At 68.6% G+C, this 44522-nt stretch carries 55 protein-coding genes; 28 read left to right on the top strand and 27 right to left on the bottom strand.

Annotated features, from left to right (window positions below; translation table 11 throughout):
* Together OCL97_RS19005 and OCL97_RS19000 are read right to left on the bottom strand one after the other, a co-directional pair.
* Positions 1-223: aldehyde dehydrogenase family protein (locus OCL97_RS19005; RefSeq protein WP_377371342.1), on the bottom strand; the 223-nt coding region annotated here is incomplete at its 3' end.
* Between the two features lie 126 nt (positions 224-349).
* Complete coding sequence (locus tag OCL97_RS19000; protein ID WP_377371341.1) at positions 350-1276, bottom strand: SMP-30/gluconolactonase/LRE family protein; 927 nt, start codon at positions 1274-1276, stop codon at positions 350-352.
* Here OCL97_RS19000 and OCL97_RS18995 point away from each other — a divergent pair.
* From OCL97_RS18995 to OCL97_RS18970, 6 genes are all read left to right on the top strand, one after another.
* Positions 1275-1481, top strand: a complete 207-nt coding sequence (locus OCL97_RS18995) for a hypothetical protein (RefSeq protein ID WP_377371340.1) — start codon at positions 1275-1277, stop codon at positions 1479-1481. The two genes, OCL97_RS19000 and OCL97_RS18995, sit on opposite strands and share 2 nt — an antisense overlap.
* 10 nt (positions 1482-1491) lie before the next feature.
* The gene (locus tag OCL97_RS18990) at positions 1492-2226 is read left to right on the top strand and encodes an SDR family oxidoreductase (RefSeq protein WP_377371339.1); all 735 of its coding nucleotides are present in this window, start codon (positions 1492-1494) and stop codon (positions 2224-2226) included.
* An 84-nt stretch (positions 2227-2310) separates the two neighbouring features.
* Positions 2311-2658: a dihydroneopterin aldolase gene (folB, locus tag OCL97_RS18985; protein WP_305337415.1), complete on the top strand. Its 348-nt coding sequence runs from the start codon at positions 2311-2313 to the stop codon at positions 2656-2658.
* A gap of 3 nt (positions 2659-2661) precedes the next feature.
* Positions 2662-3183, top strand: coding sequence for a hypothetical protein (locus OCL97_RS18980; RefSeq protein WP_304777355.1), 522 nt, complete (start codon positions 2662-2664; stop codon positions 3181-3183).
* 62 nt (positions 3184-3245) lie between these two features.
* Positions 3246-3650, top strand: coding sequence for a DUF4870 family protein (locus OCL97_RS18975; protein WP_377371338.1), 405 nt, complete (start codon positions 3246-3248; stop codon positions 3648-3650).
* 146 nt (positions 3651-3796) lie between these two features.
* Positions 3797-4774: a tetratricopeptide repeat protein gene (locus OCL97_RS18970; protein ID WP_377371337.1), complete on the top strand. Its 978-nt coding sequence runs from the start codon at positions 3797-3799 to the stop codon at positions 4772-4774.
* Here the strand turns inward: OCL97_RS18970 and OCL97_RS18965 are convergent.
* Positions 4771-5658, bottom strand: coding sequence for a branched-chain amino acid aminotransferase (locus OCL97_RS18965; RefSeq protein WP_377371336.1), 888 nt, complete (start codon positions 5656-5658; stop codon positions 4771-4773). The genes OCL97_RS18970 and OCL97_RS18965 overlap by 4 nt on opposite strands.
* Positions 5659-5729: 71 nt before the next feature.
* Between OCL97_RS18965 and OCL97_RS18960 the strand changes: the two genes are divergently transcribed.
* The 4 genes from OCL97_RS18960 to OCL97_RS18945 all read left to right on the top strand — a co-directional run bounded on the left by OCL97_RS18960 (position 5730) and on the right by OCL97_RS18945 (position 8751).
* Positions 5730-6209, top strand: coding sequence for a MarR family winged helix-turn-helix transcriptional regulator (locus tag OCL97_RS18960; RefSeq protein ID WP_377371335.1), 480 nt, complete (start codon positions 5730-5732; stop codon positions 6207-6209).
* Positions 6206-6907: a response regulator gene (locus OCL97_RS18955; protein WP_377371334.1), complete on the top strand. Its 702-nt coding sequence runs from the start codon at positions 6206-6208 to the stop codon at positions 6905-6907. The genes OCL97_RS18960 and OCL97_RS18955 overlap by 4 nt, the downstream gene beginning before the upstream one ends.
* Positions 6907-8253 (top strand): ATP-binding protein, encoded by a 1347-nt coding sequence (locus OCL97_RS18950; RefSeq protein ID WP_377371333.1) that lies wholly within the window; start codon positions 6907-6909, stop codon positions 8251-8253. The genes OCL97_RS18955 and OCL97_RS18950 overlap by 1 nt, the downstream gene beginning before the upstream one ends.
* A 63-nt stretch (positions 8254-8316) precedes the next feature.
* A complete protein-coding gene (locus OCL97_RS18945) occupies positions 8317-8751 on the top strand; it encodes a DUF2147 domain-containing protein (protein WP_377371332.1) in 435 nt (144 codons plus the stop codon).
* A 111-nt stretch (positions 8752-8862) separates the two neighbouring features.
* On the opposite strand, the gene proC is transcribed toward OCL97_RS18945, so the two are convergent.
* From proC to OCL97_RS18915, 6 genes are all read right to left on the bottom strand, one after another.
* Entirely contained in the window at positions 8863-9654 is a 792-nt protein-coding gene (gene proC, locus OCL97_RS18940; protein ID WP_377371331.1) for a pyrroline-5-carboxylate reductase, read from the bottom strand.
* A 105-nt stretch (positions 9655-9759) separates the two neighbouring features.
* Positions 9760-10377, bottom strand: a complete 618-nt coding sequence (locus tag OCL97_RS18935; protein ID WP_377371330.1) for an energy transducer TonB family protein — start codon at positions 10375-10377, stop codon at positions 9760-9762.
* 32 nt (positions 10378-10409) lie between these two features.
* Positions 10410-12563, bottom strand: a complete 2154-nt coding sequence (locus tag OCL97_RS18930) for a TonB-dependent receptor (RefSeq protein ID WP_377371329.1) — start codon at positions 12561-12563, stop codon at positions 10410-10412.
* A 72-nt stretch (positions 12564-12635) separates the two neighbouring features.
* Positions 12636-13001, bottom strand: coding sequence for a hypothetical protein (locus OCL97_RS18925; protein ID WP_305704231.1), 366 nt, complete (start codon positions 12999-13001; stop codon positions 12636-12638).
* Positions 13002-13319: 318 nt separating this feature from the next.
* Entirely contained in the window at positions 13320-13823 is a 504-nt protein-coding gene (locus OCL97_RS18920; RefSeq protein WP_304777367.1) for a type III secretion system chaperone family protein, read from the bottom strand.
* A gap of 148 nt (positions 13824-13971) precedes the next feature.
* Positions 13972-14220, bottom strand: coding sequence for an accessory factor UbiK family protein (locus tag OCL97_RS18915; RefSeq protein ID WP_304777368.1), 249 nt, complete (start codon positions 14218-14220; stop codon positions 13972-13974).
* 83 nt (positions 14221-14303) lie between these two features.
* On the opposite strand from OCL97_RS18915, the gene lgt reads away from it, so the two are divergent.
* From lgt to ychF, 8 genes are all read left to right on the top strand, one after another.
* Positions 14304-15206, top strand: a complete 903-nt coding sequence (gene lgt / locus OCL97_RS18910) for a prolipoprotein diacylglyceryl transferase (RefSeq protein WP_304777369.1) — start codon at positions 14304-14306, stop codon at positions 15204-15206.
* A complete protein-coding gene (locus tag OCL97_RS18905; protein WP_377371328.1) occupies positions 15193-16248 on the top strand; it encodes a class I SAM-dependent methyltransferase in 1056 nt (351 codons plus the stop codon). The genes lgt and OCL97_RS18905 overlap by 14 nt, the downstream gene beginning before the upstream one ends.
* A 1-nt stretch (position 16249) precedes the next feature.
* A complete protein-coding gene (gene pgeF / locus OCL97_RS18900; protein ID WP_377371327.1) occupies positions 16250-17014 on the top strand; it encodes a peptidoglycan editing factor PgeF in 765 nt (254 codons plus the stop codon).
* 75 nt (positions 17015-17089) lie between these two features.
* Complete coding sequence (locus OCL97_RS18895; protein ID WP_377371326.1) at positions 17090-18025, top strand: ribose-phosphate pyrophosphokinase; 936 nt, start codon at positions 17090-17092, stop codon at positions 18023-18025.
* 158 nt (positions 18026-18183) lie between these two features.
* On the top strand, positions 18184-19218 hold the full coding sequence (locus OCL97_RS18890; RefSeq protein ID WP_377371325.1) for a hypothetical protein: 1035 nt from the start codon (positions 18184-18186) through the stop codon (positions 19216-19218).
* Between the two features lie 125 nt (positions 19219-19343).
* Positions 19344-19967 carry a 50S ribosomal protein L25/general stress protein Ctc gene (locus tag OCL97_RS18885; protein WP_377371324.1) on the top strand — a complete coding sequence of 208 codons (624 nt, stop codon included), beginning with the start codon at positions 19344-19346 and terminating at the stop codon, positions 19965-19967.
* Between the two features lie 157 nt (positions 19968-20124).
* Positions 20125-20748, top strand: a complete 624-nt coding sequence (pth, locus tag OCL97_RS18880) for an aminoacyl-tRNA hydrolase (protein ID WP_304777375.1) — start codon at positions 20125-20127, stop codon at positions 20746-20748.
* A 66-nt stretch (positions 20749-20814) separates the two neighbouring features.
* Positions 20815-21912 carry a redox-regulated ATPase YchF gene (gene ychF, locus OCL97_RS18875; protein ID WP_304777376.1) on the top strand — a complete coding sequence of 366 codons (1098 nt, stop codon included), beginning with the start codon at positions 20815-20817 and terminating at the stop codon, positions 21910-21912.
* A 3-nt stretch (positions 21913-21915) separates the two neighbouring features.
* On the opposite strand, the gene OCL97_RS18870 is transcribed toward ychF, so the two are convergent.
* Positions 21916-22617 (bottom strand): DUF4336 domain-containing protein, encoded by a 702-nt coding sequence (locus tag OCL97_RS18870; protein ID WP_377371322.1) that lies wholly within the window; start codon positions 22615-22617, stop codon positions 21916-21918.
* 120 nt (positions 22618-22737) lie between these two features.
* Between OCL97_RS18870 and OCL97_RS18865 the strand changes: the two genes are divergently transcribed.
* Both OCL97_RS18865 and OCL97_RS18860 read left to right on the top strand, forming a co-directional pair.
* A complete protein-coding gene (locus OCL97_RS18865) occupies positions 22738-23406 on the top strand; it encodes a dienelactone hydrolase family protein (RefSeq protein ID WP_377371321.1) in 669 nt (222 codons plus the stop codon).
* 4 nt (positions 23407-23410) lie between these two features.
* On the top strand, positions 23411-24091 hold the full coding sequence (locus tag OCL97_RS18860) for a dienelactone hydrolase family protein (protein WP_377371320.1): 681 nt from the start codon (positions 23411-23413) through the stop codon (positions 24089-24091).
* A 1-nt stretch (position 24092) separates the two neighbouring features.
* Here OCL97_RS18860 and OCL97_RS18855 read toward each other — a convergent pair whose 3' ends face one another.
* Positions 24093-24560, bottom strand: a complete 468-nt coding sequence (locus tag OCL97_RS18855) for a hypothetical protein (RefSeq protein WP_377371319.1) — start codon at positions 24558-24560, stop codon at positions 24093-24095.
* A gap of 115 nt (positions 24561-24675) precedes the next feature.
* On the opposite strand from OCL97_RS18855, the gene OCL97_RS18850 reads away from it, so the two are divergent.
* Positions 24676-25440: a pepsin/retropepsin-like aspartic protease family protein gene (locus OCL97_RS18850; RefSeq protein WP_377371318.1), complete on the top strand. Its 765-nt coding sequence runs from the start codon at positions 24676-24678 to the stop codon at positions 25438-25440.
* Positions 25441-25550: 110 nt separating this feature from the next.
* Here OCL97_RS18850 and OCL97_RS18845 read toward each other — a convergent pair whose 3' ends face one another.
* The 4 genes from OCL97_RS18845 to petA all read right to left on the bottom strand — a co-directional run bounded on the left by OCL97_RS18845 (position 25551) and on the right by petA (position 29354).
* Complete coding sequence (locus tag OCL97_RS18845) at positions 25551-26486, bottom strand: CPBP family intramembrane glutamic endopeptidase (protein WP_377371317.1); 936 nt, start codon at positions 26484-26486, stop codon at positions 25551-25553.
* A gap of 138 nt (positions 26487-26624) precedes the next feature.
* On the bottom strand, positions 26625-27467 hold the full coding sequence (locus OCL97_RS18840; RefSeq protein ID WP_377371316.1) for a cytochrome c1: 843 nt from the start codon (positions 27465-27467) through the stop codon (positions 26625-26627).
* Between the two features lie 7 nt (positions 27468-27474).
* The gene (locus OCL97_RS18835; protein WP_377371315.1) at positions 27475-28794 is read right to left on the bottom strand and encodes a cytochrome b; all 1320 of its coding nucleotides are present in this window, start codon (positions 28792-28794) and stop codon (positions 27475-27477) included.
* Between the two features lie 5 nt (positions 28795-28799).
* Positions 28800-29354, bottom strand: coding sequence for a ubiquinol-cytochrome c reductase iron-sulfur subunit (gene petA / locus OCL97_RS18830; protein ID WP_304777385.1), 555 nt, complete (start codon positions 29352-29354; stop codon positions 28800-28802).
* A gap of 201 nt (positions 29355-29555) precedes the next feature.
* Here petA and OCL97_RS18825 point away from each other — a divergent pair, with 201 nt between their 5' ends.
* Both OCL97_RS18825 and hemF read left to right on the top strand, forming a co-directional pair.
* Complete coding sequence (locus OCL97_RS18825) at positions 29556-30014, top strand: tRNA (cytidine(34)-2'-O)-methyltransferase (protein ID WP_304777386.1); 459 nt, start codon at positions 29556-29558, stop codon at positions 30012-30014.
* Positions 30011-30889 carry an oxygen-dependent coproporphyrinogen oxidase gene (gene hemF / locus OCL97_RS18820; RefSeq protein WP_377371314.1) on the top strand — a complete coding sequence of 293 codons (879 nt, stop codon included), beginning with the start codon at positions 30011-30013 and terminating at the stop codon, positions 30887-30889. The genes OCL97_RS18825 and hemF overlap by 4 nt, the downstream gene beginning before the upstream one ends.
* Before the next feature lie 19 nt (positions 30890-30908).
* Here the strand turns inward: hemF and OCL97_RS18815 are convergent, their stop codons facing one another.
* The 7 genes from OCL97_RS18815 to OCL97_RS18785 are packed head-to-tail and all read right to left on the bottom strand — an operon-like array spanning position 30909 to position 35682.
* Positions 30909-31637 carry an Isoquinoline 1-oxidoreductase subunit gene (locus tag OCL97_RS18815; RefSeq protein ID WP_377371313.1) on the bottom strand — a complete coding sequence of 243 codons (729 nt, stop codon included), beginning with the start codon at positions 31635-31637 and terminating at the stop codon, positions 30909-30911.
* 45 nt (positions 31638-31682) lie between these two features.
* Positions 31683-32387, bottom strand: coding sequence for a glutamine amidotransferase-related protein (locus OCL97_RS18810; protein WP_377371312.1), 705 nt, complete (start codon positions 32385-32387; stop codon positions 31683-31685).
* Positions 32384-33634, bottom strand: a complete 1251-nt coding sequence (locus tag OCL97_RS18805; RefSeq protein WP_377371311.1) for a CCA tRNA nucleotidyltransferase — start codon at positions 33632-33634, stop codon at positions 32384-32386. Before OCL97_RS18805 ends, OCL97_RS18810 begins: the two co-directional genes overlap by 4 nt.
* Entirely contained in the window at positions 33631-33909 is a 279-nt protein-coding gene (locus tag OCL97_RS18800; protein WP_377371310.1) for a hypothetical protein, read from the bottom strand. The genes OCL97_RS18805 and OCL97_RS18800 overlap by 4 nt, the downstream gene beginning before the upstream one ends.
* Positions 33902-34504, bottom strand: coding sequence for an NUDIX hydrolase (locus OCL97_RS18795; protein WP_377371343.1), 603 nt, complete (start codon positions 34502-34504; stop codon positions 33902-33904). Before OCL97_RS18795 ends, OCL97_RS18800 begins: the two co-directional genes overlap by 8 nt.
* 38 nt (positions 34505-34542) lie before the next feature.
* A complete protein-coding gene (locus tag OCL97_RS18790) occupies positions 34543-35118 on the bottom strand; it encodes a DUF1285 domain-containing protein (protein ID WP_377371309.1) in 576 nt (191 codons plus the stop codon).
* A 48-nt stretch (positions 35119-35166) separates the two neighbouring features.
* Positions 35167-35682, bottom strand: a complete 516-nt coding sequence (locus OCL97_RS18785) for a GNAT family N-acetyltransferase (protein ID WP_377371308.1) — start codon at positions 35680-35682, stop codon at positions 35167-35169.
* A 216-nt stretch (positions 35683-35898) separates the two neighbouring features.
* On the opposite strand from OCL97_RS18785, the gene OCL97_RS18780 reads away from it, so the two are divergent.
* Together OCL97_RS18780 and OCL97_RS18775 are read left to right on the top strand one after the other, a co-directional pair.
* Positions 35899-37161 carry an MFS transporter gene (locus OCL97_RS18780; protein ID WP_304777394.1) on the top strand — a complete coding sequence of 421 codons (1263 nt, stop codon included), beginning with the start codon at positions 35899-35901 and terminating at the stop codon, positions 37159-37161.
* 34 nt (positions 37162-37195) lie between these two features.
* Positions 37196-38110: an SDR family NAD(P)-dependent oxidoreductase gene (locus OCL97_RS18775; RefSeq protein WP_304777395.1), complete on the top strand. Its 915-nt coding sequence runs from the start codon at positions 37196-37198 to the stop codon at positions 38108-38110.
* A gap of 55 nt (positions 38111-38165) precedes the next feature.
* Here the strand turns inward: OCL97_RS18775 and OCL97_RS18770 are convergent, their stop codons facing one another.
* Positions 38166-38774: a GNAT family N-acetyltransferase gene (locus OCL97_RS18770; RefSeq protein WP_377371307.1), complete on the bottom strand. Its 609-nt coding sequence runs from the start codon at positions 38772-38774 to the stop codon at positions 38166-38168.
* Positions 38775-38845: 71 nt separating this feature from the next.
* Here OCL97_RS18770 and OCL97_RS18765 point away from each other — a divergent pair, with 71 nt between their 5' ends.
* Positions 38846-39265, top strand: coding sequence for a hypothetical protein (locus OCL97_RS18765; RefSeq protein WP_377371306.1), 420 nt, complete (start codon positions 38846-38848; stop codon positions 39263-39265).
* Here OCL97_RS18765 and OCL97_RS18760 read toward each other — a convergent pair.
* Positions 39262-39741: a GNAT family N-acetyltransferase gene (locus OCL97_RS18760; protein ID WP_377371305.1), complete on the bottom strand. Its 480-nt coding sequence runs from the start codon at positions 39739-39741 to the stop codon at positions 39262-39264. The two genes, OCL97_RS18765 and OCL97_RS18760, sit on opposite strands and share 4 nt — an antisense overlap.
* Positions 39742-39777: 36 nt before the next feature.
* Between OCL97_RS18760 and OCL97_RS18755 the strand changes: the two genes are divergently transcribed.
* A complete protein-coding gene (locus OCL97_RS18755) occupies positions 39778-40128 on the top strand; it encodes a TfoX/Sxy family protein (protein WP_377371304.1) in 351 nt (116 codons plus the stop codon).
* On the opposite strand, the gene OCL97_RS18750 is transcribed toward OCL97_RS18755, so the two are convergent.
* Genes OCL97_RS18750 through OCL97_RS18740 form a run of 3 tightly spaced genes read right to left on the bottom strand, consistent with a single transcriptional unit; the run spans position 40118 to position 42715 of the window.
* Positions 40118-40975 (bottom strand): SDR family oxidoreductase, encoded by an 858-nt coding sequence (locus OCL97_RS18750; RefSeq protein WP_377371303.1) that lies wholly within the window; start codon positions 40973-40975, stop codon positions 40118-40120. The genes OCL97_RS18755 and OCL97_RS18750 overlap by 11 nt on opposite strands.
* Positions 40972-41934, bottom strand: a complete 963-nt coding sequence (locus tag OCL97_RS18745) for an oxidoreductase (protein ID WP_377371302.1) — start codon at positions 41932-41934, stop codon at positions 40972-40974. Before OCL97_RS18745 ends, OCL97_RS18750 begins: the two co-directional genes overlap by 4 nt.
* Position 41935: 1 nt before the next feature.
* On the bottom strand, positions 41936-42715 hold the full coding sequence (locus OCL97_RS18740) for an enoyl-CoA hydratase-related protein (protein ID WP_305337971.1): 780 nt from the start codon (positions 42713-42715) through the stop codon (positions 41936-41938).
* A gap of 343 nt (positions 42716-43058) precedes the next feature.
* Between OCL97_RS18740 and OCL97_RS18735 the strand changes: the two genes are divergently transcribed.
* Positions 43059-44384, top strand: a complete 1326-nt coding sequence (locus OCL97_RS18735; protein WP_377371300.1) for a hypothetical protein — start codon at positions 43059-43061, stop codon at positions 44382-44384.
* Positions 44385-44522: the final 138 nt, after the last annotated feature.

Below are 44522 nucleotides of genomic sequence, written 5' to 3'. Positions count from 1 at the left end.
CCAGGATGCGGCCCAGGACTTCCAGGCGCTCCTCGCGGGTGGTCTGGCTCCAGGCCGGGAAGGCGGCGCGGGCGGCCTTGACGGCCTTATCGACGTCGGTGGCGTTGCCCAGCGAGATCTTGCCGCAGACTTCTTCGTTGGCCGGATTGATGACGTCGAGGGTCTTGGCCTCGGTCGGCTCGACCCACTCGCCGTTGATGTAGAACTTCAGGTACTCGCGCATAGGCGTCCTCCCGGGATTTCGTTGATGAGCTCGCCGGCGGGGCCGACTTCAAACAAGCATTTTAGTGATCGTTGATCACTGGGGAAGCCCCCAAAGCCGCATTCCGTAACGGCATGAGGACTCAGGTCACTGGTGGATATGCGGCTGGCCGGCCACCGGGCTGCGTCCCTTGAGGACGTAACCCGCGCGGATGGAGCCGATATAGAGGTCCTTCAGGTCGGCGCCGCCCCAGGCGATGTTGGTGGGATGGTTGACGATCTCGCCCGACAGATCGTGGATCACGGTGACGACTTCAAGGCTTGGCGTGATGGCGACCACCTTGTTGGCGGCCGGCAGGCAGACCCAGAGATTGCCCTCGGCGTCCATGCCCACGCCGTCGGTGTAGCCCAGATCCTGAGCGGGCGGCGCCGGAACCTCCTGCTGCAGCTTGCCCAGCACCGGGCCGTAACGGCGGCCGGGGCCCAGGGTGGCGCCCGGCAAGACCGGGAAGGCCATGACGTCGGCGGCGCTGGTCTGGGCGCAGTAGAGGGTCTGCTCGTCGGCCGACAGCGCCATGCCGTTGGGAAACTTCAGCCCCTCGGCGACGATGGAGGTCGCGCCGTTGGGGCGCAGCACGAAGATGAAACCGTCGGCGCGTCCGTCCAGGGCCTGGGGCCAGGTCTCGGCATGGGTGGAGTTGGCGCACCAGATGTTCCCGGCGCGGTCCATCACCGGATAGTTGGCGCTGGAGAGCCGCCGGCCGTCCACCTGCGCCACCAGGGTCTCGTGCAGGCCGGTGGCGGGGTCGAAGCGCTGGAGAGGCCCCTCCTCCCGGTCATAGATGCCGAAGTTGGCGATCAGGATGCGACCCTCGCGGTCCATGTTGATCCCGTTTGGCGCGCCGCCCTTGGGCCCCAGCCGCTTGAAGGAGCCGTCGGCGAAGATCTCGGCCACCGCGCACTGGTGGTCCGAGGCGAAGACCCGGCCGTCCCTGCTCACGACGACATCCTCGGGACGGTCGATGCCGACCGCGACCTTGGTCAGGCTCGCGGGCGCGATGGGGGTCAGGGGCATGGGGTTTCCTCGGGCGTTCTTATTTCTTGCCCGAACTAGGCCCTGCGGCGACGCGTTCGACAAGTCGGCTTGCGGCCTCCGCCGCCGCTCGCTAACACCGAGCCAGCAAAACCGGAGCCCGACCATGGTCGCCATCTACACCATCCTCACCTTCCTCGTGGTGATCTTCGCCCTGAACCGCTTCGAGTTCGGCCGCTTCGACTGATCGATCGCGAATGGCGACGACCCCTCGCGGCGCGGCCCTGGTCACCGGGGGCGCGCGACGTATCGGCCGGGCCCTGGTCCTGGCCTGCGCACGGGCGGGCTATGACGTCGCCATCCACTGCCGGGCCGTCGATGACGACGCCCAGGCCGCCGCGGCCGATGTCCGCAGCCTCGGCCGCAAGGCCTATCTCCATCCCTGCGACCTGCGCCAGGAGGCGGCCACCGCCCCCATGGTGGGGGACGTCGAAGGCGAGCTTGGGCCCGTCACCCTGCTGGTGAACTGCGCCTCGGCCTTCGAGGAAGACGCCTTCTCCAGCATGAACCGCGCCTCCTGGGACGCGCACATGGAGACCAATCTCCGCAGCCCCCTGGTCCTGGCCCAGGCCTTCGCGCGCAGGCTGCCCGTCGACCGCGACGGCCTGATCGTCAATGTGCTGGATCAGCGGGTGCTGGCGCCCGGCGCGGAGTTCTTCAGTTACACGCTTTCCAAGGCCGCCCTGTGGAGCGCCACCCAGATGCTGGCCCAGGCGCTGGCGCCCCGCATCCGGGTGAACGGCATCGGGCCGGGACCGACCCTGGCCTCTGTCCACCAGGACGCGGCCGCCTTCGCCGCCGAGGCCGCCGCCACACCCCTGGGCCACCCGGTCGACCCCGCGGAGATAGGCCAGGCCCTGGCCTATCTGATTGACGCCCGGTCAGTGACGGGCCAGATGATCGCTGTCGATTCCGGTCAGCACCTGACCTGAAGGAGCGCGACCTTGGCCCTCTCGCCGATCCAGGAGATTCCCGCCGAAACTCAAGCCCAGCCCGTGGCCGCCGGCCGCATCGTCATGACCAAGATCTTCGTCACCGGACTGAAGATCGACGCCCAGATCGGCGTCTATTCCCATGAAAAGGGCAAGGCCCAGCCCCTCGTCGTCGACGTCGAGCTGGACGTGCCCACGGCCGGCGCCGAGCGCCTGAGCGAGACCGTCAACTACGAGATGGTGGGAGAGGCCGCCCGCGCCATCGCCGCCGAAGGCCATATCGGCCTGGTGGAGGCCTTCGCCGAGCGTCTGGCGCGCGCCTGCCTGGCCGATCATCGCGTGACCCGGGCCCGGGTGCGGGTCGAGAAACCCCTGGCGCTGGCCCCCCACGCGGCGGCGGCCGGCGTCGAGATCACGGTCGTCCGCGGCTAAGCCATGGCCATCTCCCACAGCGCCCGGCTCTCGCCCCTGCAGGGTGAGACCGTGTGGACGCTGGAGGGGGACGTCATCACCCAGACGCGGGGCCGCCAGGCGCGGCGCTTCGAGCTGGCCAAGCTGAAGAGCCTGCAGAGCGCGCAGGGCGGGGCCGTCCTGACCTTCGCGCGCGGGCGGCTGACCATTCCGGCCATGAGCTATACCCGCGGGCTGCGGCCCGAGAACCGCGCGGAGTCCTTCGCGGGCTTCGTCGGGGCGGTGGCGGCGGCCGCGGCGGTGACCACGCCCGGGGCGCGATTCCGCAACGCCGGCGCACCCCTGGCCGAGCCCCTGACCTGGATGATGGGGCTGCTCGCGGCCGGCGCCGTGATGCTGCTGCTGTTCGCCGCGACGGCCGGGGCCTGGACCCTGGGCGTGGCGCTGGCCGCCCGTCTGGTCTTCGTGCTGATCCTGGCGGCAGGCGTCCTGCCCTGGTTGAATAGAGCCCCAAGCAACGCCGCGGGAAACATGGACGCGAATTAAACTGGCGCCGGGACAAATCGGGGCCACATCATGCTCTGGACGAGACGAAGAGGAGCCCGTCAATGAGTGAACGACTGGACAACGGCACGGTCACCACGACCGAGGACAAGACCCTGCCGATGGTCGCCTATGTGCTTTACCTGCTGACCTTCGCGACCTTTTTCACGGTCTTCATCGGGCTGCTTATCGCCTATTCCAACCGCGCCACGGCCGGCCCGAGGATGGAGAGCCACTACACCTTCATGATCCGCACCTTCTGGCTGTCGATCTGGTGGTTCATCATCGGCGGCCTGCTGGTGCTGTTCGGCGGGGTGTTCTCGGTGATCCTGGTGGGTATCCCGTTCCTGATGCTGGGGGTCTTCATCTGCAGCGTCGTGGGGATCTGGTTCGGGGTCCGCTGCATCATGGGACTGCTGCATCTGTCCCGGGGTGAAGCCTATCCCCGACCCATGAACTGGCTAATTTAGAGGCAGGATCCGCGCGCTTCGCCTAGGAAGCGCGCGGATCGAGCTGATCGCATCCCCCGCCGGTTGCATCGCCTCGACGCCCCCCGCCCCAGGTCCCGAACCTTCACCGGTCGGCGCCTGGGGGGCGAGCGGCCGGGGGAATTCGTATGCTGGGTCGGATATTCGGAATGCTGCTGGGGCTGGCGCTTGGAGGCGTCGCCTACGCCATTCTCAATCCGGGCGGGCTGGAGGGGCGAATTCCCCCGATCCCGCTGGGCGCCTTCGAGAGCCTGCGGTTCTACGTGGCGATGGCCGCGGCGGGCCTGGGGGCGATCATCTTCATCGCCGCCCTGCTGCCCAAGGGCCCGGGCGGCCCCTCGGGCGGTGGCGGCAAGAAGCGCCGCAAGGGCGGTCCGCCGGTCACCATCGACTTCAACGACCCCGCCCCGATGACCGCCCACGACCACGGCTCCACCCACGCCCATCATGCGGCGGAGGTGGTGGCCGAGGCGCCCGCCGTCGCGGAAGTCGCCTCTGAACCGGAGGTCCACGCCGGCGCGCCGCCCGGGGCCCCGGGAGCCTTCGCCGAGGCCAGGCGGGAGCTCCATGAACACACCAGGGCCGAACGCTGGTCAGAAGCCGCCGACAATGTCCGGCGGCTTTCGTCGTTGGCGGGGGATGAGCACGAGCGGCGCCTCGCCGCCCAGGATGCCGGGGACTTCGCCCGCGCCCAGGGCCTGACCGACCAGGCCGCCGACGCCTATGACGAGGCCCTGACCTATGCCCGCCAGATCGGCGAGCCGGCGGGCCTGGCCGACGCCCTGACCAATATCGGCGACGTGGCCTATGAGGAGCAGCGCCTGGACGCCGCCGTGGACGCCTATGAGGAGGCGCTCGCCCTGCGCCGCGCCTTCGCCGAGGCCCAGCCCGCCGATGTCGCCGCAAAGCGCGCCCTGTCCCTGGCGCTGGAACGCCTGGCCGACGCCCGCGAGGATCGCGGCCACCGCATGCGGGCGTTGGACCTCTATCGCGAGAGCTTGGACATCAGCGGGTCACTGGCCGCGGCTGACCCTGTGGCCTACGGCGAGGACCTCGCGGTCACCCGGCGGAGGTTGGCGGAGCTTGAAGCCAAGGTGGCCGTCTAGGCCGGAACCAGCTCGCGGCGCACCAGCCTGGAATAGTCTTCCATCAGCTCCAGCGAGAGCTTGCCCGGCGTGAAGCTGTACTCGCCGATCTCGGCCACCGGGGTCACCTCGGCGGCGGTGCCGACGACGAAGCATTCGCTGAAGGTGGAGAGCTCTTCCGGCTTGATGTGGCGTTCGACGATCTCGACGCCCTTGGACCTGGCGAGCGCGATCACCGACTGGCGGGTGATGCCGTTCAGGAAACAGTCGGGGGTGGGGGTATGCAGCACGCCGTCCTTCACGAAGAAGACGTTGGAGCCGGTGCTCTCGGCGACGTAGCCGCGGTAGTCGAGCATCATGGCGTCGGTGTAGCCGGCCTTCTCCGCGGCGTGCTTGGAGATGGTGCAGATCATGTAGAGGCCGCTGGCCTTGGCGTGGACCGGCTCGGACTCCGGCGAAGGCCGCTTGTATTTCGCCCAGCACATGCGGATGCCCTTGGCCCGCTCTTCCGGCTTGAAGTAGCTGGGCCAGTCCCAGACGGCGATGGCCACGTGGATCTTGGTCTGTTGGGCCGAGACCCCGATCATCTCCGATCCGCGCCAGGCGATGGGGCGGACATAGGCGTCGGTCAGGCCGTTCTTGGCGCAGGTGTCCTTGCAGGCCTGATCGATCTCGGCCACCGTGAACGGAATCTCGAAGTCGAGGATCTCCGCCGACTGGAACAGACGCTGAGTATGCTCGGTCAGCTTGTAGATCTCCCCGCCGTACATCCGCTCGCCTTCGAACACCGACGAGGCGTAATGGAGCCCATGGGTCAGGACGTGCACCTTCGCCTCGCGCCAGGCTACGAACTGGCCGTCGAGCCAGATCCATCCGTCGCGGTCATCGAAGGGAACGAGAGACATGGGACCTCCTGCAGGGAACGCCTCCTTACAGCCCCCCGCGCCCGCGACGTCAAACAAATTGGGGGGTTCCGATGAGCGCCGTGGCCGATCCCAGGCTGGTCCTGCGCGACGAGGAGCTCGATACCGGACTTGAGCTGTTGATGCTGGCCGAGGCCGCCCTCTGGGCGGACGTGGACGCCGGCCTGGAGGCCGAGGGCCTTAGCCTCGGGCGCTCGCACTGGCGGGCCGCCTTCCTGCTGAAGCGGCGGCCGGGGCTGGGCGTCCAGGAGCTGGCCCACATCACCAGCCTGTCGAAACAGGCCGCCAGCCGGGTGATCAGCGACCTGGAGGGTCATGGCCTGGCCGAAAAGGCCCAGGGGGACCTGGACGGACGCAGGCGGGCCGCGACCCTGACCGAGGCGGGGGCGGCTTTCGAGGCGCGGATTTCCGAGCGGCTGCGCGGGCAGCTGGCGCGGGCCTATCGCACCGGCGGGCTGGACGGGGTGGGCGGCGCCCGGCGTATCCTGGCGGCGCTGGCGGGTGGACGAACCAAGACGGGAGCGGGGCGATGAGCGAGGCCGGGGAGCGCCACCTGCTGGTGGTGGATGACGATGACCGCATCCGCGAACTGCTGAAGGAGTACCTGGCCCGCGCCGGCTTCCGCGTGACCACGGCGCCCGGCGGCGCGCCGGCCCGCAAGCTGATGGAGACCCTGGACTTCGACCTGGCCGTCTTCGACGTGATGATGCCGGGCGAGGACGGCTTCTCCCTGACCAAGTGGCTGCGGGACCGCAAGGGCATGGCCGGCCGCACGCCAGTGCTGATGCTGACCGCCCGGGGCCTGCCGGAGGATCGGATCGAGGGCCTGAGGCTGGGCGCCGACGATTATCTGAACAAGCCCTTCGAGCCTGAGGAACTGCTGCTGCGTATAGAGGCCATCCTGCGCCGTTCGCAGGGCCGGCCGGGCGCCACCGCCAATGGGCCGGTCTCCCTGGGGCGCTGCCGGTTCGACGTCGAGCGCGGCGAGCTCACCTGCGAGGAGGTCCCCGTGCGCCTGACCGAGGCTGAGGTCGCCCTGCTGAAGCGCTTGGCCCGCAGCCCGCACGAGCCGGTGGACCGCATGGAGCTGGCCCGCGAGACGGTCGATCCGTCCGGCCGCGCCGTGGACGTCCAGGTGACCCGCCTGCGCCGCAAGATCGAGACCGATCCCAAGACCCCGCGCTACCTGCAGACCGTGCGCGGCGTGGGCTACCTGCTGGCGCCCGACTGATGCGCCTGCGCCTGTCGCCGGTGCGTCTGCGGAGGCTGATCAAGCGCAGCCTGCCCACCACCCTGTTCGGCCGTTCGCTGCTGATCATCATCCTGCCGGTGGCGGTGATGCAGGTGGCGGTCACCTGGGTGTTTTTCGACGCCCACTGGCAGGCGGTGACCAGCCGGCTGTCGGAAGGGCTGGCCGGCGACGTGGCCTGGGCCGTGGAGAGCTATCAGGACGACCCCACCCCCGAGAGCTTCGCCCGCATCGCCGACCGGGCCGAACGCTCCATGAGCCTGTCGCTGGCCTTCCAGAGCGGGCGCACCCTGCCGGTGGGCCGCCGCACAGCCCTGTTCGCGGTGGTGGACCGGTCGCTGGAGGGGGCGCTGGCGGGGCGCATCGACCAGCCCTTCTGGTTCGATACGACGCGCTATCCCGCCTATGTCGACATCCGGGTCCAGACCCCCAACGGCGTGATGCGGGTGCTGGCGCCCCGCGACCGGGCCATCGCCACCCAGGGGCACATCTTCGTCCTCTGGATGACCATCGCGACCCTGCTGCTGACCGCCATCTCGATCCTGTTCATCCGCAACCAGGTGCGCGCCATCGAGCGGTTGGCCTCGGCCGCCGACGACTTCGGCCGCGGCATGGATGCGCCGGCCTTCAAACCCAGCGGCGCACGGGAGGTTCGCCAGGCGGCCCAGGCCTTCCTGGCCATGAAGGCCCGCATCCAGCGACACCTGGATCAGCGCACCGCCCTGCTGGCCAGCGTCAGCCATGACCTGCGCACACCGCTCACCCGGCTGAAGCTGGAGCTGGCCCTGGCCGAGCCCACCAAGCGCACCGGCGAGATGAAACGTGACCTCTCCGAGATGGAGCACATGATCGACGAGTACCTGGCCTTCGCCCGAGGCGAGGGCGGCGAGGCCGTCGAGACCGTCCGGCTCAAGACCCTCATCGAGGAGGTCAGCGAGGGGGCGGTGCGCGCCGGCGCCGAGGTCAGCGTCAGCGCCGAGGCCGACCTGACCGCCAGCGTGCGGCCCAACTCGCTGAAACGGGCGCTGTCGAACCTGATCATGAACGCCGCCGTCCACGGGGAGCACATCGTGGTCACCGCCGCCGCGCGGGCCACGGGCGGGGTGGAGATCCTGGTGGACGACGACGGGCCGGGCATCCCCGAGGATCGCCATGAGGAAGCCTTCAAGGCCTTCAGCCGCCTGGACGAGTCCCGCAACCAGAATGACAAGGGGGTGGGCCTGGGCCTGGCCATCGCCCGGGACGTGGCCCGCGGCCATGGCGGCGACGTGACGCTCAGCCGCTCGCCGATGGGCGGCCTTCGCGCCACCGTCAGATTACCCGGCTAAAGAACAAGGTTCAGCCACGGTTTGGCGCTTCAAGACCGAACACGACCACGGAGGGGAAACCAAATGAAGCTCGCTCATCTCGCAACCGCCGCCGCGCTCGCCCTGCTGGCCGCCACCGCCGCCCAGGCCGCCGATCCGGTGATGGGCGATTGGACGACCGTGGGGGGCGGCACCAAGGTCCGCATCGCGCCCTGCGTCAGCGACACCGCCAAGGCCTGCGGCACCATCACCTGGATGAAGAACCCCAAGGACAAGGCCGGCGGTCCGCTGAAGGACGTCAACAATCCAGACGCCAACCTGCGAAACCGTCCGCTTGTGGGCCTGCAGATGATCCGCGACTTCAAGCCGGCAGGTCCCGGCAAGTGGACCGGCGGCAAGATCTACGATCCGGGCGGCGGCAAGACCTACAGCTCGAAGATCAGCGCCAACGCCAATGGCAGCCTGAAGGTGGAAGGCTGCATCGGCCCGATCTGCCAGGCCCAGACCTGGACGCGCTAGAGCATTTTCCGATAAGCGTGAAACGGTTATCGGATCGAAAAATGCTCTAACTTTTTGAATTAGAGCCCTTTCTTATCCGATCTGACTGAAACAATCAGATAGGTAAGGGCTCTAGGCGCCGAGTTCCTTGGAGCGGCGCAGGGCGGCGGCCACGGCGTCGCGCAGCAAGGGTGACAGCCCGCCCTCCCCCATCAGCACCTCGAGCGCCGCCTGGGTGGTGCCGCCCGGCGAGGTGACCTGGCGGCGCAGTTCGGCGGGCTCCTCGCCGCTCTGCGCCAGTAGAGCCGCGGCGCCGGCGATGGTGGAGCGGGCCAGGCGCTGGGCGGCTTCCACCGGCAGGCCCGCCGCCGCGCCGCCGGCCTCCAGAGCCTCGATGAAGGCGTAGAGATAGGCCGGGGCCGAGCCGGAAACCGCGGTGGCCGCATGCATCAGCACTTCATCGTCGAGGTCGACCACCGTCCCGACCGGGCCGAACAGGGCCCGGGCCCGGGCGCGGGCCTCGGGCTCGGCGGCATAGATGCTGGTGGTCCCCTGGCCGATCGCCACGGCGGTGGTGGGCATGACACGGGCGACCTTGCGGCCGAAGGCGGCGGCGATGTCAGCGGATTGCACGCCGGCCGCCACCGAGACAATCACCGCCTCGGGATGCAGCAGGCTCGCCACCTCCGCCGCAGTTTCGCGCCAAAGCTGCGGCTTGACGGCGAGCAGAACGGTTTGGGCCTCAACCAGAGCCGGGTCGGCGGGATTGAGCCGGGCGCCGTCACGGGCGACGGCCTGGGCCAGTTCGGTGGGGTGCGGGTCGCGCAGAATCAGGTCGGCGGGGGCGAAGACGCCGGCTCTGCGCCAGCCCTGGATCAGGGCTCCGCCCATGCGGCCGGCGCCCAGGATCAGGATGGGGGTCATGGGGCTCTCCAGGGATCAGGGATGGCTCACCCTAGAGCCTGACCGCCGGATGGGCGAGGGCCAGGACTTGCGCCCCACCATGGACGCCATGAAAAGTCTCGAGCGTCAGCCCACCCCACCCCAGGCGGCCGCCTGGATCGGGACCGTGAACACCAGGTCGGCCGCGTCGACCCCATCCGGGGGCGGGGGAAGCGGGGCGGCGGCGCGAACCGAGGCCAGGCCGGCTCGGTCGAAGGCCGGTCGGCCGCTAGATCGCGCCAGACGGGCAAACAGCAGCGCCCCGCGGGGGTCGACCCCGAACACGACGCTCACCGTTCCCGATCCTGGAGGCGCGGCCGGCGCATGGGCGGCCAGATGCGCCCAGAGGCGGCGGCGATAGTCGGCGAGACGGTCCTCCGCTGATGGCCTCGGCGTCTGCGGGAGAGCCGCGGACGCGGCCCCCGGCGCAGCCACCGAGGGCGGCGGCTCCGCCGGCGAGGCCATGGTAGCCGCCCGGTCGTCCAGTGTCGCCACCGGCCCCGTGGGTTGGCGCGGGGCAGCTTGCCGGCCAGGCTTGGGCGGCGCCGAGGAACGGTCCCGCCCGCCGGCGGCGGACCTCGGCGGCGGCGGCAGCAGTTGCACCATCATGGCCTGCTGCGGCGCAGGCTCCGCCACCGGCCTGAGGGACGCCACCCCCCAGGCCGCGACGGCGTGCGCGACGATCGAGGCGCCGATCGCCGCCACGCGCCCTCGCCGGACAGCCGGGCGCTTCAAGCTCAGAACGCGTAGGCGAGGCTGAGATTGATCGACCGCCCGGGACCCCGCAGCGGCCGGATCGGCGGAAGACTTCCGCCGGCCTTGAAGTCACCGAAGGACACGCCCCCCAGCGGCAGGTCGTAGGCGGTGTCGAGCAGGTTTTCCGCAGCCAGGTCCACCCGCACCCGATCGCCCTTCCAGCCGGAACGCAGGTTGAACAGAGCGTAGGCTGCGGTCTTCGGTTCGTGGCGCAGGGCGTTGACCGCGTCCTTCTCCCCCACAAACTCCACCTCGGCCTGGTGGGTCCAGCGACCCTTGGCCTGCTCCAGGCCCAGGCGCAGGGTCAGGGGGGTCATGTGGTAGAGGTCGTCGCCGCTGTTGCGGTTCTCGCCCTCGACCCAGGACAGAGTCCCCGTCAGGGTTCCTCGCCCCAGCGCCGGGCTCTCCCAGACCTGGGCGTGGCCGCTGGCGTCGAAGCCGCGCAGACGGGCGTCCACATTGGCGAAGCGAAGCTGAACGAAACCCTTGGCCAGATCGGCCAGCTTCACCGCGTCGATGAAGCCTTCGACCTGCGAACGGTAGACGCCGAAGGTCAGGCCGCGCTTTCCGTCCAGGCTGGCGTATTTCAACGTGGCCGCCAGATTGTGCGCCACCTCGGGCTTCAGATCGGGGTCGCCGACATAGGCGTTGGCGTCGCCAGCGAAGGAGGTCATCGAGCTCGACATCATCCCCAAACCCCAAGCGTAGCGCTCGTAAAGCGTCGGGCTGCGGGTCTTGCGGGCGTAGCCGAACTCGACGCTCGTGGTGGTGTTGGGACGCCAGATCGCCTTGGCCGTCACATCCACATTGTCATCGGCGCGGCTCCGGTCGCGGGCGTTGAAGGCTCGCGCCGCCATGGCGTCGGGCATGTTCATCATGCCGGTCCAGGCATAGGGCTGGACGGGGCCGGCGTCGGTGTCCACGCGCTCGACGCGGGCGCCCAGCAAGGTCGTCCAGTCCGCGGATGGCTTGGCCTCCCACTCGACCCACAGGCCCGTCCGCTCGCGGCGCCCGGCGGTGATACTCCAGTAAGTCTGCGGCCCCATCATCATGCTGCCGGCCACCGGCGGCCACCAGTCGTCGACATCGGACCGATGGGCCTCGATTCCCCCCCGCACCGCCCCGCCATCCGTCAGGGGCACGGTCGCCGCCAGCGACGCGCTCAGGTCCCGGCCCTGGGTGTTCATCGGCATGCCGCCGGTGGCCGAGCCGCCCTTGTCGGCCAGGAAGTTCATCTCGTGGTCCACCGTTCGCCACGAGGCCTTGGCGGTCACCTCGCCCCAGCCATAGGTCCCCTCGTAGCGAAGGTCGGCGAAGCTGCTGTCGTTCTCGGTGAGGTCCATGCGCTGGGTGGGAAAGCCCTCATAGGGCGAGAAGTGCCTGCCGGCGCGCAGACTGACCACGCCGTGGTCGGTGAGCAGCGCCAGGGTGAGCGCCTGGTCGTAGGCCTCGTAGAGGGTCGAACGCACGCGCCGGCCGTCGCCGGTCCTGTAGTTGTCCCCGCGGCTCCAGGCGCCCTCGTAGCCGAGGCTGAACCGCTCCCCGGCGAAGGCGGCCTGGAGGGTGGCGCCGACGGCGTCGGCGACGCCGCGATAGCTCGCGCCGACCTCGCCGCTCACACGCAGCCCCTCGCCCGCCTCGGCGAAGGCCGGCGGCCGCGTCGTCACGGCGATCACCCCCGCGATGTTGTCGCCGCCGGCGCTGACCGGCGACAGGGTCGGCAGGATAGAGATGGCGTCCACCCGGCCGGGGAGGACGTAGGAGCCGGGGGGGTTCATGTTGTTGGGGCAAAATGTGGTGATCCCCACGCCGTCCACCGTCACCAGGACGCGGCTGTCAGCGAGGCCCCGCATCACCGGGAGGCTCGAGAACCCGCCGTTGGCGTAGACGGCCATACCCGGCTCGCCGGCCACCAGCGACATGGTGTCGGCCGTACCCGCGGCGCGGCGGGCGAGAAGCTCCCCGGTCACCTGACGCTCGCCCGGGGATCGGGCGGGATCGGCGGCCTCCGGCGCGGCTACGGCCTGGATGGGAGGCAGGGCGGTCTGAGCCCGGGCGAGGAGAGGATTGGAGAGCGTGGCGACGGCGACGCCGGCCATGAGCACGGCCGTGCGGCCGCAAAGCGAACGAGACATGAGGTAAGCCTTTGATCTGATGCACAGGCGCGCCGCCGCTATCGGCGACGCGCTTCGGAATGTCCGGAGGGATCAGATCTGCAGGGGTGGCCCGGTTGGCGGCGGCGGTGGGGCGGCAAGGCCGCGGCCCGGCGTGGTCTGGGACTCAACGGCGACGGACACGTGAACCCAGCGCAGGCCCGCCAGGACGACGAGCATCGGGGGCTCGGCCGCGAAGGCGACGCCGGAGCCCGAGAAGGCGCAGGGATGGTCGGCCGCCGGACTCCCGGACGGGTCGGTCGGCGTCTTCGTGGGCGAGTCGACGATATGGCCGGCCGCGTCGATGCTCACGGTCTGGACGCCCTGCGGTGTGCAGAGCACGATAGGAACCGAACCGGAATCGACCCCCAGGGCCAACATGTAGCCCTGCGGGATGAAGACGCGCAGGGCGATCGCCATGCACGCCAGTATCAGCGCGAAGGCTGACGCCTTGCCACCAATTGTCCTGAAGACCGACATTGCAGCGCCTACTAGCACCCCGACGTTGGAAGTCTATGCATCGGCCGCGATGGGCGGAACTGGCCCACCCGAGGGCCAGCCAACTCAGATTGGGCGGAAGATCGTCTGGCCGCCTTGATCTGACTCAAGCAGACACAGCAGACAGCTACCTATGGGAGGAACGCTTGCCCCAACGCGATGGTTTGACGGATCGGCGGGGGAAGCCCTGACCCAGGACCGGCTCGCGCGGGTCCCGGCCCTGGCGGCGAGACTGGCGAGTCAGGCTTCGCCGACCGTGTCGAACATGCAGGCGGCGATGGCCTCGGCAGGCGACTTGCCGCCCCGGGCCATGAAGTCGAAGGCCGGGTAGAAGCGGTCGGCGCCTTCCATGGCGACGTCGATCATGGCCGCGGCCTGGGCGAGCGTCGGGCGCTCGCCGGTCATCAGAGCCATGGCGTGGCGGAAGACGATCTCGCCGTCGTCCCAGACCTCGAAGTGGCCGAGCCAGACGCGCTGGTTGACGGTGGAGACCAGTTCGAAGGCCGCGGCGCGCTGTTCGGCGCGGACCTGGATATCCACCGAGAGGCAGAGCTGCAGGCAGTCGGCCTCGGGCCGCCAGGCGAACCAGAGTTCGTAGTCCTTCCAGTCGCCGGCCAGGGTGAAGGCGAGGTCGCCTTCCTCGGTGCGATCGAACTGAAGATTCTCGGCTTGCAGCACATGCTCAACGACATCGAGCGGGTCGTGGGCGAGCAGGACGTCTTCGTCAGACAGAGGCGTGTCCATGAGACCCTTTCGCGTACGGCGTCCGGAGGAGCGAGCGCGCCCCGAATCGCCTGCGATCTTGAAACTAGTCTGGTTCGTGGGTCGCCTGTCACCGGCTTCTTCCGGGGGGCGAGCCACATTCGTGTGTTTAGGTCGTTATGCCGCGCAATCAGGCTTTCTTGGACGCCTTCTTCGGGGCGTCAGCGCCCTTCAGAGCGGCGATCTCGGCGCGCAAGGCGACGATCTCGGCCTTGAGCACTTCGAATTCGTCGCGGCGGATCAGGTCGAGCTCGGCGACCATGCGGTCGGCCTGGGCTCGGAACGCGGCCTTGGCCTCTTCGCCGGCGCTCTGGGCGAGGCCCATGGCGGCTCCGGTCAGCTTGGCCATCTCGTCGAGGAAGGGGTTCTGGGTCTGCATGCTTCCTTATATGGGAGCTGAGGGGATGAAAGCCACGGGGTTTCCGTCTAAACCGCGAGGACATCTTCTCGGAGCGCCTGGCCTTGCCCTTCCCGGACATCGACCCCGTCCTCATCCACATCGGCCCCTTCGCCATCCGCTGGTATGCCCTGGGCTACGTGGCCGGCATCCTGATCGGCTGGCGCTACATCACCTCGATGGCGCGCAACCAGGCCCTGTGGCCCCTGCGCGGGCCTCCCGCCAGCCCCGCCCAGATCGACGACCTGATCCTGTGGATCACGCTGGGGATCATCGTCGGCGGCCGGCTGGGGCACGTGTTCTTCTACACACCGGCCCTGATCGTCACCGACCCGCTGGAGGTGTTCAAGACCTGGAAGGGGGGGATGAGCTTCCACGGCGGGGTCCTCGGCGTGCTGATCGCCACCCTGCTGTTCGCCCGGGTCAACAAGGTCGATGTCTTCCGCCTGGGGGACGTGATCACCGCCGCGGCGCCCATCGGCATCTTCTTCGTGCGCATCGCCAACTTCATCAATGGCGAGCTCTGGGGGCGGCCCACCAGCCTGCCCTGGGGCGTGGTCTTCCCCGACGCCGGGATCATGCCGCGCCACCCCAGCCAGATCTATGAGGCCCTGCTGGAGGGCCTGCTGCTGTTCATCATCCTGCGGATCGCCACCCATCACGCCAAGCTGCTGAACCGGCGCGGGGTGGTGGCGGGCATGTTCTTCCTCGGCTACGGGATCGCCCGCACCCTGATCGAGAATGTCCGCGAGCCGGACGCCTACCTGCCCGCCTTCCCCTTGGGCCTGACCATGGGGATGATGCTGTCGATCCCGATGGCGCTCGGCGGCGCCTGGCTGATCTGGCGCGGCATGCGCGAGCCCCTGCCCCAGCCCGAGGTCGGCCTGGAGGCCCAGGTCGAGGAGGTCGTCGAGGGCGAGCCGCCGGCGCGCGATCCGTTCAAGATCGAAACCGATGGGCCTGCGTGACCGGCTGATCGCCCAGGTCCGCGAGAGCGGACCGATGAGCGTGGCCCAGTACATGACCGCCTGCCTGCACGATCCGGCGGACGGCTACTACGCGACGCGCCCGGCCCTGGGCGCGGACGGCGACTTCATCACCGCGCCCCTGGTCAGCCAGATGTTCGGCGAGCTTATCGGCCTGTGGGCCGTGGCGTGCTGGCAGGCGATGGGCCGTCCCTCGCCCTTCCGACTGGTGGAGATCGGGCCGGGCGACGGGACCCTGATGGACGACATGCTGCGGGCCGCGCGCCTGGCGCCGGACTTCGTCGCCGCCGCCGACGTCTGGCTGGTGGAGACCTCCGCCCCTCTGAAGGCCCGGCAGCGGCAGGTGCTGGGCGACGGCGTGACCTGGGCCGCGTCCCTGGCCGAGGTTCCGGACGAAGCGCCCATGATCCTGGTCGCCAACGAACTGCTGGACTGCCTGCCGCCGCGCCAGTTCGTACGGACCGACAAGCGCTGGGCCGAGCGCGTGGTGGGGCTGAACGACGCCGGCGAACTGGCCTTCGGCCTGGCGGGCGCGGCGATCGGCGACCTGGCGCCGGACGCTCCGGCCGGCTCGGTGCTGGAACAGTCTCCGGCCCAGGAGGCGCTGGGCTCGGAGATCGGCGCGCGGATCGCCGCTGATGGCGGGGCGGCCCTGCTGATCGACTATGGCCGCGACCAGCCTGGTTTCGGCGACACCCTCCAGGCCCTGCGCCGCCATGTGAAGGAAAGTCCCCTGGCCAGTCCGGGCGCGGCCGACCTCACCGTCCATGCCGATTTCCCCGCCGTGCTGGCGGCGGCGGCGAGGGAGGGGGCGGCGACGGCGCCCATCCTCACCCAGGGCGAGTTCCTGGTCAGGCTGGGGATCGGCGCACGGGCCGAGGCGCTCACCGCCGCCCGCCCCGACCGCAGCGAAGTGATCGAGCGGCAGCTGGAACGACTGGTCTCCCCCGACCAGATGGGCGAACTGTTCAAGGCCGTCTGCATCCACACCCCGGGCCTGGCCCCGCCCGGCTTTGAGGCCTGAAATGAACCCACTGACGTCGCCGCTGCTGGACCTGCCCGGCGTCCGCCACGGCTTCTTCACGCGGGCTGGCGGGGTGTCGACCGGGATCTATCACAGCCTGAACGTGGGGCGCGGCTCGAGCGACGAGCCCGCCGATGTCGCCGAGAACCGGCGCCGGGCGGCCGAGCACTTCGGCCTGTCGGCCGGCGCGCTGTCGACCTGCTACCAGATCCACTCGGCCACGGCCCTGGTCGCCGACCAGCCCTGGGGCGACGAGCGGCCTGAAGGCGACGCGGTGGTCACCGCCAACCCCGGCGTCTTGTGCGGAGCGCTGGCCGCCGACTGCGCGCCGATCCTGATCGCCGACGCGGAGGGCCGCGTCGTGGCCTCTGCCCACGCCGGCTGGAAGGGGGCGCTGAACGGCGTGGCCGAGGCCTGCGTCGCCGCCATGACGGGCCTGGGCGCCGAGCCTTCGCGGATGGTGGCCGTGGTGGGGCCCTGCATCAGCCAGGCCTCCTATGAGGTGGGGCTGGAGTTCCTGGCCGCCTTCATCGGCCAGGACGCCGACCACGAACGCTTCTTTGCGCCGGGCGAGACGGCCGAAAAGCCGATGTTCGATCTGCCGGGCTTCGTGGTCTCACGCCTCCAGGCGGCGGGCGTCGGCACGGCGGCGTGGATCGGCCATGACACCTGCGCCGAGGAGGCCCTGTTCTTCTCCAACCGCCGCGCCTTCAAGCGGGGTGAGCCTGACTTCGGCCGCCTGCTTTCGGCGATAACGCTGGTCTAATCGCCGCCGGGCCTTGCCGCTGGCGGCTCGCCTGCTACAAGCCCCGCCCATCGGCGAGACATTGCGGGAGTTCTCATGAAGCTGCTGGCTGGCAACTCCAATCGAGCGCTCGCCGAGGCCGTGGCCTCCCACCTCGACCTGCCCCTGACCAAGGCCCAGGTGAAGCGCTTCGCCGACAACGAGGTCTGGGTGACCATCGACGAGAACGTCCGCGGCGAGGACGTCTTCGTACTGCAGTCCACCAGCTACCCCACCAACGACAACCTGATGGAATTGCTGATCTGCATCGACGCGCTGCGGCGCGCCTCGGCCAAGCGGATCACCGCCGTCATGCCCTATTTCGGCTATGCCCGGCAGGATCGGAAGACTGGCGGCCGCACGCCGATCTCCGCCAAGTTGGTCTCCAACCTGATCGAACGCGCCGGCGCCGACCGGGTGCTGACCATGGATCTGCACTCGGGCCAGATTCAGGGCTTCTTCGACATCCCCACCGACAACTTGGTGTCCGCGCCGCTGCTGGCCGCCGACATCAAGGAAAACTACGACAAGACCAGCGAGCTGATGATCGTCTCTCCCGACGTGGGCGGCGTGGTGCGGGCCCTGGCGGTCGCCAGCCGGCTGAACGCCGAACTGGCCATCGTCGACAAGCGCCGCTCGGGCCCCGGCAAGAGCGAGGTGGCCAACATCATCGGCGACGTGTCGGGCCGACGGTGCATCCTGTTCGATGACATCATCGACGGTGGCGGCACGCTGTGCAACGCGGCCCAGGCCCTGGTGGACGGCGGCGCGACCGAGGTCTCGGCCTATGTCACCCACGGCGTGCTGTCGGGGGCGGCCATCGACCGGGTCAATTCCTCGATCCTGAAGGAGCTGGTGATGACCGACTCCATCTCCGCCTCCGAAGGCGCCAGCGACAAGTCCAAGCTGCGCTATGTCAGCTGCGACAAGCTGCTGGGGGAGGCCATCCGGCGCATCGCCAATGAGGAGTCGGTGTCGAAACTGTTCGACTGACAGTTCATCCTGGATTCTAACACCTTTCCGGCACGGGACTTGCTGACCTCCCCCTGAAACGGCCACGCTTGGTTAACAAGGGTTAAGCATCTGCGGTCACATTCTCGCCTGCGCGTCTGTGCTAGGTTCGCGCGCTTATCTTCTGGGGAAGCTTCAGGATGACCTCTGCCATTCGCGCGACCGGCACGCTCGCCGCCATCGCCTTCGCGGCCCTGCTGTCGGCCTGTTCGCAGCCCGCGCCGCCGCCGCCGCCGCCGCCGCCGCCCGCGGTGAGCCTGTCGCCGAAGCTGATCGAGCAGGCGGCCGCCTATCGCTACTACATGGCCCGCGTGAGCGCGGTGACACCCGACTTCGCCGATGGTGAGGCCATCGCCAAGGGCGTGGCCGTCGGAGCCGCCTACGAGCCCAAGCAGCTTCAGCGCGGCGCCACGGCCTACGCCGCCGTCGTCGCCCTGCAGGACCCCGCCTTCGTGGCCGGGGTCCGCACCTACGCCGTCAATGTGGATCAGCGCCGCGAAGTGGTGGCCGCGATCCTCAAGGACCCGGCCTATGTCGTGGGCATCGCCGGCTCGGCCAGCGCCGCGGGCCTGGTGAAGACCGCGCTCGGCAATGAGGGCCAGCAACTCTACGACGCCGGCAAGGCGGTGAAGCAGTCGGCCTATGACCTCCAGAAGCAGAAGTGGTCGAAGTCCGACGTCCTCAACCGCGACCTGCGGCTGTCGCAGGCCAAGAGCCTGTCGGCCACCCCGGTGGTCGGCGACCTCGCCGAGACCGCGCGCCTGCAGCAGGCGGCCCTGGGCGTCTCGCCCCTGGGCCTGACCGCCGAACCGGCCACTCCGCCCTACAGCCCCATCGTAGTGCGCGGCATGGCCGTGGCGGCGCTCGCCGCCCTGGGCGAAGGCGGCGACGCCAATGTCGACACCCTGATGGCGGTGATGGCCGAGCCCAACGTCGCCTTCTGCATGAACATGGCCAAGCTGAACCTCTATCAGTGCCTGGCGGTCTCCAAGCCGCACTACGAGGATGTCTTCTGCCTCGGCCAGCACATCATGATGGACACCGGTCGCTGCGTGATCAAAGCCTCCGGCAACACCGAGCCCTTCGAGGCCAAGTTCATTCCGAAGATCCGGGTGGCCGACGGCTCGGCCCCCTACAAGGTGACGCCCGCCAAGGCCGACACCAAGAAGCGCTAAAACATCTGCGCCCGCCCGTTGCCACGGGCGGGGCTTTTGTGTATTTACGCCCACCTTTCGACCCCAGGAGGGTCGTCCGTCGCCGCGCGGCACTTCGCGCGGCGGTTTCGTTTTGAGGCAAGGCCATGGCCGATATCATTCTGAACGTTGAAGTTCGCGATCGCACCGGCACCGGTGGTGCGCGCGAGACCCGCCGCGCGGGCATGGTCCCCGGCGTGCTCTACGGCGGCGCCAAGGATCCGGTCGCCATCGCCGTGAAGGCCAACGAATTCCGCAAGGCGCTCTATACGGGCAAGCTGCTGGGCCACCTGGTGACCCTGAAGTACGGCGATGAGACCCAGCCGGTCATCGCCAAGGCCGTGGACATGCACCCCGTCAACGACGAGCCGGTCCACTTCGACCTGTACCGCGTCGACGAGCACCAGCTGATCAAGATCGAAGTGCCCGTGCACTTCAAGAATCAGGAAGAGTCCCCCGGCCTCAAGAAGGGCGGCACGCTCAACATCGTGCGTCACACCGTCGAGCTGGCCTGCCCCGCCGACCACATCCCCGAAGAGCTGGTCTTCGACCTGACCGGGGCGGAAATCGGCGACACCATCCGCATGTCAGCGTTCATCCTGCCGGAAGGCGTCAAGCCCGCCGTCGACCGTGACTTCGTGGTCGCCACCCTGGCCGGTTCCTCGGCCTCGGCCTCCGCTGACGCCGCCACCGACGACGCGGCGGCCGCCGCGGCCTCCACCACCGTCTAGAGCGGGATGCGAAAAAGTGGGAACCGGTTTTTCGCGCCAATCCCGCTCTAATCTTCAACAATCGATCACGTCTTATGGTTTTGGATCGTTTCGATCCAAAACCATCGTGATCTAGAGACTGGCCGGCCCCCTTCGGGGGGCCGAGCCGCCTGGCGCCATGCTGATCCTCGCGGGCCAAGGCAATCCCGGCGCCCAGTACGCCAAGAACCGTCACAACATCGGCTTCATCGCCGTGGACGAGATCGCCAAGCAATGGCGGTTCGGACCCGAGCGCTCGAAGTTTTCGGGCCTGGCCCGCGAGGGCGAGATCGACACGCCCGCCGGCCCTGTGAAGGCCCTGATCCTAAAGCCCCAGACCTTCTACAACGAGAGCGGCCGCTCGGTCGGCGCCGCCGTGAAGTTCTACAAGGCCAACCCGGCCGACGTGGTGCTGTTCTATGACGAGATCGATCTGGCGCCCGGCCGGTTCCGCATGAAGACCGGCGGCGGCGCGGCCGGCAACAACGGCGTCCGCTCGGTGACCGCCCATATCGGCCCCGACTTCCGCCGCGCCCGGCTCGGCGTCGGCCACCCGGGCCATCCCGAAAAGGTTCAGGGCCACGTGCTGTCGGACTTCCACAAGGTGGAGCAGCCCTGGGTCATCGACCTGCTGAAGGCCGTGGCCCAGGCCGCCCCTCTGCTGGCCGCCGGCGAGGACGACAAGTACCAGACTGAGGTCCTGCGCCTGGCCCCCGCCGACAAGGGCGACACCCGCCAGGCCCGCAGCCGCGGCGACAGCTGAGCCACCACAGTTGGGCGGCGCCAGCAGACGTGCTAGGTCGCGCCCTCGAATAGGAAACGGAAGTTCATGGCCCTGAAAGTCGCGATCGTCGGCCTGCCCAACGTCGGCAAATCGACCCTGTTCAACGCGCTGACCCAGACGGCGTCGGCCCAGGCCGCCAACTATCCCTTCTGCACCATCGAGCCCAACACCGGCGACGTGGCGGTGCCTGAGCCGCGCCTGGACGCCCTGGCCGCCGTCATCCCGTCCAAGGAGATCATCCCCGCGCGGATCAACTTCGTGGATATCGCCGGCCTGGTGCGCGGCGCCTCGAAGGGCGAAGGCCTGGGCAACCAGTTCCTGGCCAATATCCGCGACTGCGACGCCGTCGCCTTCGTCGCCCGCTGCTTCATCGATGACGACATCACCCATGTGGAGGGCAAGGTCGATCCGCTCTCCGACCTGGAGACCATCGAGACCGAGCTGATGCTGGCCGACCTGGAGAGCCTGGAGAAGCGGGTCAGCAACCTGGAGAAGCGGGCCAAGGCTGGCGACAAGGAAAGCGCCACGACCCTGCGCCTCGTGCAGCTGGCCCTGACCGAGCTGAACGCCGGCCGCCCCGCCCGCAAGGCGAAGGTCGCCGACGAGGACGACAAGGCCTGGCGCATGCTGCAGCTGCTGACCTCCAAGCCGGCGCTCTACGTCTCCAATGTCGATGAGGCGTCGGCCGCCGAGGGCAACGAGATGTCCCGCCTGGTGGCCGAGCGCGCTACTCGCGACGGCGCCGACCACGTCGCCATCTCCGCCCAGATCGAGAGCGAGATCGCCATGCTCGCCGCCGATGAACGCGCCGAGTTCCTGGAAACCCTGGGCCTCACCGAGCCCGGCCTCAACAAGCTGATCCGGGAGGCCTACCACCTGCTGGGCCTGCAGACCTATTTCACCGTCGGCCCCAAGGAGGCCCGCGCCTGGACCATCCACAAGGGTGACACCGCCCCCCAGGCGGCCGGGGTGATTCACACCGACTTCGAGAAGGGCTTCATCCGGGCCGAAACCATCGCCTATGAGGACTATGTCGGTCTCAAGGGCGAAGCCGGGGCTCGCGAGGCCGGGAAGTTCCGCCAGGAAGGCAAGGAATACGTCGTCCGCGACGGCGACGTCCTGAACTTCCGCTTCAACGTCTAGGACTCACGGCGACAGCCAGCGGAACGCCCGGGCGAGGAAGGCCTGGCCGTCCCGCTCCACCGGCGCGCCGTGCGCCATCAGCACCTTCGTGGTCGGCCATTCCAGGATGCGCCGCAGCGACGCCCGCGCCGCCGGGCGGTCTGAGAAGGCGACGCGGAACTTTCGTGGGACGGCGGGGTCGGCCTCCGTCATCAGGTCCAGCCGCGCCACCAGGGCCCGCCAGCCCTTGAACCAGCCGCGCGGGAACTGCTGGATCAGGTCAGTGAAGATCGCCGTGCCGCTCGCCCGGTGGAGGAACACCACCTCCTGGGTGATCCGAGAGCCCCGCACGATCACCTGTTCGAGCTCTCCCGCCCAGTCCGCGGGCGGGGTGTCGGTGAGGTCTGCGTCGAAGGCGAGGTCCGGCAGTTGGCCCCGCAGCCCCGGCGCGGCGTGGAACCGGGCGCTCGGATAGGCCGTCCGCCATTCGCTCAGGAAGAGATCGTGCAGAGAGTTGGGGCCGACCACGTGGCGCACCTCGCCCAGCACCTCGACGGCCGCCTTGAGGCCCGGGGTCAGCGCGACCGGCGAGATGACAAGGACACCGTCCCCGCCCAGCCGGATAACCACCATCCGCGTCGGATAGCGGAAACCGACCACCTCGACTTCCGGCCCGGCGGACAGCCAGATCTCCGGGCCGACGGGCTCCAGCAGCGGCGTGCTCATCGGATGGCCTCCAGCCCAGGGGAGCGCCGAAAACCATAGGACCGGCCATCCGAAGCGCCAACCCTGCTGGACATCCGCCGCGCCTCCCCTAGCTATGTCGGCGACAACGGGAGAGACATCATGGGTGAGTTTTCCAAGCTGGCCGGGGCCGACGGCTTCGAGTTCGCCGTCTATCGCGCGGCGCCCAGCGGCGCGCGCAAGGGCGGCGTGGTGGTCATCCAGGAGATCTTCGGGATCGACGAGCATATCCGGCGCGACGTCGATCGATGGGCCAGTCTCGGCTACGAGGCCATCGCGCCCTCGCTCTACGACCGCCGCGAGCCGGGCTTCACCGCCGGCCACGACCCCGCCGGCCTGACCGCCGGAGTCACCCACGCCCGCGCCACACCCCTGGACCAGGCGCTGGCCGACATCGCCGCCGTGCGCGACGCGCTGGCGGGCGCGGGCAAGGTGTTCGTGGTGGGCTATTGCTACGGCGGGTCGCTGACCTGGCTCTCGGCCTGCCAGCTCGAGGGCTTCGCCGCCGCCTCCAGCTATTACGGCAGCATGGTCCAGGCCAACGCCGACAAGACCCCCAAGTGCCCCACCATCGTCCATCTCGGCCGCAAGGACGCGGGCATCCCGGCCGACGACGTCAAGGCCGCCGTCCAGGCCCACAACCCGGACGTGGCGGTCTACATCTACGAGGACGCCGGCCACGGCTTCAACAACGAGGATCCGGAGCGGCTGAACCAGGCCAGCGCCGACCTCGCCCGCCAGCGCACCCTCGACATGTTCGCGGGCGCCTGAGCAGGTGGGCGAAACGATCCGCCTGACCAGCCGGTTCGACGGCTTTGAGCTGGCGGCCTATCACGCCCCCGTGGCGGATGCGCGCCGCGGCGGGATTGTGCTGATCCAGGAGATCTTCGGGGTCACCGACCACATCCGCGAACTGGCCGACGGCTATGCGGAGGACGGGTACGAGGTCATCGCGCCCAGCTTCTACGACCGCCTGCAGGCGGGCTTCGAGGCCGACTACAGCGCCGAGTCCATCGCCAAGGGGGTGGAGTACTCCACCGCCACGCCCTGGGACCAGGTGGCGGGGGATCTCCAGGCGGCCATCGACGCCCTGTCGCCTGCGGTTTTCGTCACGGGATTCTGTTGGGGCGGGGCGGCGACCTGGCTGGCGGCCTGCCGCTGCACGGGGATCTCGGCGACCTCGGCCTTCTATGGCCGCCGCATCAGCGAACTCGTGGGGGAGACGCCCAAGGTCCCGACGATCCTGCACTTTGGCCGCCACGACGCCTCCATCCCCCTGGAGAAGGTCGAGGAGATTCGCTCGGCGCATCCGGAAATTCCGGTCCACCTCTATGACGCCGGCCACGGCTTCGTTTCCGATCGCCGCGCCGACTACAACCCCGACGCCGCCCGGCTGGCCCGGCTGCGAACCCTGCAGGTGTTCATGAACAACGGCGGCGGCCGCGGCGAGATGTAGCCTATTCCTCGATGTGCTTGCGCGCCTCGGGGTCGCGCTCCAGCCACCGGGCCAGGACCGATTGAGCGGCGAGGATGCCGATGCCGGCGGCGTAGCCACCGAAGACAGCGGCCGGATACGGACCGCCCGTGGCCACCGAGGCCACCTGCCAATAGATGAAGCCCGCGGCGACGACCAGCAGGCCGACGCCGGTCAGCACCGAGACCGGGGTCTGGCCAAAGCCAGACAGGAAACTCATCCAGACATAGCGCGCCAGGACACGGCGCGCGGGCAGGATCAGCAGCGGCAGGGCGAAGCCGGCCAACAGGGCGGCGCCCGGCCAGACCAGGGCATGGCGGGCGATGACCGCCGGCCCGCCGGGCAGGACGCTGAAGGCGTGGACCACGGAACCGGCATAGATCAGGCAAGAGGCGGCCGCGCCCACGTCCTGCATGCGCCGAAAGTCTCGCCAGGCCTTGGTGAAGGCCACGTCAGCACCCACCGGCGCGCGGTGGGCAATGGATCGGGATGAGCATGCGCATTTATCGCCTAGGCCACCGGCCTTGGCTATGGTCAGGCGACCCTCGCCTCCGGGAATCGCCTGAGTGAAGCTCGTCCTGGCCCTCGCCGCCCTGTGGCTCGCCCCGGCGTCCGCGCAAGCGGCGGGATGCTGGCTGGAGCACGGCGTGGTGGTGGTCCCGGCCAACGTGGGCGGGGTGGCGGGCGACTACATCCTCGACACCGGCAGCCCCACCACTCAGCTGCACGAGACCCGCGCCCAGATGGCGGGCCTGCCACCGGCGTTTCGGGGCCAGGTGCGGGTCGATGGCCTGAAGCTGGTGGACCGGCCAGTGGTGGTGGTGGACCTGGACGCCCGGACCTACGCCTTTCCCACCCCCATCGCCGGGGTGATCGGGGCCGACCTGCTGTCAGCCTATGTGGTGGACGTCAGCTTCGCGCCCTGCCGTGTGGAGATCTGGCCGGCGGCCAAGGCTCCGAGGTTCGGGGCCGAGAGCAGCCTTGCCATGGCCATGGCCGGCGGATCGCCGGTGGTGGACGCCGCGGTGGCGGACGGCCCCAGGACGGCCGTGGGCGGCTTTGTGGTCGCGACGGGCCTCGACAGCAGCGTGCGGCTCAGCGAGGCCCTGGCGAGCGTCCCTGGGGCCCGGGCGGAGGATGTGGCGCCCTACGGCCGCCTGCGCGCCGAACTCCGCGCCCTGTCCTTCGCCGGTCAGCTGTTCGAGATGCTGAAGGCCGGCCTCCAGCCGCAGGTCACGGGCGCGGTGGGTGCGATCGGTCCGCCGGTGCTCGCGCGGTGGTCGCTGCGGTTCGACTTCCCGCGCGGACGGCTGCTGCTGCGCCGCCCTTAGACCCTTTCCGAATCAGGTTGAATCAACCTGATCGGATAAAAGGGATCTATCTTCTTCAATCTAGAGCATGTCCGGGCGGCGAACCGGCGCCCACTTGCGCCTGACATGCTCTAGGAGATGGGCGTGAGCCCAGCCCAGGTGATGAGGAACTCCGGCAGGATGGGCAGGACGTCGATGGCGGCGTGCAGAAGGACCACCAGCAGCAGGCTGCGGGTCCGGGCCCAGATCACCCCCAGCATCAGGGCCACGGGCGAAAGGGCGCCGATCGTATAGGCGATCACTTCGAACAGGTCGGTGGAATGGCCCTGCTCGCCAGGTGCGCCGCGCAGGTAGAGGCCGGGCACATGGGCCAGGGCGAACACCAGGGCTCCCAGGACGACGGCGCCGGTCTCGCTGCGAAGGACGGCGGCCAGGCGGGTCTGCAGCACCGCGCGGAACAGGAATTCCTCGGCGAGGCCTGCCTCGAGGGCGATCCAGACAAAGGCCGCCGGGGCGGCCCAGGCCAGGACCTGGAGCCCGGGTCGCAGCTCACCGATCTGCTGCAGGCTGGGGCTGACCACGCTGAGCAGGGCCAGGAAGATCACCCCCATGACGATCAGGGTGGGCCAGAAGCCCTTGCGATCCATGCCGGTGGAGAACAGCGGCGCCACCCGGCCGCCCAGGGCCAGCAGGATCAGGGCCGGGATCGCGACATGGACCACGAGCTTGGCGGCCAGGACCACCAGGTCGCGGGCTTGGCCTTCCGGCATGGCGGCCTTCAGCGCCCCCATGCCCCAGCCGAGGAAGCCCACCGCGTAGATCACCATGAAGATCAGGACGGCGGCGAGTTCGACCTTGGGCCGCCGCACCCTGACAGGGGGCGGATCGGACCTGCGCGTCAGGGCCCAGGCGACGCCCGAGAGCAGGATCCCGAACACCCCCAGGGAAACCAGGGGGAAGGTCCAGTCAGCCTGCTTGAAAAAGAGATAGGCGAAGGCCGCGCCCCAGAGGACGCCGTAGATCGCCAGATATCCGGGGGCGCGGATGCGCCCCTCACCGGCCGCCATGCGGGCCCCTCCCGATCCGTCCCCTGCCTATCGGCGGACGCCCACCCCGGGGCAACTTAGCAATTGTTCATGGGCCGGAAACGAAAAAGGCCCCGGTTCTCACCGGGGCCATGGATCGTGCTCGAAAGGACGGCGCGCCTAGTGGGCGACGTTCCTCCAGATGCGGCGGTAGCTGACCCACAGCAGACCCGCGAAGATCAGCAGATAGATCATGGCGGCCACGCCGAACTGCTTGCGTTCGGTCTGCTTGGGCTCCGACGCCCAGGCCAGGAAGGCCACGACGTCCTTGGCCTGCTGGTCGAGGGTCGACTTGGTGCCGTCGTCGAAGGTCACCTTGTCGGCTTCCAGCGGCGGGGCCATGGCGATGAAGCCCCCGACCGGAACGTGGCCCTTGCCCTTGTAGAAGGCGCTGACGTCGCCGGGCATGTAGGGGTTGTAGTATTGATTCGGCGGCACTTCGAGACCCGCCGGCGGCGCCTGGTAGCCGGTCAGGATCGAGTAGACGTACTGCGCGCCCTGGGGCCGCGCCTTGATCATCACCGACAGATCCGGCGGCAGGGCGCCGCCGTTGGAGGCCCGCGCCGCGGCTTCATTGGCGAAGGGGCTCGGGAAGGTGTCGGCCGAGGTAGCGGTCCGCTGGACGACGTCCCCGGTTTCAGAGTCGATGTCGTTGACCTGGTAGTCCTTGGCGATCGACTTCACATAGGGATTGTCGTTCGGGTTCGGGTACTTGTCGTCATAGAAGGGGCCGCTCTTCTGGCCCAGATTGCGGAAGCTCAGCAGGCTCATCGAGTGACAGGCCGCACAGACCTCCCGATAGACCTTGTAGCCCCGTTGGACCTGGGCCTGATCGAACTTGCCGAACGGACCTTCAAAGCTCCAGGAAGCCTGGCGGGGCTCCTTGGGGCCTGCGGAGGCGAAAGCCGGGCCGGCGACGAAAGCGAGCCCGAACGCCGCGAGAATAAGACCTTTGCGCAGCATAGGTGGCTCAGCCCCTCTTTTCAGGCGAAGCCGCGGCGCCGGCCGGCGCGTTGGCGGGATGCGACAGCACCGGCGCGGAGATTGATTCCGGCTGGGGCAGCGGGGTCTCGGTGAGGCCCAGGATCGGCAGGATGACCACGAAGTAGCCGAAGTAGTAGGCCGTCGCGACGCGGGACAGCCAGACCATCGAGTTGAGGTCCGCGTCCAGCAGCTGGAAGGTCGAGATGCCGGGGATCACGGGATCATCCGGCAGGCGGCCGCCGCAGTAGCCCAGGATCAGACAGGCCAGGACGAAGAGGCCGAAGTAGAGCTTCGCCGTCGGACGGTAGCGCATGGAGCGCACCTTGGAGGTGTCGAGCCAGGGCAGGACGAACAGCATGGCGATGGCGCCGAACATCAGCAGCACGCCCATGAGCTTGTCCGGCACCGCCCGCAGGATCGCGTAGAACGGCAGGAAGTACCATTCCGGAACGATGTGGGCGGGGGTGACCAGGGGGTTGGCGGGAACATAGTTCACCGCGTCACCCAGGGCGTTGGGCTGGAAGAACACGAAGGTGGCGAACATCAGCAGGAAGAGCGAAATCGCGAAGCCGTCCTTCACCGTGTAGTACGGATGGAAGGGGACGGTGTCCTCCTTGGACTTCACGTTCACGCCGGTGGGATTGCCGTTGCCGGGCACGTGCAGCGCCCAGATGTGCAGGATCACCACGCCGGCGATCATGAACGGCAGCAGGAAGTGCAGCGAGAAGAACCGGTTCAGGGTGGCGTTATCCACCGCGAACCCGCCCCACAGCCAGGTGGTGATGGACTCGCCGACGATCGGCAGGGCGCCGAACAGGTTGGTGATCACCACCGCGCCGTGGAAGCTCATCTGGCCCCAGGGCAGGACATAACCCATGAAGGCCGTGGCCATCATCAGCAGGTAGATCACGCAGCCGAGGATCCACAGCACCTCCCGGGGGGCCTTGTAGGACCCGTAGTAGAGGCCGCGGAACATGTGGATGTAGACCGCGATGAAGAACATCGAGGCCCCGTTGGAGTGCATGTAGCGCACCAGCCAGCCGTAGTTCACGTCGCGCATGATGCGCTCGACGGAATTGAAGGCGTGATCGACGTGCGGGACATAGTGCATGGCCAGCACGATGCCGGTCACGATCTGGATGCCCAGGCAGACCGCCAGGATGCCGCCGAAGGTCCACCAGTAGTTCAGGTTCTTCGGGGTCGGGAAGTCGATGACGCTGTCATACGCCAGGCGCACGATCGGCAGTCGGGTGTCGAGCCAGCGCTCGAAGCCGGTCTTCGGCTCGTAGTTGGAATGTCCGCTCATCGTTTTCAGCCCACCTTGACCTTGGTGTCCGACAGGAAGGCGTAGTCCGGCACCGCCAAGTTCGTCGGCGCGGGACCTTTCCGGATGCGACCGGAGGTGTCGTAGTGCGAGCCGTGGCACGGGCAGAACCAGCCGCCGTACTCACCGCCGCCGAAGGTCGGCACGCAGCCCAGATGGGTGCAGGTGCCGATCAGGATCAGCCATTGGGCCTTGCCGGGCTTGTGGCGTTCCTCGTCGGTCTGCGGATCGCGCAGGTCGGCGTTGTCGTCCTTGATCGCCTCGGCGATCTCCTTGCCCGTCCGGTTCCGGATGAACAGCGGCTTGCCGCGCCACTTGATGGTGACCTGCTGGCCAGCTTCGACCTTGGTCAGGTCGAATTCCACCGAGGCGAGGGCGAGGGTGTCGCCGGCCGGGTTCATCTGGTCGATGAACGGCCAGGCCAACGCCCCAACCGCGCCCACGGCCATGACGGCCGCGGCGATGTGAATGAAATCACGCCGGTTCGGGTCTTCGCCCGAGGCATGAGGATCGGGGTTTGCGCCCACCACGGTGTCGGCCACCTTAAAGCTACCCTTCGCTTGCGGCCGCGACTTTGCGCCGAGACCCGTCTTCGACCCTGCCAGACGTTCTGGTAAGGGCCATTCGGAATTCAATGCTGGAGCAGGTCGAATTGCCGGAAGTTACAGCGATCGCGCGTTGCGGCCGCCCCTTCCGTGATTCGCGCCTAGCCCCGGCCAATCCCGTAGGCTGGATCGCTTAGAATGCTGCTGGCGCTTTTTCAACCGGACATTCCGCAAAACCTTGGAGCGGCGTTACGTCTCGGCGCCTGCATGGGGGTCGGAATTCACGTCATAGAGCCCTGTGGCTTCCCGCTTTCCGACCGTGCGATCCGCCGCGCGGCCCTCGATTATGGTGAGCCGGGCGAAGTGACGCGGCACCCCGGATGGGCCGATTTTACGCAAAACAGGCCCGGACGCATCGTTCTGTTCACAACCAAGGCCGCCGAGCCCCTGCACGCCTTCGCCTTCCAACCCGACGACGTGCTGCTGTTTGGGCGCGAAAGCGCGGGGGTTCCCGACGAGGTTCACGAGAGCGCCGACGCGCGGGTTTATATTCCGCTGATACCTGGAATGCGTTCCCTGAACGTCACGGTCTCGGCGGCGATCGGCCTTTCCGAAGCGTTGCGCCAGACCGGCCAATTTCCTAAGCCACCGGCATGAGCAGCCTTCCTCCCGAAATTGAAGACCGTCGCGCCCGCGCCAAGGCGTGGTTCGAAGACCTGCAGATCCGCATCGTCGCCGAGCTGGAGCAACTGGAGGCCGAGGCGCCCCCGGAGCTCTATCCCGAGGAGCCCAAGCGATTCGACATGCGCCCCTGGACCCGGGAGACCGGTGTCGGCGGCGGGGTCGGGGGGCACTTCAAGGGACGCCTGTTCGAAAAGGCGGGGGTCCACACCTCGGCGGCCACCAGCCGCTTCTCGCCGGAAATGGCGGCCCAGATGCCCGGCGCCGACAAGGACCCGTCCTATGTCTCGGCCAGCATCAGCCTGATCATCCACCCGCGCTCGCCGCGGGTGCCCACCGTCCACATGAACACCCGCTTCCTGTCGACCGCCGAAAGCTGGTTCGGCGGCGGGGCCGATCTGACACCGATGGTCGACGAGCAGCGTAGCGAGGAGGCCGACGACGCCGTCCTGTTCCACGCCGCGATGAAGGCGGCCTGCGATCCCTTCGATCCCGACTGGCACGCCAAGTACAAGGTCTGGTGCGACGAGTACTTCTACCTGCCGCACCGCAAGGAGACCCGTGGGGTCGGCGGTATCTTCTACGACCGGCACAATTCCGGCGACTTCGAGAAGGACTTCGCCTTCACCCGCGCCGTCGGCGAGGCCTTCCTGGAGGTCTATCCCAAGATCGTCCGACACCGCATGAGCGAACCCTGGACCGAACAGGACCGGATGGAGCAGCTGGTCCGCCGCGGCCGCTACGTCGAGTTCAACCTGCTCTACGACCGCGGCACCATGTTCGGCCTGAAGGCGGGAGGAAACATCGACACGATCCTCTCCTCCATGCCCCCGATGGTGGCCTGGCTCTGACCCCTCTGGCGGCGGCCGGCTAGATCGCCGGCTTCATTGTCGCCATCTCGGCCTTGAGGTCGTGGCTGGGCACCTTGGCCCCGCCGGACGCCGGGCATTTGGCGCCGGTGTCGATCCAAGCCTGGAAGAGTTCGCCCAGCTGCGCCTGGGTTCCCGGCGCGGGGGTCCGGCCAAGGCCGGGGTCCCAGCCCCAGGCCACCAGTTCGTCCCCGGCCATGTGTTCCTGGATCTGGGCCAGGGTCTTGCCGCCGTTGCGGGCCGGATCCTTGAGCTGAGCGCAGATCTCGCCAAGCGTCTTGCCCTGCCAGGCCATGGAGGCCGGCGCCAGCGCCCACTTCGGGTTGCCGGGGATGGTGACGATGTGAGTCCCGCCCACCCAGACGTTCTTGGCGGTGTGGCAGGAGGCGCAGCTCAGCCCCTCTCCATGACCATCCTCTCCGCGCGACACCACCGGCATGTGCGGATGGCGGTCGTCGCCCTGGGCGGGGCGGTCCACGGGATGACAGTTGGCGCAGCGGGGATGGGTGATGACCTTGCCGGCCTCCTCGAAGAGGGCGACCGAGCGTGCGTTCTTGTCGGCGATGCTGTTGAACGAGGCTGCGGGCTTCAGGGAGGTCCGCTGCTCCATCTCGGCCAGGACTGAGGCGGCGGTCTGGCTGGGCGCGGTCTGGGCCTGGGCGGTCAGTGTCGCGGCGGCGACGAGACCGGCCGCGCCGAGGGACATAAGCAGGGCGCTGGCGTGGCGCATGAGGCGATTTCCGGCCGGCGCGGAAGCGGCGCCTTATCCAGAACGTCAGGACCGGCGAAGCGTTGCTTCCTCCAGAAATCGCTGGATCCAGCCTCCGACCCGGGACCGGTCGTCGGGCTGTTCGAAGGACAGGATCGCCTGGTCGGCCTGGGCGTCGGTATAGCGGCTGCCGCGGCGGCTCTCGATCAGGGCGCGGGCGTAGGCGGGCTCGAACTCCGGATGCAACTGCAGGGAAATCGCCGGCTGGTCGCCATAGGCCAGCATGCCGAAGGGGGTGAACGCGTTGGCGGCGATCACCCGGGCGCCCGGCGGCGCCTCAACCACCTGGTCCTGGTGCGAGGCGGGGATGCTGAAGCGGGGGGCGTCCATCCAGGCCTCGGGCTGGCGGACCTCATAGCGGTGCAGGCCCACCCCCCAGCCCTTGGGGGACTGGATCACCTTGCCGCCGAAAGCCTCTGCCATGATCTGGTGACCGAAACAGACGCCCACCATCGGCGTCCCCTTCGCCGCGCGCAGGAAGTCCTTCAGCGGCTCGATCCAGGGCAGCGGGTCGTAGACGCCGGCCGATGAGCCGGTGATCAGATAGGCCGCGCAGGCGTCTGTGCTATCGGGGAGCTCCCCCGCCTGAATGTCGAAGGTAGCGTAATCGTAGGCGTCCTGGCCGAACAGGGCGCGGAACATGGCGGGATAGTCGCCGAACTGGTCGACGTCCTTGGGCGGGGCGCCCGTCTCGAGGATCCCCAGCCTCAATAGGCCATGCCCTGGGCCACCGCCTTCAGCTTCTCGATGGCCGAGAACTTGTCGTCGATGAAGTCGTGATCGATCCACCAGTCCTCCACCTCGCGCAGCACCTGGCCCACCATCGGGCCCTTGGGCACGCCCGATTGGATCACGTCCTCGCCGGTCAGCGGGAACGGCGGCGGCGACCAGCTCTCGGCCAGGGCCAGCAGGCCCCGCCACTGGTGCGTGACCGAGGTGCGGCCCGACTTCGCCCAGGCCAGTTTCACCCGGTCGGTGAGCGCCCGCAGGCCGATGGCGTAGACGGCGCGGCGGATTTCGCGGGGGCTCATCCAGCTGGTGATGCGGGGCGTCTTGCCGACGGCCGCCACCAGGCGGTCGCGAACCTCGTTGGAGAGCCGCAGGCGCTCGGAGATCTGGGCCGCCCCGACCTGGTCCTCGGGGATCAGGGTCGCCAGCCGCAGTATGGGGTCGTTCTCGAACAGCTGGTCGGTCTCGATCTCGACAAGCTGGTTGAAGGCGGCCAGGTCCTTGGCGCAGGGCAGGATCGTCCCAAGCACCCCGGTCTGCGCCATCAGCGCCATGGCAGGACGCGGTTCCTCGGCGGCCAGCAGCTTGGTGAGCTCCTTGGCGGTGCGCTCGGCGGGGCGGCCGGAGAGGGATTCCTTCAGGGCCTTGCAGGCGGCCAGCGCCTTTTCGTCGGCGTCGCCCTTGCCGTACCACGCCTGGAACCGGAAGAAGCGCAGGATGCGCAGATAGTCCTCGCGAATGCGGGTCATGGCGTCGCCGACGAAGACGATGCGGCCCGCCTTGCCGTCCTCGATCCCCCTGCCCGTAGGGTCAAAGAGCGTCCCGTCGCGGTCGGCATAGACGGCGTTCAGGGTGAAGTCGCGGCGTTGGGCGTCCTCGGTCCAGTCCTGGGTGAAGGCCACCACCGCGCGGCGGCCGTCGGTGGAGACGTCCCGGCGCAGGGTGGTGATCTCGAAGGGCTGACTGTCGGCCACCGCGGTGATGGTGCCGTGCTCGACCCCCGTCGGTACGGCCCTGATCCCCGCCTCCTGCAGGGCCTCGGTGATCTGGTCGGGGGTGAGGGTGGTGGCGATGTCGATGTCTTCGATAGGCCGATTCAGCAACGAATTGCGCACACAGCCCCCCACGAAGCGCGCGCAGCCGGTGAAGCCGCGCGCCTCCAGGGCGTCCATCACGGCGACGACCTGCGGGGTCTTCATCCAGGGCTGTTGGCCAATGTTGTCGGTCATGGCGTCTGGGGCGCTCTCTTCTCGAAATGGCCGGGGGTGATGCGCCCGTCGGGGGCGGCCTCGGCGGGGACATAGACCTGGCCGCGGTTGTCGCCATGGAACACAGCCGTGGCCATCAGCGAAACCCCCATCAGCACCGCGCCCGCGGCGAACAGCCAGGCCCAGGGGGTGGATCCCATCTCCCGCCCGGTGCGCCGGGCGACCTCGCGCCACAGGAACCAGAGGCCGAAAGGCAGGGCCACGAGCAGGGCGCGGCTGGCGAGGACCTCAAGCAACGGCCGCGCCGTAGAGCCGCTCATAGAGCCCCCGCAACACCCCGGCGGTCGCGCCCCAGATGAAGCGCTCGGCGTGGGTCATGGCGTAGAACCTGCGTTTTTCCCCGGTCGGCGCCTCACGTTCGTGCTCCTCGTGATTGGCGGGATCCATCAGGAAACCGAAGGGCGTCTCGAAGATGTCGGCCACCTCGGCCGGATTGGCGGTGAGCGTGAAGCCTTCACGGACAAACCCCACCACCGGGGTGATCAGGAAGCCGGTCCCGGTGACATAGGGTGAGGACAGCCCCGCCAGCATGACGTAGTCGGGGTGCAGGCCCACCTCCTCGTGGGCCTCACGCAGGGCGGTCCGCCAGGGCGTCTCCCCCGGATCGCGGCGGCCGCCCGGCAGGGCGATCTGGCCGGTATGGCGACGCAGGGTGTCGGCCCGGCGGGTCAGGATCACCGAATAGGCCCCTTCCCGCTCGACCAGTCCCACCAGCACCGAGGCGGGGGTCAGTGCGGCAGGCGGGTCTCCGTACTGGCCCGACAGGTCGAAGTCCGAGCGGGTCGCTCCGGACACGGGCTCACGCTCCTCCAGGGGATCGAGGTGAGCCATGATCCAGTCGCGGGTGGCGGTCGACGCCTGGGCCGGGTTCACGGAAGGTGCGCTCCGGCCGGACCCACCGGGAACCAGGCGCCGCCGGAGGCGACGCCCAGGCGCAAGCCTTCGGGCGTCTCGCGCTCCTCTGCGAGCTCCACGAGTTCATAGAAGACCGGCCGGGCGATCAGCGCCTCCAGGCCCCGGCGGACGTGGAGGTAGGGGCGCGGCTCGCCGGTGGTGGCGTCCATCTCGACGCGGATTTCGTTCTCAGGGCCCGCCTCGACCTCGTCGCCGACATTGGTGAGGAATTTCAGGGTGTCACCTACCTTATCGACGCGCACGGCGATGAAGGGGGCGTCCTCCACCGTGATCTTCATCTTCTCCACCGGGGTCACCAGGTGGAAACCGTCGGGGTCCTTGCGCAGGACGGTGGAGAACAGGCGCACCAGGGCCTCGCGGCCGATGGGCGTGCCCTCGTGGAACCAGAGGCCGTCCTTCTTGATGACGATGTCGATATCGCCGCAGTGGGTCGGATGCCAGAGGTGCACGGGCGGCAGGCCGCGGCCCGGCGCCTGCTTGGCGGCGGCGATCACGCCTTCGAGGCCGGTCTTGCTGGGCGTTTCGGTCATGGATCCAAGGTAGGGCGCGTGGCGGCCCGCCTCAAGCGCGACCCTAGGTCAGGGCGCGACCACGAGGCCGGAAAGGTTGTCCGCGCCGCCCTCACGCAGCGGCCGCACGAGCACGCGGCGCTGATCCACCGGTCCCGGCAGGCGCACGGCCCTGGCCGGGGCGGCGGAGAATCCGAAGCGGCCGAAATAGGGTTCGTCCCCCACCAGCAGCACACTTGCGAAGCCGGCGGCCTGGGCCGCCTCGCAGGCCCGCTGCACCAGGGCGCCGCCGGTTCCGAACTTGCGCACGTCGGCCGCGACGGCAAGGGGCCCCAGGAATATCGCCTCCGTCCCCCCGACCCGAATGCGGGTCATGCGCACACAGCCCACCAGGCGGCTCTCGTCCCAGGCGCAGAAGGACAGGTCCTGCCGGAACTCGGCGATCTCGCGGACCCGTTCGGAGACCTTGGTGAAGCGGCCCGGCCCGAAGGCGTGGTCCAGCAGAATCTCGATGGCCGGGCCATCCTGATCCTGTTCAAGCTTGAGGGTCGGCGCCTGCGCGGCGGCGGAGAGAGTCATGGGCATGGGATCTTCTTCGAAGTGCGACGGTCACCGGTCGCGCAACAATGCGCAGACCGGCGGGCGGTTCTAACTGGCGCGGCGGGCGCGCCCGGTTCGTCGCAGTCGTCGCATGACGTCAGGCCCGGAACTTCGATCAACAAGCGCGGCGATAGGGCCATGTGGCCTGCGCGTCAATCACGCGTTGCGAGCGCGGCCGTGGCGCCGCAAGGTCCGCCGCCCATGACCGAGACTCTCCCCGACGGCCCGGCCGAACCCGCCACCCTTCGCGAGCTGATGAAGCGGCGCGACTACGTGCTGTTCTGGATAGGTCGCGTCGGCGCGACCCTGGGGGTGCAGATCCAGAGCGTCGCCCTGGGCTGGCAGATGTACGCCGTGGCCCGCGAGACCATGGATGTGAAGCAGTCGGCCTTCTATGTCGGTATGATCGGCCTGGCCGCCTTCATCCCGGTCCTGCTGCTGTCGCCGATCGCCGGCGAGACCGCCGACCGCCACGACCGGCGCAAGGTGCTGCTGCTCTGCTACACGGGCGAGATCGCCACCGCGGTCACCCTGGCCCTGGCCTCGATCTACGATTTCGCCAGCATCCCGCTGCTGCTGGTGCTCTCGGCCCTGTTCGGCGCCAGCCGCGCCTTCATGGGCCCCTCAGCCACCGCGCTGGCTCCCATGCTGGTGCCGCGCAGCCTGCTGCCCCGGGCCATCGCGCTGAATTCCCTGGCCTGGCAAGGGGGCTCCATCGTCGGCCCGGCCATCGGCGGCCTGCTGCTGGCCCACTCCACCGGCCTCTCCTACTCCGTCACCACGGTGCTCTACGGCCTGTCGTTCGTGTGCGTCTTCATGATCCGCGCCGTGACCAAGCCGATCGTCCAGGCGGGCTCCCGCTGGGCCCTGATCAAGGAGGGGCTGGTCTATACCTGGACCAACAAGATCGTCTTCGGCGCCATCTCGCTGGACATGTTCGCCGTGCTCCTGGGCGGAGCGACAGCCCTGCTGCCGGTGTTCGCGCGCGATGTCCTGCATGTCGGGCCAGAGGGCTTTGGCCTGCTGCGGGCAGGCCCGGCCATCGGCGCCACCCTGGTGGCGGTGGTCCTGGCCACCCGGCCGATCCGCCAGCACGCGGGGCTCACCATGTTCGCGGGCGTGGCGGTGTTCGGAATGGCCACCATCGTCTTTGGCCTCTCAAAGTCTCTGCCGCTCTCGGTGGCGGCCCTGGCCGTCCTGGGGGGCGCTGACATGCTCAGCGTCTATGTCCGCCAGACCCTCGTGCAGATCGTGACCCCCGACCACATGCGCGGCCGGGTGGCCGCCGTATCGTCGCTGTTCATCGGGGCGTCCAACGAACTGGGGGAATTCGAGAGCGGCGTTGTCGCCCGGTTCTTCGGTCCCGTGGGCGCGGCGGTTTTCGGTGGCGTTGGCGCGTTGATCGTGACCGGCGTCTGGGCGAAACTGTTTCCAGCCTTGCGCAAGGCCGACAGGCTCGAATAACAGTCTGCGAATTATATTTCAGGGAGATTGGTTCATGGGTGCTCTTTCAGGCAAAGTTGTTCTTGTTACGGGCGGCGGCAACGGTATCGGCCGCGATTGCGCTCTGATCGCCGCGCAGGAAGGCGCGAAGGTCGTCGTCAACGATTTGGGCGGCAGCCTGAAGGGCGAAGACGAAGGTTCGGCCGGTCCGGCTGAGTCCGTCGCCCAGGAAATCCGCGCCGCGGGCGGTGAAGCGGTTTCCAACTCCGACAGCGTCACCGACCTCGACGCCGTCTACGGCATGGTCGAGCAGGCCAAGAAGGAATTCGGCGGTCTGCACGCCGTCATCAATCCCGCCGGCATCCTGCGCGACGTGATGTTCCACAAGATGACCGAAGCCGAGTGGGACTCCGTCATCGCCGTCCACATGCGCGGCTCCTTCAACGTGGCCCGCGCCACCATCGAGCTGTTCCGCGAGCAGAACGACGGCGCCTACATGTTCTTCACCTCGACCTCGGGCCTGCTGGGCAACATCGGCCAGGCCAACTACGGCGCGGCCAAGATGGGCATCGCCGGCCTGTCGCGGATCATCGCCATGGAAGGCGCCCGCAACAACGTACGTTCGAACTGCGTGGCCCCGGTCGCCTGGACCCGCATGACCCAGTCGGTGCCGGTGAAGGATGAAGCCGCCGCCGCCCGTCGCGCCGTGATGGCCGAGAAGATTCGCGCCGACCAGCCGGCCCGCTTCTCGGTGGCCATGATCACCCCGGCCGCCGCCAGCGTCTCGGGCCAGATCTTCGGCTCCTCGGGCGAAACCATCACCCTCTACTCGCAGCCGCGGCCCATCGAGACCGTGACCAAGGAAGAGGGCTGGACCGTCGACAGCATCATCAAGGAAGCCATTCCCGCGATGGCGCCGAAGTTCTTCCCGGTCCAACGCCCGGCTCCGGCCCCGGCGCCCGCCGCGTAAGAACCGACGTTTCGACACGACGATCAGGACCCCGGTCGAAAGGCCGGGGTCTTTTTCATGCCTGCTGCAAGGCCTGCCACTGGTCCCGCGTCAGCTCCCAGTAGAGCGACCGACGGACCGTGCCATCGGGACGCACGCTGTCGCGCTCCCCCATGCGCACGAAGCCGGCCGCCTCGATGACCCGGGCGGAGCGGACATTGTCCAGGGCTGCGGTCAAACCCACCAGCCGCACCCCCAGGGCTTCGAACATCCAGCCGAACGACCGCGCCGCGCCCGCACCGCCCTGGCCGCGGCTCTGCAGGTCCGCGCGGCGTCCGCCGACGATCTCGGCCGAGGACCGGTCGGGCCAGACCGAGAATCGCGAATATCCGGCCACCTCGCCGGCCGGGTCCAGAGAGACGAACAGGATCGCCTCGCCCTTCTGGCGCAGGGCTTCGGCCTCCGCCACCCAGGCGCTCACCGTCTCGGCGTTGATCGGCCTGGGCAGGTCATAGATGGGTCCGGAGACCGCCGGATCGCTGAGCAGGGTCACGAGGCCCGCCACATGCTCGGGACCGGCCAGCACGCTGTCGGGAGAGCCTGGCTGGGCGGTCCGCACGGCCTGGCGGATCGCCGCCTCCTCCTCGGGGGTGGCCCTCAGGACCGTCTTCGGCGGCGCGCTCATCGGCTCCTCCCAGGGCGGGCTCTTGCTGGCCCGAAACTTGCGTAACCTTAACCGGTAGCCCGGAGTTTCGCATGTCTATTTCCGCCATCGGCGCCTCAGTGCTGGGCGCGCTCTTGCCCGCAGCCGCTGACGTGGTCAGCAAGCCCGCGAGCGCGGCGGACATCGCCGCCATGAAGGCCGCAGAGTCGAAGACCAGGACCCAGGCGACCCTCGACGCCATACGCGAGAAGGGAATCTACCAGTGGGCGCAGGAGGTGAAGGCCGAGAAGCTGAAGGAGAAGCTGCGCGCCGAGATCCTGGAATCCCGGGGCACAAGCGAGGGCGACCTGGCCAAGCTCGATCCCAAGCAGCGGGCGTCGACAGAGTCATCCATCGCGGAAGAACTTGCCCGGCGGATCAAGGAAGCCATGCTGGAAATGCTCGAGAACCAGGCCAAGGCCGATCCCGAGGGCAAACAGGCCGGCCCGGCGATCATCGACATCAAGGTCTAGCTCCGCGCGAGGCTCACCAGCGCCTGGTCGGTCAGGCGGCGCACCGTCCACTCCGTCTGCGCCCCGGCGCCCAGCCCGTCATAGAAGGCGATGGCGGGCGCGTTCCAGTTGAGCACCGCCCATTCCAGCCGCGCCAGACCCTGCGCCTCGCAACGCTGGGCCAGGGCCCGCAGCAGCGCCTTGCCCGCCCCCAGGCCACGCGCCTCCGGGACCACGAACAGGTCCTCCAGATAGATCCCGTGCCGGCCCCGGAAAGTCGAGTAGTTGTAGAACCAGATGGCGAAACCCACCGGCGCGCCGTCCTGCTCGGCGATGTCGCAGAACAGGCGCGGGGTCTCGCAGAACAGGTGACCGGCGAGATCGGCCTCCGTGGCCTCCACCTCGTGCAGCAGCTTTTCGTAGTCGGCCAGCGCCCGGACAAAACTCATAATGACAACGATGTCAGCAGCGACGGCGGGGCGGACAGTGACGGCCATGGCGGCTAGGCTTTCTTCTGGCTTGGCGAGGAGCGCATGGCGGTCTCACCCGAATTTCTCGACTACATCCTGGAGCAGCTGCAGCCCCTGGGCGGCGTCACCCACCGCCGCATGTTCGGCGGGGTGGGACTGTCGCGTCACGAGCTGTTCTTCGCCCTGATCGCGCAAGACACCCTCTACCTCAAGGTCGACGACGCCAACCGGCCCGACTTCGAGGCGGCCGGCTGCGAGCCGTTCAAGCCGTTCGGCGGCGACAAGGCGATGAGCTACTGGACCACGCCGCTGGACGCCCTGGAGGATCCCGAGGTCCTGGCCGCCTGGGCAGGCAAGGGCCTGGAGGCCGCCGCCCGCGCCAGGACAATGCCCAAGCGCAAGCCTAGCCGATGACCACGCCCGGCGGCGGGACGGAGTCCGCCGGCACGAAGAAGTCCGGCATCAATCTGGTGGTCGGATCGACGCGGTACTTGTCGAAGTCGCGCTCGCCCTCGGCGTAGAGGAAGCTGTCGTCGATCAGGAAGTTGCCGGTGAAGTCGCGGGCCGGCTTCTCGAAGATGGCGTGGGCGGCGTCGGCCATGATCTCGACCGTGCGGCACTGCTTCATCCCGTCGTCCCCAGCCAGGGCGAACTGGATAGCCGCCGTGGCGATCCCCGTGCGGGGCCACAGCGCATTGAAGGCGATGCCATCGGCCTTGAACTCCGACGCCATGCCCAGGACGCACATGCTCATGCCGAACTTGGCCATGGTGTAGGCCACGTGGCCCTCGAACCAGCGCGGGCTCATGTCCAGCGGCGGCGACAGCATCAGGACGTGCGGATTGGCGGCGTTCTTCAGATGCGGAATGCAGGCCTTTGAGGTCAGGTAGGTGCCGCGCGCATTGACCTCGTTCATCAGGTCGTAGCGCTTCATGTCGGTCTGCAGGGTGCCGGTGAGCTGGATGGCCGAAGCGTTGTTGACGCAGATGTCGATCCCGCCGAAGGCCGCCACGGTCTTCTCCACCGCCTCATAGACGCTGGCCTCGTCGCGGACGTCGACGATCAGCGGCAGGGCCTTGCCGCCCGCCGCCTCGATCTCCTTGGCGGCGGAGTAGATAGTGCCGGGCAGGTGCTTGTGCGGCTCGGCGGTCTTGGCGGCGATGGCGATATTGGCGCCGTCGCGAGCCGCGCGCAGGGCGATGGCCAGGCCGATGCCGCGGCTGGCGCCGGTGACGAAGAGGGTCTTGCCTTGCAGGCTCATAGCTTCACTCCGGTGGTCTCTTCGGACAGGGCCCAGAGGCGCTCGGCGCTTTCGGGGTCCAGGGCGTGGGGCATGACCCCGGCGTTGGGCTCCTCGCCCCAGGGCAGGGCCTGGGCCAGGTTTTCCAGGTAGAGGCCGCCGACGCCTTCCAGTTCGTCGCTGATCGCGGCCCAGACGCTGGTGGAGGCGCCCTGGGCGGGGGTCTTGAACCCTTCCCGGACCACGCCGTCCTCATTCATCCAGCCCATGGCGATCATTTCCTCGCGGGGCAGGTGCCGCTGCAGCGGCGTCATGATCCCGCCAGGCATGACCGCGTTGGCGGTTATCCCGAGGTCTGCGAAGCGCTTGTGGTAGCCGACCGCAAACAGGGAATTGGCGGTCTTGGACTGACCGTAGGATTCCCACTTGTCATACGCCCGCGTGCGATAGTGCGGGTCGTCCCAGTTGATGTCGCTGCGGCGGTGACCGATGGAGGACAGCGAGACCAGGCGCGCGGTGCGTCCCTCCTCGGCCCCGTTCATCAGCGCCCGGGCCAGCCCGATCCCCAGCAGGAAGTGGCCGAAGTGGTTGACGCCGATCTGCATCTCCAGATCGTTGGCGGTGTAGCTCTGCGGGCAGGCCATGACGCCGGCGTTGTTGATCAGGATATTGAGGGGCCTATCCCCCCAGGCGCTGACGAAGCCGGCCACGGAGGCCAGGTCGGAGAGGTCGAGCGCGCCGACCTTGACCCGGTCCACGCCGATGTCGGCGTTGATCTCGGCGGCGGCCGTCTCACCGGCCTGACGGTTACGCACGGCGATGGTGACCTCGGCGCCCGCCGCGGCGAGCGCGCGGGCGGTCTCGACGCCAATGCCGGTCGCTGCGCCGGTGATCACCACCGTGCGGCCGGTGAGGTCATGATCCTCGGCGATGACGGCGGCGTCGGTGAACGGCGAGAGGCCGGCGGTGATGCGGGCCATCTCAGCCGACCTTGGCGAAGTCGGGGGCGCGCTTCTCGGCGAAGGCGGCGAAGGCCTCCTTGGCTTCCGGCGACTTGAGCTGGGCGGCGAAGTGGCGGCCTTCCTCGTCCATGCGGTTGGCGATGGCCTCGCCGTCACGCATCAGGGCCTTGGTGATGACCACGGCGGCGGGCGGACGGGCGGCCACGGCGTCGGCGGCGGCCTTGGCCCGGGCGCGGAGCTGGTCGGTGGGGACCGCCGCATTGGCGATGCCCCAGTCGACGGCCTTCCTCGCATCCACGGCCTCGCCCAGCACGAACATCGAGAAGGCCCGCGCATGGCCGATCCGGGCCGGCAGGGTCAGGCTCGACGCCGCCTCCGGCACCAGGGCCAGATTGACGAAGGGCGTGGTCAGAAGGGCGTCCTCCGAGATGTAGACGAGGTCGCAATGCAGCAGCATCGTCACCCCGACGCCGACGGCCCGACCGTTCACGGCGGCCACCAGTGGGGTCTTGGCCCGCGCCAGGGCGGCCAGCAGCGGGTTGCCGCCGCGCCGCGCCTCATTGGCGCTGGCGTCGCCGGAATTGACGGCGGCGAAGTCCGTGAGATCGTTGCCAGCGGTGAACATGTCCCCATTGGCCTGGATCAGGACGCAGCGGACCTCCTTGTCGAACTCGGCCTGGTCGATGGCGTCGCCGAGCGCCTGGTACATGTCGCGGGTGAGCGCGTTCTTCTTCTCCGGCCGGTTCAGCGTCAGGGTCAGGACCCCGCCCGACTTCTCGCTCAAGACATGTTCGCTCATCGTCTGCTCCCTCGATTTCTTACGTCGTATATTAGGCCGCCGCGCGAGATGCGATAGCGCTGGCGCGGCGATTATCTTTGCGTCCTCGCCGGTCCGGGGACCTGGCTCGAACGGATGGACCAGCCTTGGGCGGGGGGCTCGATGAGGGCCTCTTCGAATCCATCCCGCATAGCCCACCACTCCGACCCGTGTTCCGTCATTGTCGCGCCACAGGTGCTCCGTATCAAACCTCAATACGGTCATGCGCGGCTCAGTTCAGGCGCCGTTCACGCCAAACTTGATTTGAAGGACGCAGGGGCGCTTAAGTCCGCCCAGAGGAACTACCCCAGGAGAGATCAGGACCATGAGGTCATTTGGAATCGGGCTTGCCGCGGCCCTGTTTGTCGCGGTGACGGCGCCCGCCGCCGTTGTTATGGCGGCCAAGAAGCCGGTCGAGGAAGTCACCGCCGCGTCCCGCACCCAGGGCATGGCCGAGGCCCCGGCCATCGCGAAAGCCGCCGGCATCGCCTGCACGGTCTCTGACGCCCGCTTCGTCGGCAAGATGAGCGACAAGAAGGCGAAGACGGAAACCAGCTATTACGAGATCGATTGCGACAAGGGTCTCGGCTTCATCCTGTCGAACGTGACCGGCGCCACGCCGACCGCCTTCACCTGCGTGGAAGCCAACAGCCCGCAGCCGGACGGCAAGCCCTCGACCCTGCCCTGCAAGCTGCCAGGCAACGCCGATCCCAAGTCCGATCTGGCCGGCTATATCGCCAAGGCCGGCATCGCCTGCACCCCCGATCAGGTGCGCGGCATCGGCCAGAGCGCCACCACCACCTTCCTGGAAATCTCCTGCGCGGCCGGCGACGGCTACGTCCTGAAGACAAGCGCCCCGGCCGACGAGGCCAAGCCGGTCGCGGCCGACAACTGCCTGCTTTATGACGACGCCGCCAGCAACATCAAATGCACCCTGCACGACAAGGCCCACCGCATGGCCGTTGTGGACACCCTGGTGGTCCAGTCGAAGAACGGCTGCACCATCAAGGACCGCCGCTATGCCGGCGTCTCCCAGGCGGGCGCGATCTTCTACGAGACCTCCTGCACCGACGGTAAGGGCTATCTCTACAAGGTGGAAAAGGGCCAGCTCGCCCAGACCTACCCCTGCGAGAAGGCCTCCATGGTGATGGGCGGCTGCGAGCTGACCGACGCCAAGGAAGCCGAAACCGCCCAGGCCGGCCTCTACACCAAGCTGGCCAAGTCGGCGGGCTTCGACTGCGAAGTCTCCAAGTACGCTCCCTTCCCCTCGCCGGCCGGTCTGGACGTGGTGGAGATGGCCTGCTCGAACCGTCCTGACGGCGCCGTCGGCGTCTTCGGGGGCCCCGGCGTGAAGGCAGTGGTCCATGACTGCGCCCGCGCGCCCGTCGCCGGCTACCGTTGCTCCTTCACCAAGCCCGAACTGGCCTTCCCGCTGGTGACCGCCGACCTGAAAAAGATGGGCAAGAACGACTGCGCCGTCTCGGCCACCCGCTTCATCGGCAAGACCACCAAGGGCACCGGCTACCTCGAAGTGGCCTGCGCCGACGGCCTGAAGGGCTACATCGTGGAATACACCCCGAGCCCGATGTCCGTCGTGGGCGTCATCGGCTGCGCCTTCTCGAAGGAGTGCAAGCTGCCCGGCAACGTCTAACACTTAAGACGTTCGACAAGATCGAGGCCCGTGGGTTCGTCCCGCGGGCCTTTTTCTTTGCCTAGAGCGGGCCGCGTTTTGACGGAATCGGGATTCCCAAATCAGGGCTGATCTGATTCATCCTCTCTGCTGGAGGAG

Source organism: Phenylobacterium ferrooxidans, assembly GCF_042714595.1.
Classification (GTDB): domain Bacteria; phylum Pseudomonadota; class Alphaproteobacteria; order Caulobacterales; family Caulobacteraceae; genus Phenylobacterium; species Phenylobacterium ferrooxidans.
Note: the sequence above shows the minus strand (reverse complement) of the source record. Positions and strands in the feature narration are given on the sequence as shown.

What these genes read in the sequence shown, in the direction of transcription:
- OCL97_RS18995 (WP_377371340.1), top strand. Translation starts at nt 1,275, where the DNA reads ATGGGGTTTCCTCGGGCGTTCTTATTTCTTGCCCGAACTAGGCCCTGC.
- OCL97_RS19000 (WP_377371341.1), bottom strand. Translation starts at nt 1,276, where the DNA reads ATGCCCCTGACCCCCATCGCGCCCGCGAGCCTGACCAAGGTCGCGGTC.
- OCL97_RS18990 (WP_377371339.1), top strand. Translation starts at nt 1,492, where the DNA reads ATGGCGACGACCCCTCGCGGCGCGGCCCTGGTCACCGGGGGCGCGCGA.
- folB (WP_305337415.1), top strand. Translation starts at nt 2,311, where the DNA reads ATGACCAAGATCTTCGTCACCGGACTGAAGATCGACGCCCAGATCGGC.
- OCL97_RS18980 (WP_304777355.1), top strand. Translation starts at nt 2,662, where the DNA reads ATGGCCATCTCCCACAGCGCCCGGCTCTCGCCCCTGCAGGGTGAGACC.
- OCL97_RS18975 (WP_377371338.1), top strand. Translation starts at nt 3,246, where the DNA reads ATGAGTGAACGACTGGACAACGGCACGGTCACCACGACCGAGGACAAG.
- OCL97_RS18970 (WP_377371337.1), top strand. Translation starts at nt 3,797, where the DNA reads ATGCTGGGTCGGATATTCGGAATGCTGCTGGGGCTGGCGCTTGGAGGC.
- OCL97_RS18965 (WP_377371336.1), bottom strand. Translation starts at nt 5,658, where the DNA reads ATGTCTCTCGTTCCCTTCGATGACCGCGACGGATGGATCTGGCTCGAC.
- OCL97_RS18960 (WP_377371335.1), top strand. Translation starts at nt 5,730, where the DNA reads ATGAGCGCCGTGGCCGATCCCAGGCTGGTCCTGCGCGACGAGGAGCTC.
- OCL97_RS18955 (WP_377371334.1), top strand. Translation starts at nt 6,206, where the DNA reads ATGAGCGAGGCCGGGGAGCGCCACCTGCTGGTGGTGGATGACGATGAC.
- OCL97_RS18950 (WP_377371333.1), top strand. Translation starts at nt 6,907, where the DNA reads ATGCGCCTGCGCCTGTCGCCGGTGCGTCTGCGGAGGCTGATCAAGCGC.
- OCL97_RS18945 (WP_377371332.1), top strand. Translation starts at nt 8,317, where the DNA reads ATGAAGCTCGCTCATCTCGCAACCGCCGCCGCGCTCGCCCTGCTGGCC.
- proC (WP_377371331.1), bottom strand. Translation starts at nt 9,654, where the DNA reads ATGACCCCCATCCTGATCCTGGGCGCCGGCCGCATGGGCGGAGCCCTG.
- OCL97_RS18930 (WP_377371329.1), bottom strand. Translation starts at nt 12,563, where the DNA reads ATGTCTCGTTCGCTTTGCGGCCGCACGGCCGTGCTCATGGCCGGCGTC.
- OCL97_RS18925 (WP_305704231.1), bottom strand. Translation starts at nt 13,001, where the DNA reads ATGGCGATCGCCCTGCGCGTCTTCATCCCGCAGGGCTACATGTTGGCC.
- OCL97_RS18920 (WP_304777367.1), bottom strand. Translation starts at nt 13,823, where the DNA reads ATGGACACGCCTCTGTCTGACGAAGACGTCCTGCTCGCCCACGACCCG.
- OCL97_RS18915 (WP_304777368.1), bottom strand. Translation starts at nt 14,220, where the DNA reads ATGCAGACCCAGAACCCCTTCCTCGACGAGATGGCCAAGCTGACCGGA.
- OCL97_RS18905 (WP_377371328.1), top strand. Translation starts at nt 15,193, where the DNA reads ATGGGCCTGCGTGACCGGCTGATCGCCCAGGTCCGCGAGAGCGGACCG.
- pgeF (WP_377371327.1), top strand. Translation starts at nt 16,250, where the DNA reads ATGAACCCACTGACGTCGCCGCTGCTGGACCTGCCCGGCGTCCGCCAC.
- OCL97_RS18895 (WP_377371326.1), top strand. Translation starts at nt 17,090, where the DNA reads ATGAAGCTGCTGGCTGGCAACTCCAATCGAGCGCTCGCCGAGGCCGTG.
- OCL97_RS18890 (WP_377371325.1), top strand. Translation starts at nt 18,184, where the DNA reads ATGACCTCTGCCATTCGCGCGACCGGCACGCTCGCCGCCATCGCCTTC.
- OCL97_RS18885 (WP_377371324.1), top strand. Translation starts at nt 19,344, where the DNA reads ATGGCCGATATCATTCTGAACGTTGAAGTTCGCGATCGCACCGGCACC.
- pth (WP_304777375.1), top strand. Translation starts at nt 20,125, where the DNA reads ATGCTGATCCTCGCGGGCCAAGGCAATCCCGGCGCCCAGTACGCCAAG.
- ychF (WP_304777376.1), top strand. Translation starts at nt 20,815, where the DNA reads ATGGCCCTGAAAGTCGCGATCGTCGGCCTGCCCAACGTCGGCAAATCG.
- OCL97_RS18870 (WP_377371322.1), bottom strand. Translation starts at nt 22,617, where the DNA reads ATGAGCACGCCGCTGCTGGAGCCCGTCGGCCCGGAGATCTGGCTGTCC.
- OCL97_RS18865 (WP_377371321.1), top strand. Translation starts at nt 22,738, where the DNA reads ATGGGTGAGTTTTCCAAGCTGGCCGGGGCCGACGGCTTCGAGTTCGCC.
- OCL97_RS18845 (WP_377371317.1), bottom strand. Translation starts at nt 26,486, where the DNA reads ATGGCGGCCGGTGAGGGGCGCATCCGCGCCCCCGGATATCTGGCGATC.
- OCL97_RS18840 (WP_377371316.1), bottom strand. Translation starts at nt 27,467, where the DNA reads ATGCTGCGCAAAGGTCTTATTCTCGCGGCGTTCGGGCTCGCTTTCGTC.
- OCL97_RS18835 (WP_377371315.1), bottom strand. Translation starts at nt 28,794, where the DNA reads ATGAGCGGACATTCCAACTACGAGCCGAAGACCGGCTTCGAGCGCTGG.
- OCL97_RS18825 (WP_304777386.1), top strand. Translation starts at nt 29,556, where the DNA reads ATGCTGCTGGCGCTTTTTCAACCGGACATTCCGCAAAACCTTGGAGCG.
- hemF (WP_377371314.1), top strand. Translation starts at nt 30,011, where the DNA reads ATGAGCAGCCTTCCTCCCGAAATTGAAGACCGTCGCGCCCGCGCCAAG.
- OCL97_RS18815 (WP_377371313.1), bottom strand. Translation starts at nt 31,637, where the DNA reads ATGCGCCACGCCAGCGCCCTGCTTATGTCCCTCGGCGCGGCCGGTCTC.
- OCL97_RS18805 (WP_377371311.1), bottom strand. Translation starts at nt 33,634, where the DNA reads ATGACCGACAACATTGGCCAACAGCCCTGGATGAAGACCCCGCAGGTC.
- OCL97_RS18795 (WP_377371343.1), bottom strand. Translation starts at nt 34,504, where the DNA reads ATGGCTCACCTCGATCCCCTGGAGGAGCGTGAGCCCGTGTCCGGAGCG.
- OCL97_RS18790 (WP_377371309.1), bottom strand. Translation starts at nt 35,118, where the DNA reads ATGACCGAAACGCCCAGCAAGACCGGCCTCGAAGGCGTGATCGCCGCC.
- OCL97_RS18785 (WP_377371308.1), bottom strand. Translation starts at nt 35,682, where the DNA reads ATGCCCATGACTCTCTCCGCCGCCGCGCAGGCGCCGACCCTCAAGCTT.
- OCL97_RS18780 (WP_304777394.1), top strand. Translation starts at nt 35,899, where the DNA reads ATGACCGAGACTCTCCCCGACGGCCCGGCCGAACCCGCCACCCTTCGC.
- OCL97_RS18775 (WP_304777395.1), top strand. Translation starts at nt 37,196, where the DNA reads ATGGGTGCTCTTTCAGGCAAAGTTGTTCTTGTTACGGGCGGCGGCAAC.
- OCL97_RS18770 (WP_377371307.1), bottom strand. Translation starts at nt 38,774, where the DNA reads ATGAGCGCGCCGCCGAAGACGGTCCTGAGGGCCACCCCCGAGGAGGAG.
- OCL97_RS18765 (WP_377371306.1), top strand. Translation starts at nt 38,846, where the DNA reads ATGTCTATTTCCGCCATCGGCGCCTCAGTGCTGGGCGCGCTCTTGCCC.
- OCL97_RS18760 (WP_377371305.1), bottom strand. Translation starts at nt 39,741, where the DNA reads ATGGCCGTCACTGTCCGCCCCGCCGTCGCTGCTGACATCGTTGTCATT.
- OCL97_RS18755 (WP_377371304.1), top strand. Translation starts at nt 39,778, where the DNA reads ATGGCGGTCTCACCCGAATTTCTCGACTACATCCTGGAGCAGCTGCAG.
- OCL97_RS18750 (WP_377371303.1), bottom strand. Translation starts at nt 40,975, where the DNA reads ATGAGCCTGCAAGGCAAGACCCTCTTCGTCACCGGCGCCAGCCGCGGC.
- OCL97_RS18745 (WP_377371302.1), bottom strand. Translation starts at nt 41,934, where the DNA reads ATGGCCCGCATCACCGCCGGCCTCTCGCCGTTCACCGACGCCGCCGTC.
- OCL97_RS18740 (WP_305337971.1), bottom strand. Translation starts at nt 42,715, where the DNA reads ATGAGCGAACATGTCTTGAGCGAGAAGTCGGGCGGGGTCCTGACCCTG.
- OCL97_RS18735 (WP_377371300.1), top strand. Translation starts at nt 43,059, where the DNA reads ATGAGGTCATTTGGAATCGGGCTTGCCGCGGCCCTGTTTGTCGCGGTG.